Origin of the sequence: Streptomyces longispororuber (assembly GCF_024448165.1) — a bacterium.
Lineage (GTDB): Bacteria > Actinomycetota > Actinomycetes > Streptomycetales > Streptomycetaceae > Streptomyces > Streptomyces longispororuber_A.
Genome location: NZ_JAMOLN010000056.1, coordinates 1 through 46,234, shown reverse-complemented (window position 1 = coordinate 46,234; position 46,234 = coordinate 1). Strand labels below are relative to the sequence as shown.

Annotated in this window: 35 protein-coding genes; 15 read left to right on the top strand and 20 right to left on the bottom strand. The window is 71.7% G+C overall.

Annotation, left to right across the window (positions count from 1 at the left end; translation table 11 throughout):
- From M4J07_RS18065 to M4J07_RS18045, 5 genes are all read right to left on the bottom strand, one after another.
- The coding region (locus M4J07_RS18065; protein WP_255973112.1) for an ATP-binding protein at positions 1–3,114 on the bottom strand (3,114 nt) is incomplete at its 3' end.
- An 82-nt stretch (positions 3,115–3,196) separates the two neighbouring features.
- Positions 3,197–6,136 (bottom strand): FG-GAP repeat domain-containing protein, encoded by a 2,940-nt coding sequence (locus M4J07_RS18060; RefSeq protein WP_255973110.1) that lies wholly within the window; start codon positions 6,134–6,136, stop codon positions 3,197–3,199.
- Positions 6,136–8,745 carry a S8 family serine peptidase gene (locus tag M4J07_RS18055; protein ID WP_255973108.1) on the bottom strand — a complete coding sequence of 870 codons (2,610 nt, stop codon included), beginning with the start codon at positions 8,743–8,745 and terminating at the stop codon, positions 6,136–6,138. Before M4J07_RS18055 ends, M4J07_RS18060 begins: the two co-directional genes overlap by 1 nt.
- A 165-nt stretch (positions 8,746–8,910) precedes the next feature.
- Positions 8,911–11,883: an FG-GAP repeat domain-containing protein gene (locus M4J07_RS18050; protein WP_255973106.1), complete on the bottom strand. Its 2,973-nt coding sequence runs from the start codon at positions 11,881–11,883 to the stop codon at positions 8,911–8,913.
- Positions 11,883–14,468, bottom strand: coding sequence for a S8 family serine peptidase (locus M4J07_RS18045; RefSeq protein WP_255973104.1), 2,586 nt, complete (start codon positions 14,466–14,468; stop codon positions 11,883–11,885). The genes M4J07_RS18050 and M4J07_RS18045 overlap by 1 nt, the downstream gene beginning before the upstream one ends.
- 170 nt (positions 14,469–14,638) lie before the next feature.
- Here M4J07_RS18045 and M4J07_RS18040 point away from each other — a divergent pair, with 170 nt between their 5' ends.
- Positions 14,639–16,027: an aldehyde dehydrogenase family protein gene (locus M4J07_RS18040; protein ID WP_255973102.1), complete on the top strand. Its 1,389-nt coding sequence runs from the start codon at positions 14,639–14,641 to the stop codon at positions 16,025–16,027.
- A gap of 16 nt (positions 16,028–16,043) precedes the next feature.
- Entirely contained in the window at positions 16,044–17,126 is a 1,083-nt protein-coding gene (locus M4J07_RS18035; RefSeq protein WP_255973100.1) for a Zn-dependent alcohol dehydrogenase, read from the top strand.
- 57 nt (positions 17,127–17,183) lie between these two features.
- Here the strand turns inward: M4J07_RS18035 and M4J07_RS18030 are convergent, their stop codons facing one another.
- A complete protein-coding gene (locus tag M4J07_RS18030; RefSeq protein ID WP_255973098.1) occupies positions 17,184–17,543 on the bottom strand; it encodes a hypothetical protein in 360 nt (119 codons plus the stop codon).
- 245 nt (positions 17,544–17,788) lie between these two features.
- Here M4J07_RS18030 and M4J07_RS18025 point away from each other — a divergent pair, with 245 nt between their 5' ends.
- Positions 17,789–19,150 (top strand): MFS transporter, encoded by a 1,362-nt coding sequence (locus M4J07_RS18025; protein WP_255973096.1) that lies wholly within the window; start codon positions 17,789–17,791, stop codon positions 19,148–19,150.
- On the opposite strand, the gene M4J07_RS18020 is transcribed toward M4J07_RS18025, so the two are convergent.
- The 4 genes from M4J07_RS18020 to M4J07_RS18005 form a co-directional block, all read right to left on the bottom strand.
- Entirely contained in the window at positions 19,139–20,056 is a 918-nt protein-coding gene (locus tag M4J07_RS18020) for an urea transporter (protein WP_255973094.1), read from the bottom strand. The two genes, M4J07_RS18025 and M4J07_RS18020, sit on opposite strands and share 12 nt — an antisense overlap.
- A gap of 141 nt (positions 20,057–20,197) precedes the next feature.
- Positions 20,198–21,112, bottom strand: a complete 915-nt coding sequence (locus M4J07_RS18015; RefSeq protein WP_255973092.1) for a DMT family transporter — start codon at positions 21,110–21,112, stop codon at positions 20,198–20,200.
- 163 nt (positions 21,113–21,275) lie between these two features.
- Positions 21,276–21,992 (bottom strand): ArsR/SmtB family transcription factor, encoded by a 717-nt coding sequence (locus M4J07_RS18010; protein WP_255973090.1) that lies wholly within the window; start codon positions 21,990–21,992, stop codon positions 21,276–21,278.
- 43 nt (positions 21,993–22,035) lie between these two features.
- Positions 22,036–22,689, bottom strand: a complete 654-nt coding sequence (locus M4J07_RS18005) for a TetR/AcrR family transcriptional regulator (RefSeq protein WP_255973088.1) — start codon at positions 22,687–22,689, stop codon at positions 22,036–22,038.
- An 80-nt stretch (positions 22,690–22,769) separates the two neighbouring features.
- On the opposite strand from M4J07_RS18005, the gene M4J07_RS18000 reads away from it, so the two are divergent.
- From M4J07_RS18000 to M4J07_RS17990, 3 genes are all read left to right on the top strand, one after another.
- Positions 22,770–23,930, top strand: coding sequence for an acyl-CoA dehydrogenase family protein (locus tag M4J07_RS18000; protein WP_255973087.1), 1,161 nt, complete (start codon positions 22,770–22,772; stop codon positions 23,928–23,930).
- A gap of 61 nt (positions 23,931–23,991) precedes the next feature.
- Positions 23,992–24,282, top strand: a complete 291-nt coding sequence (locus tag M4J07_RS17995) for a YiaA/YiaB family inner membrane protein (RefSeq protein ID WP_255973086.1) — start codon at positions 23,992–23,994, stop codon at positions 24,280–24,282.
- An 83-nt stretch (positions 24,283–24,365) separates the two neighbouring features.
- Positions 24,366–24,995: a TetR/AcrR family transcriptional regulator gene (locus M4J07_RS17990; protein WP_255973084.1), complete on the top strand. Its 630-nt coding sequence runs from the start codon at positions 24,366–24,368 to the stop codon at positions 24,993–24,995.
- 16 nt (positions 24,996–25,011) lie between these two features.
- Here M4J07_RS17990 and M4J07_RS17985 read toward each other — a convergent pair whose 3' ends face one another.
- Positions 25,012–25,473 (bottom strand): MaoC family dehydratase, encoded by a 462-nt coding sequence (locus M4J07_RS17985; protein ID WP_255973082.1) that lies wholly within the window; start codon positions 25,471–25,473, stop codon positions 25,012–25,014.
- 91 nt (positions 25,474–25,564) lie between these two features.
- On the opposite strand from M4J07_RS17985, the gene soxR reads away from it, so the two are divergent.
- Entirely contained in the window at positions 25,565–26,041 is a 477-nt protein-coding gene (soxR, locus tag M4J07_RS17980) for a redox-sensitive transcriptional activator SoxR (RefSeq protein ID WP_255973080.1), read from the top strand.
- A gap of 12 nt (positions 26,042–26,053) precedes the next feature.
- Here soxR and M4J07_RS17975 read toward each other — a convergent pair whose 3' ends face one another.
- Positions 26,054–27,121 carry an RNA ligase (ATP) gene (locus tag M4J07_RS17975; RefSeq protein ID WP_255973078.1) on the bottom strand — a complete coding sequence of 356 codons (1,068 nt, stop codon included), beginning with the start codon at positions 27,119–27,121 and terminating at the stop codon, positions 26,054–26,056.
- A gap of 152 nt (positions 27,122–27,273) precedes the next feature.
- Positions 27,274–27,984: a 3-keto-5-aminohexanoate cleavage protein gene (locus tag M4J07_RS17970; protein ID WP_255973076.1), complete on the bottom strand. Its 711-nt coding sequence runs from the start codon at positions 27,982–27,984 to the stop codon at positions 27,274–27,276.
- 59 nt (positions 27,985–28,043) lie between these two features.
- Between M4J07_RS17970 and M4J07_RS17965 the strand changes: the two genes are divergently transcribed.
- A complete protein-coding gene (locus M4J07_RS17965) occupies positions 28,044–28,556 on the top strand; it encodes a hypothetical protein (RefSeq protein ID WP_255973074.1) in 513 nt (170 codons plus the stop codon).
- Positions 28,557–28,677: 121 nt separating this feature from the next.
- On the top strand, positions 28,678–30,396 hold the full coding sequence (locus M4J07_RS17960; RefSeq protein WP_255973072.1) for an immunity 49 family protein: 1,719 nt from the start codon (positions 28,678–28,680) through the stop codon (positions 30,394–30,396).
- A 64-nt stretch (positions 30,397–30,460) separates the two neighbouring features.
- Here the strand turns inward: M4J07_RS17960 and M4J07_RS17955 are convergent, their stop codons facing one another.
- Positions 30,461–31,063, bottom strand: a complete 603-nt coding sequence (locus M4J07_RS17955; RefSeq protein WP_255973070.1) for a hypothetical protein — start codon at positions 31,061–31,063, stop codon at positions 30,461–30,463.
- Positions 31,064–31,330: 267 nt separating this feature from the next.
- On the opposite strand from M4J07_RS17955, the gene M4J07_RS17950 reads away from it, so the two are divergent.
- The gene (locus M4J07_RS17950; protein ID WP_255973068.1) at positions 31,331–34,183 is read left to right on the top strand and encodes a penicillin acylase family protein; all 2,853 of its coding nucleotides are present in this window, start codon (positions 31,331–31,333) and stop codon (positions 34,181–34,183) included.
- A 105-nt stretch (positions 34,184–34,288) separates the two neighbouring features.
- On the opposite strand, the gene M4J07_RS17945 is transcribed toward M4J07_RS17950, so the two are convergent.
- The 3 genes from M4J07_RS17945 to M4J07_RS17935 all read right to left on the bottom strand — a co-directional run bounded on the left by M4J07_RS17945 (position 34,289) and on the right by M4J07_RS17935 (position 38,342).
- A complete protein-coding gene (locus tag M4J07_RS17945; protein WP_255973066.1) occupies positions 34,289–35,575 on the bottom strand; it encodes a serine-threonine protein kinase in 1,287 nt (428 codons plus the stop codon).
- A gap of 95 nt (positions 35,576–35,670) precedes the next feature.
- On the bottom strand, positions 35,671–36,996 hold the full coding sequence (locus M4J07_RS17940) for an MFS transporter (RefSeq protein ID WP_255973064.1): 1,326 nt from the start codon (positions 36,994–36,996) through the stop codon (positions 35,671–35,673).
- 98 nt (positions 36,997–37,094) lie between these two features.
- A complete protein-coding gene (locus M4J07_RS17935) occupies positions 37,095–38,342 on the bottom strand; it encodes an exo-beta-N-acetylmuramidase NamZ family protein (protein WP_255973062.1) in 1,248 nt (415 codons plus the stop codon).
- A gap of 205 nt (positions 38,343–38,547) precedes the next feature.
- Between M4J07_RS17935 and M4J07_RS17930 the strand changes: the two genes are divergently transcribed.
- From M4J07_RS17930 to M4J07_RS17920, 3 genes are read left to right on the top strand one after another with little or no spacing between them, the layout of a single operon-like run.
- Positions 38,548–39,312 (top strand): SDR family oxidoreductase, encoded by a 765-nt coding sequence (locus tag M4J07_RS17930; protein WP_255973060.1) that lies wholly within the window; start codon positions 38,548–38,550, stop codon positions 39,310–39,312.
- The gene (locus tag M4J07_RS17925) at positions 39,309–40,970 is read left to right on the top strand and encodes a class I adenylate-forming enzyme family protein (RefSeq protein ID WP_255973058.1); all 1,662 of its coding nucleotides are present in this window, start codon (positions 39,309–39,311) and stop codon (positions 40,968–40,970) included. The genes M4J07_RS17930 and M4J07_RS17925 overlap by 4 nt, the downstream gene beginning before the upstream one ends.
- Positions 40,971–40,999: 29 nt before the next feature.
- On the top strand, positions 41,000–41,596 hold the full coding sequence (locus M4J07_RS17920) for a TetR/AcrR family transcriptional regulator (protein ID WP_255973056.1): 597 nt from the start codon (positions 41,000–41,002) through the stop codon (positions 41,594–41,596).
- Here the strand turns inward: M4J07_RS17920 and M4J07_RS17915 are convergent.
- Positions 41,535–42,455, bottom strand: coding sequence for a LysR family transcriptional regulator (locus M4J07_RS17915; RefSeq protein ID WP_255973055.1), 921 nt, complete (start codon positions 42,453–42,455; stop codon positions 41,535–41,537). The two genes, M4J07_RS17920 and M4J07_RS17915, sit on opposite strands and share 62 nt — an antisense overlap.
- A gap of 76 nt (positions 42,456–42,531) precedes the next feature.
- On the opposite strand from M4J07_RS17915, the gene M4J07_RS17910 reads away from it, so the two are divergent.
- Positions 42,532–42,678: a hypothetical protein gene (locus M4J07_RS17910; protein ID WP_255973053.1), complete on the top strand. Its 147-nt coding sequence runs from the start codon at positions 42,532–42,534 to the stop codon at positions 42,676–42,678.
- Between the two features lie 97 nt (positions 42,679–42,775).
- Here M4J07_RS17910 and M4J07_RS17905 read toward each other — a convergent pair whose 3' ends face one another.
- Both M4J07_RS17905 and M4J07_RS17900 read right to left on the bottom strand, forming a co-directional pair.
- Positions 42,776–43,990, bottom strand: a complete 1,215-nt coding sequence (locus M4J07_RS17905; RefSeq protein ID WP_255973051.1) for an acyl-CoA dehydrogenase family protein — start codon at positions 43,988–43,990, stop codon at positions 42,776–42,778.
- 8 nt (positions 43,991–43,998) lie between these two features.
- Positions 43,999–45,036 carry a phosphotransferase family protein gene (locus M4J07_RS17900; RefSeq protein ID WP_255973050.1) on the bottom strand — a complete coding sequence of 346 codons (1,038 nt, stop codon included), beginning with the start codon at positions 45,034–45,036 and terminating at the stop codon, positions 43,999–44,001.
- 319 nt (positions 45,037–45,355) lie between these two features.
- Between M4J07_RS17900 and M4J07_RS17895 the strand changes: the two genes are divergently transcribed.
- A partial coding sequence (locus tag M4J07_RS17895) for an NADP-dependent oxidoreductase (protein WP_255973048.1) occupies positions 45,356–46,234 on the top strand: 879 nt, incomplete at its 3' end.

The following is a 46,234-nucleotide window of genomic DNA, read 5'->3' as shown; positions in this document are numbered from 1 at the left end:
CCCGGCCCCCTCCGCCCGCTCGACCTCCGCCACGGCGATCGCCCGGGCCGACTCCCGCCGCCCGGCGTGGAGTTCGGCCCACGCGGCGAGCACCGGCGCCTCCTCCTCGGGCAGCAGCGCCACGACCCGCTCGGGCCGCTCCTGGAGCAGGGCGAGTTCGGCGCGGGCGGTGCGCACCTCGAAGTGGGCCTGCCGGTCCGCCCCGGCCAGCCGCTCCGCCCGGTCGAGCAGCGGCTCGGCCCGCCCGGCCGCCCCGTCCCGCATCCGTACCCGGGCCAGCGCCGCGAGCGCGTACGGCAGCGACCACGCGTCGCCCGCCTCCACGCCCGCGACGGCCGCCTCCGCCAGCTCCCGTGCCTCGTCGAACTCGCACAGCAGCAGCCGCAGTTCGGCCAGATTGGCCCGCTCGAACGCGGCGGCGGTCGGATCGCCCGACTCCTCGGCGAGACCGAGGGCGCGCCGCCCCGTGTCGACGGCCTCGCGCAGCCGCCCCTCGCGGCGCGCGTTCTCGCGCAGTACGGAGAGCACCGAGCCGAGCAGCGCCGAGTCCCCGTACGCCTCGGCGGGCGCGAGCGCCAGATCCGCGGCCTCCCTGGCCTCGCGGAACCGCCCGGCGAGCGCCAGGTTGGTGGCCTGCCCCGCGTGGCAGCGGGCGAGCAGCCCCTGGCCGGTGAGACCGGGCACCAGCAGCGCGGCGGCCAGGGCCTGCCCTGCCGCCTCGTACCCGGCCTCGTACCCGCCCTGGACGCCGAGCGCCACGCACCGGGCGAGGTGGTGGGAGGCGGTCGGTTCGGGCCCGGTGTCGCCGGTGGGCGGGTGCTCGTGCAGCAGCGCGAGACCCGCCGCCGGATTCTCGGCCTTGACGAGCGTCTCGGCGAGCCGGGCCGCCGCGAGCACGGTGTCGTCGTGGTCGCCGCGCCGCACGAACTCGGCGAGCGCGAGCCGCAGCACGTCGGCCGCCTGCCCGAAGTGGCCCATGCGGCGCAGGACTTGAGCGTGGGCGAGCCGGGCCCGGGCCGCGTCCACGTCGAGCCGGGCGACGAGGTCGCGGTAGTAGCGGTCGGCGGTGTCGTTGGCGTAGACGGCCGCGGCGCGTTCGGCGGCCCGGTGCAGATACTCGGCCGCGCGCGGATCGTCGGCGCGGGCGAAGTGCGAGGCGAGGGTGTCGACGGCGTCCGGGCGGCGGCGCAGCACGGTCCGCGCGAAGGCGGCGTGCAGGTGCCGACGCCGGACGGCCGTGAGCTGTTCGTAGCAGGTGAGGCGGACGAGCGGGTGCCGGAAGGCGAGCCCCGCCTCGGCCCGGCCCGCGACCACGACCTGCCGCTCCTCGACGAGCGCGGCGCCGATCGCGTCCTCCAGAGCGGCCACCGCGTCCAGGGGCGGTCGAAGACCGTGCTCGGCGACGTCGAGCAGCTCGCTCAGTGCGACCTCGCCGCCCACGACGGCGAGGGCCTCGACGACCCGCCGCGTGTCGCGGTCGAGCCGCCCGAGCCGCTCGCCCACCAACTGCCGTACGCCGTCGGGCGCTTCGTCCGAGATGGGCCCCCGGGCGAGTTCGAGCGCGAAGAGCGGGTTGCCGAGGGAGAGTTCCCAGACGCGGTCGAGGCGCTGCGCCGGGACGCCGACGTCGCGCACCACGGCGAGACAGGCTTCCCGGTCGAGCCGCCCCACGTCCTCGCTCACGGACAGGCGCGCGCGCCGCAGCGCGACGAGCGCCGAGCGGCGCGGGTCGCCCTCCGGGACCTCCTCGCCCCGGTACGTCACGAGGAACCGGAGCGGTGTGCCGTCGCCCGCGACCCGCCGCGCCAGATGGCTCAGCAGCTGGAACGAGCCCTCGTCGGCGGCGTGCAGATCGTCGAGGACGACCAACACGGGCCGGGTGGCGGCGAGTTCACCGAGCAGCGAGCCGGCAGCCCGGAACAGCCGGTCCCGCTCCTCCTCGGGGGAGCGCTCGCCGTCCGTCCTGACCCGCCCCAACGACGGTAGGAACGCGGCCAGTTCGGGATACTCGGCGCCCACCCCGGCCCGCTCCCCGGCATCCCACTCGGCGAGCCAGCCGTCGAGGGCCTCGGCGAACGCCCCGTACGGCGTGTGCCCCTCGGCGTCGTGCCCGCCGCCCCACAGCACGGCGGTCCCGGTCGCTGCGGCCCGCCGCGCCACCTCGGCGGCGAGGGTCGTCTTGCCGACTCCGGCCTCACCGGTGAGCAGGGTGACCGGCGGTCGGTCGGCGGTGAGCAGCCGCCGGAGAACGTTGTCACGGCCGCGCAGCGGACCCTCCGTCGGCGCCCGCAGCGGGGCGGGCAGCGAGGGTGCTGTCAGAGCGGGGGAGGGGGAGTCGGTCAGCGCGAGCCGGTGCAGCCGCTCGGTGTCGGGCCCGGGGCGCACCCCCAACTCGGAGTCGAGTGCTTCCCGGCACAGGTGGTACTGGCGCACCGCGAGCCGCCGCAGCCCCTGCCCCAGATACGCCTCCATGAGGATCCGGTGGGCGGCCTCCTCTGCGGGACTGTCCGCGAGCACCAGCTCGGCCGCGGCGGCCGCCTCGGTGAGGGCCCCCTGCGCCATGTGTGCGGCGGCGAGCGCGAGCTGCACCTCCTCGCGCAGGGAGGCCAGCTGCCCGCGCCGGGCCTGGGCCCAGCTCGCGTAGCGGTCCTCGGGGAGCAGATCCCCGGTGAACAGATCAAGGGCGGCGGCGAGTTCGCCCCGTGCCCCGGAGTCGAGGGCGGCCCGCGCCGCCGCCTCGGCCTCGTCGGCGTCGATCCGTACCGTGGCCGGATCGAGCCGCAGCAGCGCGCCGTCGGATATCAGGTACGAGGAGCTGGCGCGCGGCGCGAGTTCGGGTTCCAGCGCGCGCCGCGCGGCGTGCAGGGCGACCCGCAACGAACCGGTCGCCGACTGCTGGTCGGCGTCCGGCCAGCAGATGTCCATGGCCTGCTCGCGGTGGAGCTGGTGGTCGGGCACGACGGCGAGCAGCTTGACCAGGGTCCGGGCGCTGGGCCGCGTCCAGCGTTCGGCGGGCGCCGGGCCGTTGTCGCAAGTTGTCGCGAAGCCGCCGAAAAGGTGCAATCGCAGCAGCGGGGTGGCTGGAATAGTGCGGTCCGTCTGCTGCGCGTTCATGAGGGCGCAACTGTAACCGAGCATTCTGAGAACCCCCTGGGCGAGGCCCAGGGGGTTCATGAGGGACGTTCGGGTCCGGCCGTCAGGACACGGTGAACACCGTGAGCTGGCGGACCGCGGTGTACGGCGAGGAGTAGCCGCCCTCTTGGAGCTCCGCCATCCGGTAGATGCCGACGTCGTCGAAGTTGAGCGAGACGATCTCGTCCGTGCCGTCGCCGTTGAGGTCACCGGAGACGTACTCGCGGCCGCCGTAGATGTTGCCGGACGCGAGCCGGGAGAGGGTGCCCGTCCTCACCCCGGCCGGGTCCAGCAGGTCGAAGCCGGTCTGACCGGCACCGACCAGGTAGCGCACGCCGTTCGGGCCGGTGAGGAAGCCGCCGGTTTGGAAGACGCCGCTGCCGCTCACACGGTGGTCCTCACCATCGGCACCGAACAGGATGATCTGGTTGGTGCCCACCATGTAGAGGCCGTCGGGACCGGTGAACCAGTTGCCCAGGGTCCAGGGGCCGCCGGTGTTGGCGGAGTGCAGCACCTTGCCGGTACGGCCGTCACGGATCTCGGTGACCGCGGTCAGACCGCCCTTGCTGTCCCGGATGTACCAGGTGTCGGCGACCGCGTGGCCGTCCGCGTAGGGGATCTCCTTCGAGGCGAAGGCGGCGCCCCGCATCGCGGTGGCGCAGAGCACCACCGTGCCCACGGGCTTCGGGTCCGTGTCCGCCCAGACGGCCTTGCCGTCGCTGCCGTGCACGGCGACGGCTCCGGCCGGCCGGCCGCAGGGGGAGCTCGCGTTCGGGTCCGAGTGGTCGTACGCGAACGCGTCGCGGCTGCCGTACTGGCCGTAGACCTGACCGTCGACGATGCTGACGTCACCGAAGACGGTGTTCGCCGCCGGGGCGGTGTACGCCCACTTCTGGCGGCCGCGGCCGTCGTAGGCGCGGATCTTGTCCGTGGGGACGAGGATCTCGTCCTTGCCGTCGTGGTTGAGGTCACCGGTGGCGAGCGACCACACGAACTGGCCCTTGCCGTCGATCGTCGTGCGGACCTTGCCGGTGGTGGCGTCGACGACGGCCGTCGCGTTGTCGGCCGCGACGACGAGCTCGTCGGTGCCCTTGCCGTCGAGATCGGCCTTGACGATCTTGTGGATCTGGCCGGGGACGGTGGTCTTCCAGAGCAGCTTCGTCCTGCCGGCCGTCATCGACGGGCCGTCGAAGGCGAAGAGGCCCTGGGACTGGCCGCCGGCCACGATGTCCTTCTTGCCGTCGCCGTTGACGTCCATCAGGACGGCCGACCACAGCTGGGACTGGATGGGCGTGAGGGAGTCTTGCTTGCCGCTGTCGAGCTTGTATACGTGGATGTTCTGGTCCGTGTCCACGGTGCGCAGGAGCCGGCTCTTGCCCTGGGCGAACGGCTGGGACCAGGCCTGCGAGGCGACCATGCCGCGCTTTTCCCACCTCACCGTGCCGTCGCTGCCCTTGAGCACGGAGATCCGGGCGAACCTGCCCCCGTGGCTGTTGACCGCGTAGTTGAAGTCCTGGTCGTCCTTGTAGTTGGCGACGAGGCTGCCGTCGACCGCCGTCAGGTTCCAGGCAGTCGCACCGTCCTGGGAGTTGTCGGCGTCGCGCTTGACGGTGCGCTGCCACAGCACGGAGGCGTCGGAGCCGTTGAGTGCCCGGACCGTGTTGGCGTTCACCCACATGTTCTCGTCGAGCGTGTCCTCGCTGACCGCGTACTCCGGCTTCGCGTCGCCCTGGATGTCGCCGACTTCCAGGTCCATGGCGAAGACGTTGGTCCGCTGGTCCAGGGTGGTGCGCTTGCCGTCGGCGAGGTCGTAGCCGACGATCTCGTACCCGACGGCGTCGTTCACGTCGGACATCTCCAGCGCGACAAGCCGCTTGCGGGAGGCGTCCAGGTGGAGCTGGCGCGAGTAGAGCTGGTTCGTGGACTGCCACTTGACGCTGCCGTCGGCCGTGTCCAGGACCAGGGTGTGACCGGCCGTGGTGTCGGTGGCGGAGGTCTTGCGCTTGTTCCAGGAGGCCGCGACCAGGCCGCCGCCCAGCGGCTCCAGGCCCGACCAGGCGGCGCCCGTGAACAGGCCCGTGTCGTACGTCCACGAGCTCGCCTCGGTCAGCTTGCCGTCGGCGTGGTCGAAGCGGATGCCGGTCAGCGTGGAGGTCGAGCTGCTGGACGCGGAGGTGTTGTAGTACGGCGTGTCCGCGACCAGCAGCGTCTTGCCGACGAGCTTGATCTGGTACGCGCCCGCGTACAGCTTGGTCCACAGCGTCCTGCCCGAGGCGCCGTCGAGGACGGTCACGAACGTGCCGGTGTGCAAGGTGCTGCCGGTGTGGTTGAACGGCCGGTAGGGGTAGGTGCCCACGTCGGCGGTGAACACCAGGTCCGGTACGCCGTCACCGGTCAGGTCACCGGTGTCGTAGCCCTCGTCGGACGTCGGCGAGAAGGGGGTGACCACGTTGAAGCCCATGACGACCTTGGCCGGGTACGGGTCCTTGTTGTAACGCGGGGTGAGGACGGGGATGTCCCACTCTTTGAAGTAGGAGGTGTTGTCCCGCTTCCACGTCTCCTTGCCGTCCGCGGAGCGCCGGGAGATGTTCCCGCCGGCGTGCACGGTGAAGTAGTCGCCGTCGGTGCCCGCGACGGGGGTGGTGGCGGCCATGCCGGTCGCGCCCTCGGAGGAGCCCGTGGCGGTGACCGTCGGGGCCGGGAGGGCATCGGTGCCCGCGGCCGCGGCCGCGGTACCCATGAGGCCCGGACCCGAGCCTGCGACCGAGTCGGTGACCGTGCCCGTGTCGGCTGCGGAACCGGACGAGTCGTCCGCCGCGGCGGCTTCGCCGTACACGTCGGGCTGGAGGCGCTCGCTGAGCTTCTTGGCCTGGGCGTCCGTGAGGGAGAGCACGCCGCTGTCGTGGTCAGCGGCGACGGCGACAGCCGGGGCCGCGCTGAGCGCGAGGCCCGCCGCCACCAGGGCGGATGCGAGGCGCAGGCCTCTCCGGGAAGTCTTGTTCATCACGCGCCCTTAGGGGAGAAGCGGATGGCGGAGGAGTTCTGGAGCACGTTCTGGTTGTACGCGTACTGGAGGGCGTCGGTGCCCGCCTGGTTCTCGATGCCGATCGTGGCGCCCGCGCCCTTGTCGGCGACCGTCTGGTACTGGAAGGTGACCGACCCGGTCGCCTCGTCGAAGACGGCCTCGAAGGTGGTGCGGCCCGAAGTGCCGTTCGCGTAGGCGGCGTTGTTCCACACGATGGCGAACTTGCGGCTGCCGGTCTTGCCGGTGGTGGCGGTCTGCACGGAGGACTTGCCGTCGAGCGTCAGGTCGTCCCACAGCGGGGCGACGAAGCCCTTCGCGCTGTTGTAACCGGTCGTCGGCAGCGCGGTGTTGTTGTAGTCGCCGACGCGCGGGGACAGGAAGTTGACCAGACCGTTGGTGTTGACGGAGGCGGACGTGTACGAGACGCCGTACAGACTCACCGAGAAGGGCAGTGTGACCGTCGCGGCGTCCTCGTCACCGGACAGGGCGATCTTCTTGGAACCCGCGATCCATGAATAGGCGGCCGGCGCGCAGGAGTTGCCCGTGATGTCGGTGCGGTTCGGGACCTGGACGGTCTTGGCCAGATCGCCGGAGCCGACGGTGGCGGTGCCGTTGTACACGCCGTTGCACAGCACCGGGGAGACCGGCTTGACGTTCAGGCTGTAGGAGCCCTCGGCGACCTTGGCGAAGGAGTACTGGCCCTTGGCGTCGGTGGTGACGGCGTCCAGCGGCGTCCCGGTCAGCTCGACCTTCGCACCCGCGAGGGCCTTGCCGGTGACGTCGAGGACGGTTCCGGAGACCTTGTGGGAGGCGGTCGCGGTCAGCGCCATGTCCTGCGTGTAGGCCTGGCTCGTGGCGACGGTGACAGCGTTCGCCGAGCCGTTCGCGTAGCCGTAGCCGCTGAACGTGAAGGCGTAGGTGCCGGCGACCAGCGTCAGCCGGTAGCTGCCGTCCGAGCCGGTGTTGACGGTACGGACCGTGCCGTCGGCCGCGGTGGCCGTGACGGTGACGCCGGACAGGGCGGCGCCGGTCGCCTTGTCGGTGACCTTGCCGGTGACGGTGGCCGCGGTGTGCGGGGCCTTGTCGATGGAGGTGAGGATGTCGAGCTTGCCGTTGCCCCAGACGTTGTTGGCGTCGGCGGTGCCACCGCAGTGGGTGTCGTCGACGTCACGGGCGCCCTCGTTGAGGAGCTTCTGGGTCTCGGCGATGTTGCCGATCAGCGAGGGGGCCGCCGACCACAGCAGCGCCACGGCGCCCGCGACGTGCGGGGTCGCCATCGACGTACCCGAGATGGTGTTGTACGACGAACCCGGCCACGCGGACTTGACGGCCGTGCCCGGCGCCGTGATGTTCGGCTTCATCGAGCCGTCGATCGGCGAGGGGCCGAAGCTGGAGAAGCTGGAGATCTTGCCGGCGGAGTCGTAGGCACCCACGGCGTAGGCGTCGGCCTGCGAGCCCGGCGGGTGGGTCGTCGCGCAGGTCGTGCCGTTGCCCTCGTTGCCGGCCGCGAACGCCTCGAAGATGCCCGCGGCTTCCCAGGCGGCGATGATGTCCTGGTAGAACGGCTCGGTCCCGTACTTGTCGCCCCAGGAGTTGTTGACGATGTTCGGCGCGAGGTCCGGGCGCGGGTTCTGACCGTTGTGGTCGGTCGGCGCGAGGATCCACTGACCGGCCGCGAGCAGGTCGTCGTCGTAGCACGTGTCGCTGGCGCAGCCCTTGGCAGCGATCCACTTGGCGTTCGGCGCGACACCGATGCCGTTCTTGCCGACCATCGTGCCCATGGTGTGGGTGCCGTGGCCCGCGTTGTCGCACGGGGTGCTGCTCGTGGCGCAAGTCCCCGACGGGTCATAGAAGTTGTAGTCGTTGGTGAACGTGCCGTCGCCGTTGTTGCCGCGGTAGTTGGCGACGAGGTCCGGGTGGTCGTACTGCACACCCGAGTCGACGCTGGCGATGACGATGCCCTCGCCGCGGTCCTTGTACTGGTCCCAGACCTGGTTGGCCTTGACGTCGGAGATGCCCCACTCGGGCGTCGCGTCACTGTCGGTCGTCGCGTCGGTCGACGCGTCGCTCTTCGCCGACGTGGTACGGGACTTGGTGACCTTCTTGTCGGAGGTCTCCATGGCGTCGAGCTTGAACGAACGCCGCTTGACGATCGACTTCACGTCCGAGCGCTTGGCGAGCTCGTTGACGAGGGCCTTGTCGCCGGTGACCTGGATCGTGTTGGCGATCCAGTAGTCCTTGTGGCCGACCTTCTTCTTGTCGAGGAAGGACCTCAGCGACGCCTGGCTGTCGTCGGCGTGCTCGCGAAGTTCCTTGTAGGCAGCCGTGGCGGCCTTCGCGTGCGTCTTCTGCTTCTTGGCGCCGGACAGATCGGCCTCGTCCTTCAGGGTGATGAAGAACGTCGCCTCACCGCCCTTGGCGACAGCGCTGCTCAGCGACGAGTCGATCTTCGCGGCGGCAGCGGTGTCGGCCGCGGACGGGGTGTCGGCGGCGACGGCCGGCATCACGCCGGTCACCAGTGCGGTGGCGGTGAACGCGGCTGCCGCCCATGCGGCGGTTCTGCGCCGTGGCGGTCGGGGCAGGTGCATCGGGGGTGTGCTCCTCCGGGTCGGGACGAGATCGCGTGCACGGTAGGGAGCCGCCGTTACTGTGGAATTACTGGCAGTTGGGGAGGGGTGGCGGGGTGGTCGTGAGCACGAGAAACCCCCTGGGCCGAGGCCCAGGGGGTTTCGTCGACTACCGCTGTGCGCGGGTCAGGACAGCGTGAACGTGGTCATCTGGTGGATGCCGTCGTCGAGGGACAGCACACCGCCGCCCAGCAGACCGGCCATCCGGTTGTTGCCCAGGTGGTCGAAGTTCAGCGACACCATGTCGTCGGCACCGTCACCGTCGAGGTCGGCGGCGAGGTAGTTCCGGCCGCCCATCAGCGTCACGCCACCGGTGGAGGACTGGAAGGAATTGCCGGAGGTCAGCAGGGACGGGTCCCACACGCCGGCCCCGGACTCGGTGCCACCCGCCACCAGCCTCCGCCCGCCCGGCCCGGTGATGAACTGGGCCCGGCGCAGCGGCGAGACCACCGAGCTGTAGGTCTCCTTGCCGTCGGCGTCGAAGCCGTACCACACGCCGAAGCCCATCGCGTACAGCGGGGTGGTGCCCGTCGCGGTGTCGTCGATGAAGTAGTTGCCGAACGACCAGGGGCTGCCGGTGACCTTCGTGTGCAGCACCTCGCCGGTGCGCCCGTCGCGGATCTCCATGACGGTGTGCGCGGTGGCGCTGCTGAGGTCGCCTGCGGTGGTCGGGTCGGTGAACGCCATCCAGGTGTAGACGACCGCGTGCCCGTCCGCGTACGGGATCTTCGGCGACGCGAAGACCGCGTGGTCCAGGACCGCGCCGTGCAGCTTGCCGTCGACCGCCTTGGCCGGAGCCTTCGGGTCGGCCGTCCAGATGACCTTGCCGGTCTTGCCGTTCAGGGCGAGCCCGTTCTGGGCGGAGTCGGCGAGATCGAGCGCGTTCACGCTGGAGTACTGCGTGTACACCTGCCCGTCGGAGAACACCGTGTCGGAGAACACGACGTCACCGGCGCTCGACGGCGCGGAGTACGACCACAGCTTCGTGCCGCGGGCGTTGTAGACGCGCAGGGCGTCGGTCGGGACGAGGACCTCGTCCTTGCCGTCGCCGTTCACGTCCTCGACCGTCACCGAGCGGACGTACTGGCCGCCTCCGTCGATGGTGGTCAGGGTCTTGCCGGTGGCGCCGTCGAGGATGACGGTCGCGGTGTCGGCGGCGACGACGACCTCGGGCTTGCCGTCGCCGTTGACGTCACCGGTGGCGATGTTGTGCACCTCGCCGGGGACGGTGGCCTTCCACAGCTGCTTCGGCTCGCCGCTGACCAGCGACGGGCCCGACCAGGCCCACACGCCGTCCGAGTTGCCGCCCGCGACGACGTCCTTCTTCTTGTCGCCGTTGAGGTCGACGGCCTGCGCGTAGTTCAGGTCGCCCTGGAGCGGGGTGAGGCTCTGCTGCTTGCCGCTGCCCAGCTTGTACGTGTGGATGTTCTGGTTCAGGTCGACGGTGCGCACGAGGTCGGTGCCACCGGACTTGAGCAGCTCGTGGAACATCGGCGACGCGTTCACGCCGTCCTGCCGCCAGTCGACAGCGCCCTTGCCGTTGAAGACGGTGAGGGCGCCGTAGCGCAGGTCGGCCTCGTTGTCGGCGGTGGTGATGTCCTTGTCGCTCCGCGCCGAGCTGACGAGCTTGCCGCCGGCCGCGTCCAGGCGCCAGACGATGGGACCGTCGGAGGTGTTGGCGGCGTCGCGCTTGAAGGTGTAAGTCCACTTGACCGTCGAGCCGTCCGTGCCCTTGAGGACGCGGATCGTGCTGGCGTTGATGACGTAGTTCTCGTCGAGCGTCGCCTCGCTCACCGCGTACTCCGCGCCGTCGCCGGACGACGCGTCACCGACCGTGAGGGCCGTGGCCATGGAGTTCTCACGGGTGGTCAGCGTCGTGCGCTCACCGCTCTTGAGGTCGTACGCGACGATCGAGTAGCCGACCGCGTCGCTGGAGTCCGGCTGCTCCAGGGCGACGAGACGGCCGCGCGCAGCGTCCAGGTGGAGCTGGCGGCCGTACAGGTCGCTGTCGCTCGTCCAGTCCACGGAGCCGTCGCCGACGTCCAGGAGGACGGTGGTGCCGTGCCCGTCGACATCGGTGGTCTTGCGCAGGCTCCAGGACGCGGCGATCTTTCCGTCGCCCGTGCTCTCCAGGGCGCCCCAACTGACGCTGCGGTTCTCCTTGGTGTCGTACGTCCACGTCGCGGACGGGGTCAGCGTACCGTCGGCGTATCCGAAGCGGATGCCCGTGAGCGTGGCCGTCTCGGAGGCAGGGGCGACCGAGTTGTAGCGGGGCGAGTTCGCGAGGACCAGCGTGCCGTCGACGACCTTGACCTTGGTGACGTACGAGTACAGCTTCGACCACAGCGTCTTGCCGGTCTTGCCGTCCATGACGGTCACGAACGTGCCCTGGCTCAGCGAGGAGCCCGGCGAGGTGAACGCCCGGGGAGTGGGGGTGAAGCCGACGGCGGCCGAGGTGACGATGTCGGGCGTTCCGTCGCCGGTCAGGTCCGCGGTGTCGTAGCCCTGGTCCGATGCGGGCGAGAACGGGCTGACGGCGTTGTAGCCCATCACGATGCGGGCCGGGTACGGCTCGACCCGCCACGCCTGCAACGGCTTGACCTGCCAGTCCGTGTACAGCGAGGCGTTGGTACGGGCCCAGGCGGTGGAGCCGTCGGCGTTGTGCAGCTGGACGCTGCCGAGGCTGTTCACGGTGTAGTACTGACCCTTTGCGACGGGCACCGTGTCGGCGAGGCCGCGCACGCCTTCCAGCGTGGACTTGGCGTTGAAGGTGACCTTCGCGCCCACGCCGGCGACCGACGCGCCGTCGGTCGCGGCCGAGACGCCGGACCCGGAGTCCGTGGCGGAGTCCGTACCCGAGACGGAGTTCGCGGTCGCGTCCTTCGCGTCCGAGCTCGTGTCGGTGTCCGTGGCCGTCCGGTCGCCGTACACGTCGACGCTCATGCGCTCGGCGAGCTTCTTGGCCTGGGCGCTGGTCAGCTTCATGACGCCGTCGTCGCCGTCGGCGGCCGAGGCCAGCGGGGCGGCGGTCAGGCACAGGCCCGCTGCGACCAGGGCGGAGGCGAGCCGCACGGCCCGCCGCGAGTGGAGGGCTCTCATCACTTGGCTCCCTGCGTGAAGCGGACGGCGGTGCCGTTGCCGATCACGGACTGGTTGTAGGAGTACTGCAGGGCGTCGGTGCCCGCCTGGTCGGCGATGCCGACGGTGGCGCCCGCGCCCTTGTCGGCGACCGTCTGGTACTGGAAGGTCACGGCGCCGGTGGCCTCGTCGAAGACGGCCTCGAAGGTGGTGCGGCCCGAAGTGCCGTTGCCGTAGGCGGCGTTGTTCCACACGATGGCGAACTTGCGGCTGCCGGACCTGCCGGTGGTGGCCGTCTGCACGGAGGACTTGCTGTCGAGCGTCAGGTCGTCCCACAGCGGGGCGACGATGCCCTTGACACCGTTGGCGCCGGTCGACGGCAGCACGGTGTTGCTGTAGTCGCCGGTGCGCGAGGACAGGAAGTTGATCAGGCCGTCGGTGGTGACGGAGGCCGAGGTGTACGAGACGCCGTAGTGCTTGACCGGGAAGGGCAGCGTGACCTTCGCGGCGTCCTCGTCACCCGACAGGGAGACCTTGCTGGAGCCCTTGATCCACGAGTAGGCGGCCGGGGCACAGGAGTTGCCCGCGTTGTCGGCGCGGTTCGGGACCTGGACGTTCTTGGACAGGTCGGCGGAGCCGACGGTGGCGGTGCCGTTGAAGACGCCGTTGCACAGCACGGGGGCGACCGGCTTCACCACGAGGTTGTAGGAGCCCTCGGAGACCTTGGCGAAGGAGTACTGACCCTTGGCGTCGGTGGTGGCGTTGTCCAGTGGCGAGCCGTTCAGCTCGACCTTCGCACCCGCGAGCGCCTTGCCGGTGACGTCGAGGACGGTGCCGGAGACCTTGTGCGAGGGAGCCGCGGTCAGCGCCATGTCCTGTGTGAAGGCCTGGCTCGTGGTGAGGGTGACACCGGCCGCCGAGCCGTTCGCGTAGCCGTAGGTGCTGAAGGTGAAGGTGTACGTGGCCGGAGGCAGCGTCAGCCGGTAGGTGCCGTCGGCGCCGGTGGTGACGGTGCGGACCGTGCCGTCGGCCGCGGTGGCCGTGACGGTGACGTGGGACAGGGCGGCGCCGGTCGCCTTGTCGGTGAGCTTGCCGGTGACGTCGGCCGCGGTGTGCGGGGCCTTGTCGATGGAGGTGAGGATGTCGAGCTTGCCCTCGCCCCAGACGTTGTTCATGCCGGCGGTGCCGCCGCAGTGGGTGTCGTCGACGTCACGGGCGCCCTCGTTGAGGAGCTTCTGGGTCTCGGCGATGTTGCCGATCAGCGAGGGGGCCTCCGACCACAGCAGGGCCACGGCGCCCGCGACGTGCGGGGTCGCCATCGACGTACCCGAGATGGTGTTGTACGACGAACCCGGCCACGCCGAGGTGATGTCCTCGCCCGGCGCCGAGATGTTCGGCTTGGCCGAGCCGTCGACCGGGGAGGGGCCGAAGCCGGAGAAGCTGGTGATCGAGCCGGCGGAGTTGTACGCGCCGACGCCGTAGGACGTGTCCTGCGCACCGGGCGCGCGGGTGGTCGAGCAGGTCTTGCCGTCACCGTCGTTGCCGGCGGCGAACGCCTCGAAGATGCCCGCGGCGTTCCACGCCTCGACGATGTCCTTGTAGAACGTCGAGACGCCGCCGCCCCACGAGTTGTTGACGATGTTCGGGGCGAGGTCAGGGCGCGGGTTCTGACCGTTGTGGTCGGTCGGCGCGAGGATCCACTGACCGGCCGCCAGGAGGTCGGCGTCGTAGCAGTCTTCGGAGGACGCGCAGCCCTTGGCGGCGATCCACTTGGCGTTCGGCGCGACGCCGATGCCGTTCTTGCCGACCATCGTGCCCATGGTGTGGGTGCCGTGGCCGCTGTTGTCGCACGGGGTGCTGCTGGTGGCGCACGTGCCCGACGGGTCGTAGAAGTTGTAGTCGTTCGTGAACGTGCCGTCGCCGTTGTTGCCGCGGTAGTTGGCGACGAGGTCCGGGTGGTCGTACTGCACACCGGAGTCGACGCTGGCGACGACGATGCCCTCGCCGCGGTCCTTGTACTGGTCCCAGACCTGGTCGGCCTTGATGTCCGAGATGCCCCAGTCGGGCGTCTCGGGGCTGACAGCCGTCGACTCGGCCCCCACCGTCGCGGTGCGCGACTTGGTGACCATGGCGTCGGACGTCTCCATGCCGTCGAGCTTGAAGTGCCGCGCCTTGACGATCGAGGCGACGTCCGAGCGCTTGGCGAGCTCGTCGACGAGGGCCTGGTCACCGGTGACCTGGATCGTGTTGGCGATCCAGTAGTCCTTGTGGCCGACCTTCTCCTTGTCCAGGAAGGACTTGAGGGAGGCCTGGCTGTCGTCGGCGTGGTCGCGCAGCTCCTTGTAGGCGGCCTTGGCCTTCTTCGCGTGCGTCTTCTGCTTCTTGGCGCCGGACAGGTCCGCCTGGGACGTGAGGTTGACGTAGAACGTCGTGTCGCCGCCCTTGGCGACGGCGCTGCTCAGCGCCGAGTCGATCTTCGCGGTAGCCGCTGCGGACGGGGTGTCGGCGGCGACGGCCGGCATCACGCCGGCGGCCAGAGCGGTCGCGGTGAACGCGGCCGCCGCCCATACGGCGGTTCTGCGCCGGGGCGGTCGGGGCAGGTGCATCGGGGGTGCTCCTCCGGGAACGGTACGGGGGAGTTCGCACGCTAGAAAGATGCCGTTACTGAGGAATTACTGGTGGCGTGACGGGGGTCTCCGGTCCGTCCCTGGCGCCGGAAAACTATCACCGCTAGTTTGGGGGCTCAGGACGACCAGGCAGTACCGGGAGGAGAGCCATGAAGGCCCACGAGGGGATGTACATCGGCGGAGAGTGGCGCGCCGCCGTCGGCGGCGAGACCATCGCCGTCGTCAACCCGGCCGACGAGTCGGTGATCGGCCATGTCCCCGCGGGCACCGCCGAGGACGTCGACGCCGCCGTGCGCGCCGCCCGCGCCGCCTTCCCGGCCTGGGCCGCGACGGCCCCCGCCGAGCGCGCCGCCAAGATCGCCGCCCTGCGCGACGTGCTCGTCGCCCGCAAGGACGAGGTCGCGGAGACGGTCACGGCCGAGCTCGGCGCGCCGCTGCCGTTCTCGCAGATGGTGCACGCCGGCGTACCGATCCTGGTGTCCGGCTCGTACGCGGAGCTCGCCGCCTCGTACCCCTTCGAGGAGAAGGTCGGCAATTCGACCGTCTACGCCGAGCCGGTCGGCGTCGTCGGCGCCATCACGCCCTGGAACTACCCGCTCCACCAGATCGTCGCCAAGGTCGCCCCGGCGCTCGCCGCCGGCTGCACGGTCGTCCTCAAGCCCGCCGAGGACACCCCGCTCACCTCCCAGCTGTTCGCCGAGGCGGTCGACGCGGCGGGCATCCCCGCGGGCGTCTTCAACCTGGTCACCGGCCTGGGCCCGGTCGCGGGCCAGGCCCTCGCCGAGCACGCCGACGTCGACCTCGTCTCCTTCACCGGCTCGACGGCGGTCGGCCGCCGGATCGGCGCGACGGCGGGCGCGGCCGTCAAGCGCGTGGCGCTTGAGCTCGGCGGCAAGTCGGCGAACGTGATCCTGCCGAGCGCGGACCTGGCGAAGGCCGTGAACGTCGGCATCGCCAACGTCATGGGCAACTCCGGCCAGACGTGCAGCGCCTGGACCCGCATGCTCGTGCACACCTCCCAGTACGACGAGGCCGTGGAGCTCGCGGGCGCCGCTGCCGCCAAGTACGGCGACCGCATCGGCCCGCTCGTCAACGCCAAGCAGCAGGCGCGCGTGCGCGGCTACATCGAGAAGGGCGTCGCGGAGGGCGCGCGCCTCGTCGTCGGCGGCACCGGGACCCCGCACGAGAAGGGCTACTTCGTCGCCCCGACCGTCTTCGCCGACGTCACGCCCGAGATGACCATCGCGCAGGAGGAGATCTTCGGCCCGGTCGTCTCGATCATCCGGTACGAGGACGAGGACGACGCCCTGCGCATCGCCAACGGCACCGTGTACGGCCTCGCGGGCGCGGTCTGGGCGGGCGACGACGCGGAGGCCGTCGCCTTCGCGCGCCGTATGGACACCGGACAGGTCGACATCAACGGTGGCCGCTTCAACCCGCTCGCTCCGTTCGGCGGTTACAAGCAGTCGGGCGTCGGCCGCGAGCTGGGCTCGCACGGCCTGTCCGAGTACCTCCAGACCAAGTCCCTCCAGTTCTAAGGGAGTTCAGATCCACATGGTTCGCGCCGCAGTACTGCCCGCCGTCGGCTCCCCGCTGGAGATCACCGACATCGACCTGCCCGAGCCGGGCCCCGGCCAGGTCCGCGTCAAGCTCGCCGCCGCCGGGGTCTGCCACTCCGACCTGTCCCTGACCAACGGCACCATGCGCGTCCCCGTCCCGGCCGTCCTCGGGCACGAGGGCGCGGGCACCGTCGTGTCGGTCGGTGAAGGCGTCACGCACGTCGCACCGGGTGCCCATGTCGTCCTCAACTGGGCGCCCTCGTGCGGTAGTTGCCACGCCTGCTCGCTGGGTGAGGTGTGGCTGTGCGCGAACGCGCTGGCGGGTGCGGGGGACGTCTACGCGCACCGGTCGTCCGACGGCAGCGACCTCCACCCGGGCCTGAACGTCGCCGCGTTCGCAGAAGAGACGGTCGTCGCCGCGAACTGCGTCCTGCCGGTCCCGGACGGCGTCCCGCTCACGGACGCGGCCCTCCTCGGCTGTGCCGTCCTCACCGGATACGGGGCGATCCACCACTCGGCGCGCGTACGCGAGGGTGAGACGGTGGCTGTCTACGGCGTGGGCGGGGTGGGGCTGGCCACGATCCAGTCCGCCCGCATCGCCGGCGCCTCGAAGATCATCGCGGTCGACGTCTCCCCGGAGAAGGAGGAGCTGGCGCGGACGGCCGGAGCCACCGACTACGTCATCGCCTCCGAGAACACCGCCCGCGAGATCCGCGGCCTCACCGGCAAGCAGGGCGTCGACGTGGCCGTGGAGTGCGTGGGCCGCGCGGTGACGATCCGTACGGCCTGGGAGTCGACGCGCCGCGGTGGCCGCACCACGGTCGTCGGCATCGGCGGCAAGGACCAGCAGGTCACCTTCAACGCGCTGGAACTCTTCCACTGGGGCCGCACCCTGTCCGGCTGCGTCTACGGCAACTCCGACCCGGCCGAGGACCTCCCCGTCCTCGCCGAGCACATCCGCGCGGGCCGCCTGGACCTCAGCGCGCTGGTGACCGAGCACATCGCTCTGGACGGCATTCCCGCCGCGTTCGACAACATGGTCGCGGGCAAGGGCGGCCGGGCGCTGGTGGTGTTCTAGGGGTTCAGTGGCACGGGGGCCCGCCTCCGGGGGGACGGAGGCGGGCCACCGGACCGGTCAGCTGAGGCAGTTGCCGTCGGGCGCCGCCGTCAGACCGGTCACCGTGTGCGTCACCTCGATCGACTGCCCAGGCGACAGCTTGAAGCCGTACTCCGCGTCGACGCAGTACGTCATGGCCGTGTCGTTCGACATGCTCGTGACCTCGGTGGCGCGGAAGAAGGCGTAGTCCTCCCCTTCGGCGACCGAGACGGTCGGCTCGAAGAGGTCGTTCGTGGTCAGGCAGACGTAGCCGTCGGCGTGGCAGGCGACGACGTCGGACTGCGCGCCGGCGGCACTCGCCGCACCCGAGCCGAACGCGGCCGAGGCGGTGAGGGTGGCGCCGACCAGGACGGCGCGCCAGGCGTGGTGTCGCAGCATGAGGATTCCCTGTCTGGTTGGGCACGGCTCGTGGCCGTGCAGTCCGAACCCCGCTGATCCGTACGGGAGTTGCCCGATGGCCGGCGAGGGGTTCGGACGCTAGGCAGCGGCCATTACCGAGGCGTTACTGGCCTGCTCGATCGATCCGTGCCGCCAGACCGTTGACCCCGTACCGTCTGGTCGGTACGTTCCCCGGAAACGCGGCGCCGCCACCACGTCCCCACACCCCATCGGAGTGTGTCCGCATGGCCGAAGCACCATCCGCTCACCCCGGCACCACCAGCACCGACAGCACGGACAGCACCACCTCTCCCCACGACAGCACCCGCTCCCGCCGGAGAGTGGCCACGGCCGCGACCCTGGCCTCCGCCGTCGAGTGGTACGACTACTTCGTCTTCGGCATCGCCGCGGCCCTCGTCCTCGGTGACCTGTACTTCCCCTCCGGCAGCCCCACCGCCGGCGTACTGGCCGCCTTCGCGACGTTCGCCGTCGGCTTCCTCGCCCGCCCCATCGGCGGCACCATCGCCGGACACCTCGGCGACAAGCGCGGCCGCAAGCCCATGCTGGTCCTCGCCCTGACCCTGATGGGCCTGTCCACCACGGGGATCGGACTGCTCCCCACGTACGAGACGGTCGGCGTGGCCGCGCCGATCCTGCTGGTCCTCCTGCGGATCGTGCAGGGCCTCGCGGTCGGCGCGCAGTGGGGCGGCGCCATGCTGATGGCCACCGAGTACGCCCCCGAGAACAAGCGCGGCCTGTACGGCAGCCTGGTCCAACTCGGCGTCCCCATCGGCGTGATCACCGCGAACACGGTCTTCCTCGTCGCGGGCGCGGTCACCTCGGACGAGGCGTTCGCGGCCTGGGGCTGGCGGGTGCCGTTCCTGGCGGGACTGCTGGTCCTGGCGCTCGCCTTCTACATCCACACGCGGGTCGAGGAGACGCCCGAGTTCAAGGAGGCCGAGCGGAAACTCGCGGACTCCGAGAAGGCGGCGAGCGCCGCCCACTCGCCGCTGCGCACGATCCTGCGCGAGCACCTCGGCACGGTCTTCCTCGCGGGCGGCTCCTTCGCCGTGAACACGGCCACGTTCTACATCCTCATCACCGGGGTCCTCGACTACACGACCCGCGAGCTCGACATGGAACGCGAGGCCGTCCTGCTGGTCTCGCTCTGCGTCAGCCTCACCCAACTCGCCCTGATCCCGGCCGCGGCGGCGCTCTCCGACCGCATCGGGCGCATCCGCATCTACGCGGCGGGCGCGCTGGGCCTCGCGGTGTGGGCGGTGCCGATGTTCCTGCTCATCGACACCGGATCGCTGCTCTGGCTGGCCGTCGGCACCTTCGTCACCAGCTGCTTCCTCAGCATCATGTACGGGCCGCAGGCCGCCCTGTTCGCCGAGCTGTTCACGCCCGAGATGCGGTACACGGGCGCCTCGCTCGGCTACCAGATCGCCGCGGTGCTCGGCGGCGGACTGGCCCCGTTCGTGATGGTGCTGCTCCTGGAGGCCAGCGGTACGTCGATGGCTGTGTCGGCCTACATCATCGGGCTCGCCGTGATCGCCCTGGCGTCCATCAAGGTCCTCGCGGGCCGGGCGGGTTCACGCTCCTGACGCGTCCGGCGCGGGCGGCGCGGTCAGTCTCGGGAACGACCGCGCCGCCACCAGGAACACCAGCGTCGTCAGGACGAACGGCCAGGTGAACGTGTGCCCGCCGACCGGCGCGACCAGCGCGCCGAACGCCGGGGCGAAAGCGGTCGCGACGACGGCCGCCACCAGCGCGTACAGCAGCGTGCGCGGTCCGGGCGCCAGGAAGACACCGCACAGCGCGAGCGCGACGAGCACCGCGTTGTAGCCGCACGTCCCGTCCGCGAGCCGGTCGGCGGGCACCCCGAGGGCCCAGGCCGCCGCCATCCCGGTGGCGTTCCCGAGACAGGCGACTCCCGCCACCCGCAGCCCGGCCACCAGCAGCCCGGCGAGCACGAACGCCCCGACGTACCACTGCGGCATCAGGAAGACCTGGCCGAACCCGGCGAAGAAACCCCGCGCCGCACCGGCGAACCCGAGCCCCTCCGTGGTGCCCTCCACCGGCTTCGGCAGTGCGGCGAGCCCGGCCCCGCCTCCGCTCCACACCCGCGGAAAGCCGGGCGCCGCCAGCGTGATCGCGCCGGCCACCGCACAGAACGGCAGCGTCAGCGCGGGCAGCCCCCACGTCCCGAACGCCCGCCCCGCGGCAGCCGTCGCCACCGTCACGACCACACACCCGAGCAGCGCGACGAGCGCCGTCGCCACCCGGTCGGGCCGCAGGAACACCGCGCAACTCACCCCCACCAGGCAGGAGTTGAACCCCTCCATGCCCTGGCTGAGCCGCTCGCGAGCCACCCCGAGCAGCCAGGCGACGCCCGTGCCGACGGCCGCGCCCCCGACCCCGTAGAGCCCGTACTCCCACCCGGCCGCGCACAGCGCCACGGTGAACAGGACACCGGTGAGCGCCCGCGGCAGGAACGCCACCTGCCCCATCCCGCGCAGCACCCGCACCCCGAACTGCCTGCAATCGGCAGCCCCACTACGCCCTGCTTCAGGGCGAATTGCGGCACCCGCCATCTCTGCCATGCGCCGCTCCCGCGTTACGACGATGTTTCCCAGCCCGGCGCATGGACCTTACAGCCGCTTCTCGGACGGGACGGGCGCAGGTGCCGATTCCCGCGCGTACCGGGGGCGGGAACGCGCCACGGCGACCCCGGCCAGGCACAGGGCCCCGCCGCCGAGCGTGATCAGCCCCGGCACCTCGTCGAGGACGAGCCAGGACATCAGGACGACCAGCGCGGGCACGGCGTACGTCGTCGCGCCCATCCGGCTCGCGGTCGTCCGGGCGAGGGCGTACGCCCAGGTGGTGAAGGCCAGCGCCGTCGGGAAGACGCCCAGGTACAGCATGTTGAGCGTCGCCGACGCGGGCGCGTGGGCCATGTCGTGCACCAGCTGTCCCGCGAACGGCAGGCACGCCACCGCGCCGATCGCGCACCCGAACGTCGTCACCTGCAAGGCGCTCGCCCGGCCGAGCGCCGGCTTCTGCGCCACGACGCCGCAGGCGTACCCGATCGCGGCGATCACGCACAGTACGACGCCCACGACGTCGGCGCTGCCCTCCCCGGACATGGAGAACCCGACGGCGACGGCGCCCGCGAACGACACCGCCATCCCCGCGAGCAGCCGTGGGGGCAGCGGGTCGCCGAGGAACCGGGCGGACAGCAGCGCCACGAGGATCGGCCCGATGTTCACGACGAGCGCCGCCGTGCCCGCGTCGACCTGCTGCTCGCCCCAGTTCAGGGCGACCATGTACACCCCGAACCAGAGCACGCCCGAGACGACGATGCCCCGCCACGCCTCGCGCGGCGGCCACCCCTCGCGCCGTACGGCGCAGATCGCTCCGAGCACGAGGGCGCCCGCGAGGAGGCGGCCCAGGGCGAGGGCACCGGGGGAGTAGTGCGCGCCCGCGCTGCGGATGCCGACGAAGGCGGAGGCCCAGAGTATGACGGTGAGGGCCGCTGCCGCGGTGGGGCGGGTGGACGGGTGCACGGTTCTCCTTGGTGCGGGTCGGACGGGGTGGGGTCTCGCGGATACGTCTGCCGGATTCTGCCGGTCGGCGTCTGCGGGTGTGTGGTGGGCTGGTCGCGCCCCGCGGCGGAGCCGCTGATGACACAGCCCCCATCGGCCTGGAGGGACCCGAAGGCCGGAGGGGCTACTCGCGGGGGTGTACACCCAGCTCCGACCGGAGGACGTCGTGGCCGGTCGTCGTCAGGCGGACCGCTCGTTCGGAGCCGATGCGCTCGACCCAGCCGGAGGCGAACGCGTGGTGGCACAACCCGGCCCCCGCTACACCCGCAAGGTGCTGACGCCGCTCCGTCCAGTCGAGGCAGCCGCGGACCAGCGGCCGGCGCCCACCGGAGTCGAGCGCCACCCCGAGCCCCCGGAACCAGCCGAGGCCCGCCTCGGTCAGCGAGAACCCGGTGTCGACGCGGAGCAGCCCCCGCTCCGCCATTCCGTCGGTCACGGCGATCCCGAGCCGCCCCGCGAGGTGGTCGTAACAGGTCCGCCCCCGCGCCATCGCATCGCGCGCGGACGACGCCCGCAGCGTCCGCGGCCGCTCCCCGCCCCCCGGCACGGCGTACGCGGCGAGGCCCTCCACGAGCTGCGCGACCTGCGCGTCGGCGAGCCGTACGTACCGGTGCCGGCCCTGCCGCTCCTCCGCGAGCAGCCCACCCGCGACGAGCTTGCCGAGGTGCTCGCTCGCGGTGGACGCGGCGACCCCCGCGTGCCGCGCGAGCTCACCCGCCGTCCAGGCCCGCCCGTCGAGCAGCGCGAGCAGACAGCAGGCCCGGGTCTCGTCGGCGATCAGTGCGGTGAGCGCGGCGAGCCGGGCGGCACCTGGTTCCTTGGACGCAGCCGAAACAGCCATGGCTCAAGGATGGGCCAGGGACGGTTCGGCGCACACCGAAACGTCAGTGGGGCGCGGCCACCGGCAGTGCGGCGAACTGCACCGCGAGCCCGTCGAGCAGCGCGGCGAGCCCCGTCTCGAAGGCCCGTTCGTCCACGACGTCCTGCCGGTCGGCGAGCAGGTGCGCCTGCCCGAGGTGCGGGTAGTCGGCGGGGTCGTACGCGTCCTGGTCGTCGACGAACCCGCCGGCGAACGATCCGAGCGCGGACCCCATCACGAAGTACCGCATGAGCGCGCCGATGGAGGTGGCCTGCGCGGGCGGCCACCCGGCGTCGACCATCGAGCCGAACACGGCGTCGGCGAGCCGGAGTCCGGCGGGGCGCCGGCCCGGTCCCTGGGCGAGCACGGGAACGATGTTCGGGTGCTCCCGCAGCGCGGCCCGGTAGGAGACGGCCCAGTCGTGCAGCGCCGTGCGCCAGTCCCGCTCGTCGGCGGCGTCGAACATCGACAGGTCCACCTGTGCGCTCACCGAGTCGGCGACGGCTTCGAGGATCTGGTCCTTCGTGCGGAAGTGGTTGTAGAGGGAGGGCCCGCTGACCCCGAGTTCGGCCGCGAGCCGCCGTGTCGAGACGGCGGCCAGCCCCTCGGCGTCGACGAGGGCGCGGGCCGCGTCGACGATGCGGTCGGTGCTGAGGAGGGGCTTGCGCGGTCGGGCCATGCCGCACATAGTAGGGCTGTCACCGTAAAACTAGCAGTGCTAATTTAAGAGCATCTGCCACCGTGCCTGGGGAGTCGTCCGTGAATCTGGAGCTGAGTGAGGAGCAGGCGGCCGTCCGGCGGCTCGCCGAGGACTTCGTGGCCGGCGAGATCGCGCCGAACGTCGTGGAGTGGGACCGCCGCGAGGAGGTCGACCGCGGCATCGTGAAGAAGCTCGGCGAGGTCGGCTTCCTGGGCCTGACGATCGACGAGGAGTACGGCGGCTCCGGCGGCGACCACCTCGCGTACTGCCTGGTGACCGAGGAACTGGGCCGCGGCGACTCCTCCGTGCGCGGCATCGTCTCGGTCTCCCTCGGCCTGGTCGCCAAGACCGTCCAGTCGTACGGGACCGAGGAGCAGAAGCGGGAGTGGCTGCCGAGGCTGACGGCGGGCGAGGCGCTCGGCTGCTTCGGCCTCACCGAGCCCGGTACGGGCTCCGACGCCGGGAGCCTGACGACCAGGGCGGTCCGCGACGGCGGCTCCGACGGGGACTGGGTGATCAACGGCTCCAAGATGTTCATCACGAACGGCACCTGGGCCGACGTCGTCCTCCTCTTCGCCCGTTCCACGGACGCCCCGGGACACAAGGGCGTCTCCGCCTTCCTGGTCCCCACCGACACCCCCGGACTGACCCGCCGCACCGTCCACGGCAAGCTCGGCCTGCGCGGTCAGGCGACGGCGGAGCTGGTCCTGGAGGACGTGCGCGTGCCCGCCTCCGCGATGCTCGGCCCGGAGGGGAAGGGCTTCTCGATCGCCATGGCCGCCCTCGCCAAGGGCCGGATGTCGGTCGCCGCGGGCTGCGTCGGCATCGCGCAGGCCGCGCTCGACGCGGCGGTCGGCTACGCCGCGGAGCGCGAGCAGTTCGGCAAGCCCATCGCCTCGTACCAGCTGGTCCAGGAGCTGATCAGCGACATCTCGGTCGATGTGGACGCGGCCCGGCTGCTGACCTGGCGCGTCGCCGACCTCATCGACCGCGGCGAGGACTTCGCCACCGCGTCGTCGAAGGCCAAGCTCTTCGCGTCCGAGGCCGCGGTCCGCTGCGCCAACAACGCCCTCCAGGTCTTCGGCGGCTACGGCTACATCGACGAGTACCCGGTCGGCAAGCTGCTGCGCGACGCCCGCGTCATGACCCTCTACGAGGGCACGAGCCAGATCCAGAAGCTCATCATCGGCCGCGCGCTGACGGGCGTCTCGGCGTTCTGAGTACGTACCTAGGTAGCCGAGCGGATGTGGCTGCGGTCACATCCGCTCCATGCTGTCCGGCATGAGTGAGACACCGGTCAAGCAGCACAACACCACGGCCTTCTACGGACAGGCCATCGCGTCCTTCGCCGTCGCGATCACCGCGACGGCCGTCGGGATCTACAGCCTCGACGCGAGCGGCTGGATCCGCGCGTTCCTGGCGATCGCCGTCCTGTACCTCACGACGTCCGCCTTCACCCTGGCCAAGGTCATCCGCGACCGCCAGGAGGCCGACCAGATCGTGAGCCGGGTGGACAAGGCCCGCCTGGAGAAGATCCTCGCGGACCACGACCCCTTCAACACGGTCGCCTGACCTCCCCGGACGCGAGCGACCTAAGCGCTCGCTCACCTGTGAGGGTATGGTGGGCCCGCCCCCTACAGGATGCGAGCGCAGCGATGACGCAGGACGAGCAGGTAGCCGCCCCCTCGGACGACATGCCGTGGTCCGAGGTCACCCCTGACGCGGCCCGCCGCCTCATGGTCGCCGCGGTCGAGGCGTTCGCCGAGCGCGGCTACCACGCCACCACGACCCGTGACATCGCGAGCCGGGCCGGCATGAGTCCGGCCGCGCTCTACATCCACTACAAGACCAAGGAGGAGCTCCTCCTCCGGATCAGCCGCATCGGCCACGAGAAGGCGCTGGAGATCCTGCGCCGCGCGGTCGAGGGCGAGGGCACCGCGGCGGAGCGCCTCGCGGAGGCGGTCCGCTCCTTCGTGCGCTGGCATGCCGGCCACCACATGACTGCGCGCGTCGTCCAGTACGAGCTGGACTCCCTCGGCGAGGAGCACCGCCCGGCCATCGTGGCGCTGCGCCGGCAGAGCGACGCGGCCATCCGCGAGATCATCAACGACGGCGTGAAGTCGGGGGAGTTCGACGTCCCGGACGTGCCCGGCACGACCGTCGCCGTGCTCTCGCTCTGCATCGACGTGGCCCGCTGGTTCAACGCGGAAGGCCGCCGGACGCCCGACGAGGTCGGCGCGCTCTACGCCGACCTCGTCCTGCGGATGGTGGGAACCCGGAGCTAGGGCCTGTCTCACCGGCTCACAGGTAGTAGCGGGACACCGACTCGGCGACGCAGACCGGCTTGTCGCCGCCGTCCCGCTCCACCGTGAACGCCACGGCCAGCTGCACGCCGCCCGGCACGTCGTCCACGGACGTGATCTTCGCGGTGGCCCGCAGCCGGGAGCCGACCGGGACCGGGGCGGGGAAACGGACCTTGTTCGTCCCGTAGTTCACGCCCATCTTCATGCCCTCGACCGACAGCAGCTGCGGCCCGAACAGCGGGAGCAGCGACAGCGTCAGATAGCCGTGCGCGATGGTCGTGCCGAACGGCCCGTCCTTGGCGCGCTCCGGGTCGACGTGGATCCACTGGTGGTCACCGGTGGCCTCGGCGAACCGGTCGATCCGCTGCTGCTCGATCTCGACCCAGTCGCTGTACCCGAGCTGCTCGCCCACGGCGCCCTTCAGCTCGTCGATGCTCTTGAAAACCCGCGGCTCGGCCATCTTCCGTCGCCTCCATGTCGAATGTCTAAGCGCTTGCTCAGTGCTCCAGGCATGCTAACAACGGGGCCGCCCGGAGGATAGGCTCGGCCGGGTGCCACAGATCCCGGAGAAGATCCACGAGCTCAGCGTCGGTCAGGTGTCGGCACGTAGCGGCGCCGCCGTGTCCGCCCTCCACTTCTACGAGGCCAAGGGCCTGATCAGCAGCCGCCGCACCGCCGGCAACCAGCGCCGCTACACCCGTGACACCCTGCGCCGGGTCGCCTTCATCCGCGCCGCCCAGCGCGTCGGCATCCCCCTCGCCACCATCCGCGACGCGCTCGCCGAGCTCCCGGAGGAGCGCACCCCGACCTGCGACGACTGGGCACGCCTCTCCGAGGCCTGGCGCTCCGAACTGGACGAGCGGATCAAGCAGCTGAGCCGGCTGCGCGACCACCTGACCGACTGCATCGGCTGCGGCTGCCTCTCCCTGGACACCTGCGTCCTGTCCAACCCGGACGACGTCTTCGGCGAGCGGCTCACCGGCTCCCGCCTGATGGCGGAGCGCCGGGAGCGTCCCGCGCCGTCCTGACCGGCGGCGCCGTCACTCGTACTCGGTGCCGCCCTTGCGGGTCAGGTACGCCGGGCTGACCGCCTTGGCGATGGCCCGCCCACCCGTGACCGGGCTGTACCGCTCCACGACCGGACGGATCACCACGCCCTCGCGCAGATGCAGGTCGCGCCCCGACACGGTCTCCCGCCCCGTGGCGAGCTGCAGGACGCGCTCCACGTCGTACGGTCCGGTGAACAGGCTCGGTACGAGCGGCAGTTCACCGTCGAGCAGGGCGTCTGCCGACAGCCAGCGCACTTCTCCGCCGATCTCCGCGGCAACGTCGAACACCGCGTAACCCAGCGTGTCCCTGCGGCCGTCGGCGCCGTACGTCAGGTCCTGCACCCCCGCGCCGTACACCTCGCCGAAGATCCCGACGCGTGCCGCGCCGAGCCGTCCGGCGATCCGGGCGGCGGCCTCGGCGACCCCGTGCCCGCGCACGGCACGCCAGTACAGGTTCCGCGGATCCTCCTGCAGCGCCAGGGACTTGGCGCCGAACCCCTTCGACGACACGTACACCCGCTCGTCGGCCGCGACGTACGTCACCAGGCACGCCGACCCGTGCAGCTTCTCCGTGACGACCACCGGCTCGCCGGGCGCGAACACGTCCGGGTAGCGCGCGATGTTCTCGATGTCGACCCACGGCAGCAGCTCCGGCGCGCTCTCCACGTCACCGTTCATGGTCGGCGGCACCGGCGGCACCCACTTGGTGATCCCGAGCAGCTCCGCGAAGTCCGTCCCGTCCCCGGCCGCCGCGCCGAGGTCGACCCCGGCCAGCGCTCTTGGCCGGCACACGATGCCCTGCGACAGCTCCCCGCGCAGCCGCACCGCCTTCACCCGGTCCGCGTTCCCGCCCGCGAGCCGCCCGGTCAGCCCCAACTCCTCGATGAGCGGCGCCGGGAGCACGGACTGCTCGGGGATGTACACGGCGGTGTCCCCGGTCCGGTACGCCCCCTTGGCGACGACGGCGCGATACAGGCCCACCTGGGCCAGTTCGAGGGCGTCGGCGTTCGGGTGGGGGTGGATGGTCAGGCTCTCGGCGGTGACGCGCAGCGTCGACATGAGGGCGTTTCTCCTCGGGCTGGTACGGCTCTCGTCCCGCCCAACTCTCCGCACGGGAAACGGCTGGCGCGACGGGAATTCCACCTGCTAGGCGGCGATGCGCGGCTCCGCGGGGAGTCGGTGCGCGGCCCTGCGGGAACCGGCGCCGCGCCTCACCCGCCCAGCGCCGCCCGTACCAACGGGGCGTTCCCCGTGGCCCGCTCCCCGTCCGGCAGGACCAGCGTGTCCTCGAGCCCCACCCGCGTCGCAAGCCCCAGCCGCACGGCCAGCCGCAGCACCGGCCACGCCCCGCCCTCCTCCCCGTGCAGCAGCACGGGCCGCCCGTGCCCGGCGCCGACCGCCGCGAGCAGCACCCGCGCCGACTCCTCGGCCGTGGCCGGATCCGGGTCCGTGACCTCGGCCAGCACCCGCAACACCCGCTCCCGCAGCGGCGACACCGCGAACCGCTCCGCCCCGTCCGTGCCGGACCACAGCCCCGCCTCCACCCCGACGCCCCGCTCCAGCAGCGCGGCGGCGACCTTCTCGGCCCCCTCCTCGTGCCAGTTCACCGACGCGTGGTCCGGCAGCGTCGTCCACGCGCGGACCCGCGCCACCCGCGCCGCCGCGTCCGGCTCGGCCCACGCGCCCGTGGTCACCCCGACCGGCACCGCCACCCGGGCCCGGATCGCGTCGAGCGTCGCCGCAACCGAACGGGGCGACAACGTGTCTTGTCCACAAGGGGACTTGGGGTGAACATGCACATCCGACGCACCGGCCGCGACCGCCGCGGCGGCGGAGTCCGCCAGCGAGCCCGGCGACAGGGGCACCACCGCGCCGTCGCCCGCACCACGAGCACCGTTCAGACACACCTGTACGAACGTCATGCACGCGATGGTGCCAGCCGGCACCGACAGCAGCGACAGCACTCGGGGGAGAGCACGTCATGCCACTCGCGATCACCTCACTCAAGTACGAGGCCGCCCGCTCCGGCGCACAGACCCTCAGGTACGACAGCGACGGCTACCACCTCGTGCGGTTTCCGTACGCGGCGGCCGAGGAGTCGTACGACCCGTGGAAGATGCACGACCCGGCCGGCGGCGGAGGCACCTCCACGTACCCCGACGCCCGCTCCGGTCTCATCTGGCCCAGCCACGACGGCTGGGGCACCCTCTCCGCCCTGGTGTTCTGGAAAGCGGACAGCAGGGCCACCGAGTACCGCGCCCGCTTCGTGCGCGACCCGCTGAACCTCTCCACCGGCTACGACTCGACCGCCACCACGGACATCTCGGCGACCGGCGGCGGCCAGTACCGCTCGTACACCTGGCAGATGTTCGTGCACCCCGGCACCCCGGTCGGCCTGAAGATCTCCGCCCGCAGCGGCGACAAGGGTCTCGCCGTGCCGCTCGTGCTCGCCGAGTTCAAACTGGCGATCGAGACGGACGTGATCAGGCCCTGACGTTCGTCCGACGGCCGGCGACGACAAAGGCCGTTGCCGGCACGGGAGTTCGTGACGCCGTCAGGCGGTGGTTCCTGCCGGACACCGGCACGCCGCAGGCCCGCCTCGTAGAGTCGAGGGCGTGACACCACATGACACGCTCGACGCTCAACTCCCTTCGCTCACCGTCGCGCAGGCCGACCGGCTGCGCGCCCTCGTCGCCGATCATCTGCACACCCGTACCGGTACCCGCCCCACGGTCGTCGGCGACACGGCGGAGGCGGGGGAGCGTCGGTATCCGCTGACGAACCTCGCGCAGCGCTGCCGCGCCACCCCCGAGGAGGACTGGCCCGAGCTGGTCGAGGGGTTCTTCGACGCGCTCGCCGACGCGTCGTCGGGCGGGGAGAGCGCCGAGGAACTGCTCGCCGCGACCTGTCTGCGCCTGGTGCCCGCCGGTGCGCTGCCCGCCGACGGCTTCGGCTACCTCCGCGGCGTCGCCGACGGGCTCCACCTCGCCCTCGCGCTCGACAGCCCCACCTCCGTACGGATCCTCGACGACACCGACGTCGAACGTGCGGGCGCCGACGCGCTCTGGGCCGCGGGACAGCGCAACCTCGTCCGCGCCCCGATCCGGCACGAGGAGGTCCGGCTCGACGGGCACCCGGTCCTGCACTCCGTGTACGGCGACTCGCCGTTCGTCGCGGGCAAGGCGCTCATCCTGCCCGAGCTGGTCGCCGAGGTGACCGGGCGGCGGATGCCCGACGCGGGCGCGCTCGTCGTCGTGCCGACCCGGCACCTGCTCGCGTTCCACCCGATCGTCGACGGCAGCGCGGCCGACGCCGTCAACGACCTCGCCACGTACGCCGTCAAGGCCCACGACGACGGCCCCGGCTCGCTCTCGCCGCGCGTCTACTGGTGGCACGAGGGGCGCCTCACCTCGCTCACCGTCATCGACCACGAGGCCCGCACCGTCGCGCAGCAGCCGCCGGACGCCCTCCTCGGCATGCTGAAGGCGCTGCGCGGACTCGACCGGGCCGGCCGGCTCGTGACGTCGGCCCGCCCGGCCGACACCGCCGAACTCACCGACACCACGGTCGAGTCGATCGAGCGGCTCGGCGCGGAACCGGAGCGGCTCCCGGACGCCTTCGCCTCGGCCGTCGCACTCGCCCACGCGCACGCCGCGAGCGACCCCCGCGCCGACCGGGTGGAGACCTGGGACGCCTGGGTCGCCGCGCTGCAGCTCGGCACCGCCCTGTTCACCGAGACCAAGGACGTCGTGGTGCCGCTCGGCGAGCGGGAGCCGACCGTGCCGGCCGCCGGGCCCGAGGCGCACACCGACGCCCGCGCCTGGCTCGACGCCTACTACCTCACCCTCGTCACCCGCGAGCGCGACCGCACCACCCGGCTCTGCCAGGTCCCGCTCGACGCGCTGCGCGGCGGGGACGCACCGGTCGACGACTACGTCCTGCACTGGGTCGACGTCCTGCAGAGCCACTGGCTGCGCCGCCCCGTGGACGACGTCGTCGAGAAGCTCGTCGCCGTGATGGAGAAGTCCCACCCGGACGTCGCGACGCACGCGCCCAAGGACTTCCTGAACGCGATCGACTACCAGCCGGTCGCCCTGTTCCACCGGCTGCTCACCCAGGACCACGACGCGTTCGCGGACGCGCTCGCGGAAGCCCTCGCGCAGCACGGGAGTTACTGGGGCGACGCGGCGGCGCCGCGCGCCCGGGTGGCGCTCGGACCGCTGGCCCTCGCCTGCCTCGCGTACGACATGGACTTCCCGCTCGGGGCCACCGGCCGTCCGTACCTGCCGGAGTACCTGCTCGACCGGCAGCGACTCGAGGTGATCCCGGGCTGAAGCGGGCCGGGTCCTGGTGAATCCGGGGGTGCGCCGGTGGTCACCGGTCCGCACCCCCGTCGCGCTACGCCGAGACCAACAGCCGCGCGCGCCTGGCCTCCGCCAGGGCCGCGGGTGTGAGAACGGGCCGCGGCACGACGATGCCGCAGCGGGTGCAGACGGGGCCCGACGACGGTTCGTGCGCCAGGTCGTGGTTCCAGACGAGCCCACTGCCCGCGCACACCGGGCAGCCGTGGCCCGGCTCGCGCTCCAGCGCGGCGATCAGCCGACGCAGTACTTCGGCCAGCGGTTCGGTGGGGTGCACCGACGGGTCGTCGCACCAGGCGACCCCGAAGCCGCCCCAGGTCAGCCGGTGCCAGTCGTCCACGCTGCCGGGGCGGCGTAGCCCGTCGTGCTTCTCCTTGCGCCTGCGCTCCGCGAAGGCGACTTCGTACGCGAGCCAGACGGCCCGCGCCTCCTCCAGCTCCTCCAGCGCCGCGACCAGCCTGGCCGGGTCGGGGGAGCGGTCCTCGGGACCGAAGCCGGCCCGGGAGCACAGATGGTCCCAGGTCGCCCGGTGGCCGTAGGGGGCAAACCTTTCGAGGCACTTGCGCAGTGAGTACCGTCGCAGTGCCAGATCGTTGCGCGGATCGCGCACCTGTCTTGCCAGACTCCGGAATCCGGCCATCGCCCTGCACCTCCGTCACACGTACGTCGGCGTCGCCGCAGCCATGAAGCGACGTTGCCGAGTAGACGTATCGACACGCGATTCGGATCCCTCCGAGGGCCGGTCGGTCCCATCCGATTTCCGATGGGGGCCATCACCGGCACGTTCTGAGGCCGGGGAGCCGCTGAGTGATCCCTGTGGTGATCCTGAAAACGTGACGCATGTTCATCTTCTGTCGTTGGCTAACCGCCGGTAACCTCCGGCTCACCATCGTCGGGAGGACCAGGCATGCGACGACGCATCCCACGAACCACCCTGCACAGAAGCCTTTTCAGGAGAGGTACGGCCGCCGCGGCCCTCGTGCTCACCGCGGGACTGCTCTCCCCGTTGTCGACGGCTGCCGCCGCCGACGAACCCGTACCGGCCACCGACTACTGCGAAGGTCAGTGCGCGGACATCCTGCCGCCCGGTGCGAACGGCAGCGCCACGCTCGCCGAGATCCTCGGCAACAAGCTGTTCGGAACCCAGCCCGCACACGCCGACGATCAGATCGGTCCCTATGACGCGCTGTCGTCCGGGTATCCCTCACTCACGGACGACACCCTCACGAATTTCTTCAACGACTCCTCCTTCGGCGTCCCGGACGACCAGGTCGGATCCGTCACCCGCCCCCGCGACGATGTGACGATCACCCGTGACAAGAAGAACGGCGTACCCCACGTCAAAGGTTCCACGCGCTACGGAACCGAGTTCGGCGCCGGCTACGCCGCAGGTCAGGACCGCCTCTGGCTGATCGACCTGTTCCGCCACATCGGCCGCGGCGAGCTGACGTCCTTCGCGGGCGGCGCCCTCGCCAACCAAGGCCTGGAGCAGGAGTTCTGGCCGCAGGCCCCGTACACCGAGGAGGACCTGGAGAAGCAGGTCGACTTCATCAAGAAGAGCGGCGGCGCCCGCGGCGAGCAGGCCATGGCCGACGCGCAGGCCTACATAGACGGCCTCAACGCCTACCGCGTGAAGTCCAAGAACGGCCGCTACTTCCCGGGCGAGTACGTCCTCACCGGCAAGATCGACGCGATCACGAACATCGGCGAGATCCAGCCGTTCAAGGTGACCGACATGATCGCGCTGGCCTCCGTGGTCGGCGGCCTCTTCGGCAACGGCGGCGGGGGAGAGGTCGACGCGGCCCTCTCGCTCCTCGCGGCCCAGCAGAAGTACGGCGTCGAGAAGGGCACCGAGGTCTGGGAGTCGTTCCGCGGGCGCAACGACCCCGAGGCCGTCACCACCATCCACGACGGCACCAGCTTCCCGTACGGCACGAAGCCTGCGAAGGCGCGCGGCCAGGCCCTGCCCGACCAGGGCTCCGTCGACCGCGAACCCCTGGTGTACGACCGCACGGGCTCGGCCGCCACGGAGTCCACGACGTCCGTGGCCAAGGACCCGGTGAAGGCGCCGAAGAGGCTGAAACCGCTCCAGGGCATGTACGACGACGGGGTGCTGCCCGCCGACCTGTTCACGGACTCGGCCTCCAAGAAGGGCATGTCGAACGCGCTGCTCGTCTCCGGCAAGCACACCGCCTCCGGCAACCCGGTCGCCGTGTTCGGCCCCCAGACCGGCTACTTCGCGCCCCAGCTGCTGATGATGCAGGAGCTGCAGGGCCCCGGTATCAGCGCGCGCGGCGTCTCCTTCGCGGGCGTCGGCATGTACATCCAGCTCGGCCGCGGCCAGGACTACGCCTGGTCGGCGACCTCCGCGGGCCAGGACATCACGGACACCTACGCGGTACCGCTGTGCGAGCCCGACGGTTCGGCGCCCACCAAGCAGTCCACGTCGTACCTGTACCGCGGCACCTGCACCCCGATGGAGAAGCTGGAGAAGAAGAACGCCTGGAAGCCGACCGTCGCCGACTCGACGGCCGCCGGCTCCTACCGGATGCAGGTCTTCCGCACGAAGTACGGCATCGTCTCGCACCGCGCCACCGTCGACGGCAAACCCGTCGCGTACACCTCGCTGCGCTCCACGTACCGCCACGAGGCCGACTCGATCATCGGCTTCCAGATGCTGAACGACCCGTCCTACGTGACGGACGCCGCGTCGTTCCAGAAGGCCGCGCAGCACATCAGCTACGCCTTCAACTGGTTCTACGCCGACTCGCGGAGCATTGCCTACTACAACAGCGGCGACAACCCGGTGCGCGCGGACGACGTCGACATGTCGCTGCCGGTGCGGGCCGAACAGGCCTACGAGTGGCAGGACTTCGACCCGGCCGAGAACACGGCGGCGTACACGCCACCGGCCCAGCATCCGCACTCCGTCGACCAGGACTACTACATCTCCTGGAACAACAAGCAGGCCAAGGACTTCACCGCGGCCAACTTCAGCCTCGGCGCGGTCCACCGCGGGAACCTCCTCGACGGCCGCGTGAAGAAGCTGACCGAGGAGGGCGGCGTCACCCGGGCCTCGCTCACCCAGGCCATGGAAGAGGCCGCGGTGACCGACCTGCGCGGCGAGCAGGTGCTCCCCGAGATCCTCAAGGTCATCCGCAGCAAGCCGGTCGACGACCCGCAACTGGCCAAGGCTGTCCAGCAGTTGGAGGCCTGGCGCAAGGCGGGCGCCCAGCGCAACCAGACGTCGGCCGGGTCGAAGACCTACGCCCACCCCGACGCCGTGCGCATCATGGACGCGTGGTGGCCGCGGCTCGTCGAGGCCGAGTTCAAGCCCGGGCTCGGCGACGACCTCTACCAGGCCCTCACCGGTGAACTGAGCATCGACGAGGCACCGTCCGCCGGACACGGGCCCACCGGATCGCACGCGGGCTCCGCGTTCCAGTACGGCTGGTGGGGATACGCCGACAAGGACCTCCGCTCCGTCCTCGGACAGCCGGTGCAGGGGAAGCTGGGCGCGCAGTACTGCGGCGGGGGCGACCTCTCGGCCTGCCGCGACGCCCTCCTCGCGTCGCTCGCCACGGCCGCCGCCGAGCCCGCCACGGAGGTCTATCCCGGCGACGACCTCTGCAAGGCCGGTGACCAGTGGTGCGCGGACACCATCAACCACCGCGCCCTGGGCGGCATCACCCACCGCACCATGCAGTGGCAGAACCGCCCCACCTACCAGCAGGTCGTGGAGTTCCCGGCCCACCGGTAGTCCCGTACCCGCGGTCGCGCCCGCACCGACGTTGCGGGCGCGGCCGCGGGCTTGCGCGGCTCGACGCGGCGACGACCGCGTTCCGTGCCGTCCGGCCGGCCGGCGCTAGTGGGGCACCCGCCCGGCGCCGAGGACGACGCGGGCCAGCTCCTCGTGGCAGATGTCGCTGTGGGCCCCCGCGGGCGGCGGCCCGTGCCGGACGACCTGCGCCGAGTCGACGCTGACACACCCGGACGCCGGGACCCCGGTGCGCAGCACCTCGGCCAGCGACGGGCGGACGGCGCCGGTGACGGACTGGATCCCGTCGAAGCCCATCGCACCCCAGCGCATGCCGAGGCCCGCGATGTCGCGGTCCTCGCCCGCGAGCCGGGACGCGAGCGGGTACATCACGCTCAGCGCCGTGTCGAAGTGCGAGTAGCAGGACACCAACGGGCCGTCGATCCGCGCCTGTTGACCCCTGAGGGTGCCCTGGGGGGCGAACGCGTAGTGCGAGAACGCGCCTTGGAGCAGCGTCACCGACTTCACGTTCCGCGCCTGCGCCGGCAGTCCGGCGAGCGCGAACGACACGAGCCGCGCCCCGAAGCTGTGGCCCACCAGGTGCACGCGCACGTCCGGCGCGTCGTGCGCGAGCCGGCCGAGCGCCGGACCGAGCCCCTCCTTGCCGACCTTCCCGGCGCGCTTCTTCATCGCGAAGTACGTTGCCTGGCGCAGCAGTTCGTGCGCGCCCTGCCACGCCTTGGCCACGCCACCGGGCCAATGGAAGGAGGCCACTCCCTGGGCCGCCTCCTCCAGGGCCGCCGCGAACTCCAGGCAGACCCCGCGGGTGTCCTTGCGGAACATCGCGGGCGCGGCGTGCCGCTCGTCCGCATCGTCGGCGTCGGTGTCGGCGTCGGCCTCGGGGGCGACGGCCGGGGTGCCCACCAGCTGCGCCACGAGGCCGCCGAACTCGTCGAACACGCCCTGCCTGTCGGGCCGTTCGTCGAGCAGGCCCGCCAGCCGGTCCACGACCGAGTCCTGGCCGGCGAACACCTCGTGCAGCGCCTGCCGCGTCCCCTTGTCCAGCGTCGCGCGCGGCGCCGTCGCGGCGGGCGCGGCCGACGGGTCGAAGTCGGGGATCGGCTCGTCCGTGAACCGCATCGACGGCCACAGCACGCCCACGTACCCCAGGTGCGCGCCGGGCGCGAGTGCCGGGAACGGTGCGAAGAAGCGGTCGTAGAGGCGGGTCGCGATCGACCGGTCGTTGTTCCAGCCGTGCGCGAACACGACGAGGTCGCGCACCCCGCGTTCGGGCACCTCGCGCAGCAGCCGGTCGCGCCGCGCCGGATCGGGATCCCCGTCGGCGTCGAACGTCAGCTCCCAGTAGGGACGTACGTGAACTTCCGGTACGGCCATGGCCAACCCCCGTGCAGTCGTCCGTGCGGTGTGCCGCATCGTCCTGCGCCGCGCGGGGGTTGGCCATACGCCATGGACGCCAATTCACCGGCGCACTAGCCGAGTTCGCGCTCCCGCGTCTCCGGCAGCGCCCGTACGCACAGCAGTGACACGACCGCCATCGCGCTCACGTACCAGCCCACCGACGACGAGCCGAAGGCGCTCTGCAGCCGGGTCGCCACCAGTGGCGCCACCGCACCGCCGAGCACCCCGCCCAGGTTGTAGGCGAAGGACGCCCCCGAGTAGCGCACCCGCACCCCGAACAGTTCCGGCAGATAGGCGCCCATCGGTCCGTAGACCACGCCCATGCAGAACAGGGCGCCGCCGAGCGCGAGCGCGATGAGCACCGGCTGCTCGGTGTCCATCAGGGGGAACAGGGCGAGCCCCCACACGACGGCCAGCCCGGACCCGATCAGCACCATCCTGCGGCGCCCGCCCGCGTCCGAGCGGGTCGCCGCCAGCCAGGTCCCCGCGGCCAGGAACAGACACGCCACCAGGGACACCGCGAGCATCGTGCTGCGCGGGACGCCGAGCGTCTTCGTGCCGTACGCCAGGCAGTACGTCGTGGCCGTGTAGAACAGCCCGTACGCGACGACCATGCCGCCCGCGCCGAGCAGGATCTCCTTGGGGTGGCGCTTGAAGACCTCCAGCGCCGGTGCCTTGCTGGCCTCCTGATCCCGCATCACCTTCGCGAAGACCGGGGTCTCGCTGATCTTCAGCCGGACGAACAGGCCGACCGCGACGAGGAGGAAGGACAGCAGGAACGGGATGCGCCAGCCCCACGACTGGAACGCGTCGTCCGACAAGGACTCGGAGAGCAGCCAGAAGATGCCGGTCGCCGCGAAGAAGCCGACGGACGGGCCGAGTTGGGGGAAGGCGGCGAACATGCCGCGTCTGCCGCGCGGCGCGTGCTCGACGGCGAGCAGCGCGGCGCCGCCCCACTCGCCGCCGAGGCCGACGCCCTGGAGGAAGCGCAGCAGGACGAGCAGCACGGGCGCCCAGACGCCCAGCGTGCCGTAGCCGGGCAGCAGTCCGACGCACGCCGTCGACAGGCCCATCAGGAGCAGTGATGCCACCAGGACCGACTTGCGGCCGATCCGGTCGCCGAAGTGACCGAAGACCAGCGAGCCGATGGGCCGGGCGGCGAACGCGACGGCGTACGTCGAGAAGGAGGCGAGGGTGGCGTTGAGGGAGGAGAGGTTCGGGAAGAAGGCGTCGTTGAGGACGAGGGCGGCGGCCGTTCCGTAGACGTAGAAGTCGTAGAACTCGATGGCCGTGCCGATGAAGCTCGCTACCGCGACCCGGCGCAGGCTCTCCGGTTCGGAGGTCTGCGCCGGGGCGGCCGAGGCGGTGTCTTCCCTGGTGGAATCGTCTTTCAGCACGTCGTGCACTGTTGCGGTCCGTGCATGGTGCAGTCAATGTCTGAGACACACCGTCTCGGGTGCTGAGACCTTGACTGCGCCTACGTGCTCGACTGTGCCTACTTGTACGTCAGGTAGTGGCGGCGCACGGCCCGGAACGCGGCCAGCTCGCTCTGCCAGCCCGCCACCACCTCGTCCGTCGAGGCCCCCGCGTCGATCATCGTGCGGACCTGGGTGGAGCCGGTGAGCTTGTCGATCCAGTTGTCCGTGCGCCAGGCGAAGCCGCTCCAGGCCGACTTGGCCGTCACGAGGAGGCCGATGCCGGTGCGGACCGGGTCGAAGGCGTCGCGGTCGTCCACGTGGATCTGGACGCCGCCGATCGTCTTGCCCTGGAACTTGGAGAACGTGGGGGCGAAGTACGCCTCCCTGAAGTGCACGCCGGGCAGGGCGAGTTCATTGGCCGCCGCGGCCCACTTCCGGTCGACGCCCTCGGCGCCGAGGAGTTCGAAGGGCCGGGTCGTGCCGCGCCCCTCGGAGAGGTTCGTGCCCTCGAAGAGGCAGGTGCCCGAGTAGACCAGCGCCGTGTCGGGCGTCGGCATGTTGGGGCTCGGCGGCACCCACGGCAGGCCCGACGCGTCGTAGAAGTCGCGGCGCTTCCAGCCCGTCATGGTGACGGTGGCCAGCTCGACCGGGTGCGCCAGGTACTCGCCGTTGAAGAGGCGGGCCAGCTCGGTGACGGTCATGCCGTGCGCCTGGGAGATCTCCCGGCGGCCCACGAAGGTCGCGAACTCCTTGTGCAGGACCGGCCCGTAGGCGTTGCGGCCCGTCACCGGGTTCGGCCGGTCGAGGACGACGAACTTCTTGCCCGCGAGCTGCGCCGCCTCCATGCAGTCGTACAGCGTCCAGATGTACGTGTAGAAGCGGGCGCCCGCGTCCTGGATGTCGAACACGATCGTGTCGACGCCGGACGCGGTGAACACGTCGGCGAGCGCCTGGCCGCTCTTCAAGTACGTGTCGTAGACCGGGAGTCCGGTCGCCGGGTCGTCGTAGCGGCCCTCCGATCCGCCGGCCTGCGCGGTGCCGCGGAAGCCGTGCTCGGGCCCGAACACCGCCTTCAGGTCGACGCGTTCGTCGACGTGCATCACGTCGACGATGTGCTGGACGTCGCGGGTGACGCCGGTCGGGTTGGTGACGACGCCGACCTTCTGGCCGTCCAGCAGCGCGTAACCGTCCGCCGCGAGCCGCTCGAACCCGGTCCGCAGGCGTCTTCCTCCGTCGGCGGCGGAGGCGGCGCCCCCGGCGCCGAGCCCACCCGCGACACCCGCACTTGCGCTCGCCGCGAGCAGCGCCCGTCTCGACACGTTCACAGGAACCTCCGTGATCACCGGAACTGGCATGGCCATGCACGCTAGCGCCCGGATGGCCGTCGCGGAACGAACCCGGCGGCGATCACCGTCCTGAACCCCTTCCCGGTCTCCATACCGACTGGTTAGTCTGCTGAGGCAACCGGAGCCGTGCCCGCGTCCGCCGCGTGGTGCCGAAGCCGTGCCGAAGCCGTGTCGAAGGAGACCGATGGTGGAGAGTTTGCAGGGGCAGTCAGTCGTCGTCACCGGTGCGGGAGGCGGCATCGGCGCCGCCATCGCCCGCCGCTTCGCCGACGCGGGAGCCCGCGTCGTCGTCAACGACCTGGACGCGGCCAAGGCCAAGTCCGTCGCCGACGAGATCGGTGCCACGGCGGTGCCCGGCGACGCCTCGGCGGTCATCGACGACGCGCGCGACGCCCTCGGCGGCACCGTCGACGTCTACTGCGCCAACGCGGGCCTCGCCTCCGGCGGCACCGAGGCCGCCGACGAGCAGGTGTGGGCGGCGGCCTGGGACGTGAACGTGATGGCGCACGTCCGCGCCGCGCACGCGCTGCTCCCCGGCTGGCTGGAGCGCGGCAGCGGCCGCTTCGTCTCCACCGTCTCGGCCGCGGGTCTGCTCACCATGGTCGGCGCCGCCCCGTACAGCGTGTCCAAACACGGCGCGTACGCTTTCGCCGAATGGCTCTCCCTCACCTACCGGCACCGCGGCCTCAAGGTCCACGCGATCTGCCCGCAGGGGGTCCGCACCGACATGCTCACGGCCGCCGGATCGGCCGGCGACCTGGTGCTCGCGCCGACCGCCATCGAGCCCGCGGACGTCGCCGACGCGCTCTTCGCGGGCATCGCCGAGGACCGCTTCCTGATCCTGCCGCACCCGGAGGTCGCCGAGTACTACGCGGCCCGCGCCGCCACCCCGGAGCGCTGGCTCACCAACATGAACCACATCCAGCAGAAGTGGGAGGCCGCCCGGTGAGCGAGTCGATCTACGCGGCCCGGCCCTGGCTCGGCGTCCTCAACGCCGCCCAGAGGGCCCCCGTCACCCCCGCCGCCTCCGTCGCCCACGCCTTCGCCGACGCCGTGCGCCGCGCCCCCGACCGCACCGCCCTCGCCTACTTCGACGGCCGGCTCTCCTACGCGGAGGTGGACGCCCTGTCCGACTCCGTGGCCGGTCACCTCGCGGCCGAGGGCCTGCGGCACGGCGACCGCGTCGCGATCATGCTGCAGAACTCGCCGCACTTCGTGCTCGCGCTGCTCGGCGCCTTCAAGGCGGGCGCCGTCGTCGTCCCCGTCAACCCCATGTACAAGGCGGGCGAGGTGCGGCACGTCCTGCACGACGCCGAGGTGACCGGGCTCGTCTGCTCGGACCGCGCCTGGGAGTCGTACCTGCGCGAGACCGCGGCCGACTCGCCCGTCCGCATCGCGCTCACCGCCTGCGAACTCGACCTCCAGACCCGCAACGACGAGCGGGTCCTCGGCTTCGAGCGGGTGGCCCCGGCGGCCGACGACGCCGACGATCTCGTCACCGTCGCCCGCGCCGGCCACAAGGCACCGGAGGGCCGCGAACTCGCCGCCGCCGACATCGCGCTGATCAGCTACACGTCCGGGACGAGCGGCACCCCGAAGGGCGCCACCAACCTGCACGGCAACATCACGTACAACGCGGAGCGCCAGCGCACCGGCCTCGGGCTCGCCGAGGGCGCCACCTACTTCGCGCTCGCGCCGCTCTTCCACATCACCGGCATGGTCTGCGAACTCGTGGCCTCCTTCGCCAACGCCGGCACCCTCGCCCTCGCCTACCGCTTCGAACCGGGCGTCGTCCTCGACGCGTTCACCGAGCACCGGCCCGCCTACACGGTCGGCCCGTCCACCGCCTTCATGGCGCTCGGCGCGCAGCCGCAGGCGACCCGGGAGCACTTCGCGTCCTTCAGCTCCATCTCGTCGGGCGGCGCACCGGTGCCGCCCGCGCTGGTCGAGAAGTTCCGGGACGCCTTCGGCCCGTACATCCACAACGGCTACGGGCTCACCGAGTGCACCGCGCCCTGCGCGTCCGTGCCGCCGGGCGTCGAGGCGCCGGTCGACCCGGTCTCCGGGACCCTCGCGGTCGGCGTGCCGGGCCCCGAGTCGGTGGTCCGCATCGTCGACGACCTCGGCGCGGAGGTCCCCTTCGGCGAACAGGGCGAGATCGCGGTGCGCGGCCCGCAGGTCGTGCCCGGCTACTGGCGCCGCCCCGACGCCACCGCCGAGGCCTTCCCCGACGGCGAGCTGCGCACCGGCGACATCGGCTTCATGGACGAGAACGGCTGGCTCTACGTCGTCGACCGCAAGAAGGACATGATCAACGCGTCCGGCTTCAAGGTCTGGCCGCGCGAGGTCGAGGACGTCCTCTACACCCACCCCGCCGTGCGCGAGGCGGCCGTCGTCGGCGTCCCTGACGCCTACCGCGGCGAGACCGTCAAGGCGTACGTGAGCCTGCGCCCCGGGGCCGACGCGACGCCGGACGAGCTGGCGTCGTACTGCAAGGAACGGCTCGCCGCGTACAAGTACCCGCGCGACGTCGAGGTCCTGCGCGACCTTCCGAAGACGGCAAGTGGGAAGATCCTCCGGCGGGAACTGCGTTCCCCCCAGGCATAGCGGAAGAAACGGACAAGGCGGTGGCGGCAGTGCCCAGGACGACGACGGACGGCGACGGCACGCCCGTTCCCGAGCGGCTCCTCGCGGCCGCCACCAGGCTCTTCGCCGAGCGCGGCTACGACCGCACGTCGGTGCAGGAGATCGTCGAGGCGGCGGGCGTCACCAAGGGCGCCCTCTACCACTACTTCGGCTCGAAGGACGATCTCCTGCACGAGGTGTACGCGCGGGTCCTGCGCCTCCAGCAGGAGCGGCTCGACGCCTTCGCCGACCAGGACGAACCGGTCGAGGAGCGGCTGCGCGGCGCTGCCGCGGACGTGGTCGTCACGACGATCGAGAACCTCGACGACGCGGCGATCTTCTTCCGCTCCATGCACCACCTCAGCCCCGAGAAGAACAAGCAGGTGCGGGCCGAGCGGCGGCGCTACCACGAGCGGTTCCGCGCGCTGATCGAGGAGGGCCAGAAGGCCGGCGTCTTCTCCACCGAGACCCCGGCCGACCTGGTGGTGGACTACCACTTCGGCTCGGTCCACCACCTCTCCACGTGGTACCGGCCGGACGGCCCGCTCACCCCGCAGCAGCTCGCCGACCAGTTGGCGGGCCTGCTGCTGCGGGCCCTGCGCCCGTAAGCCGGGACAGCAGCGCCTCCGCCGCCGGATTGCGCGGCCGGGGCGCCCGCCCGGCCAGCACGATCGCCCGCCCCGGTTCGGGCTGGCGGATGGTCACGCACGGCAGCCCGGAGGCCTCCCCGATCCGCCGCGGCACGATGGCGACCCCGATCCCGGCCCGTACGAGGTCCACGAGCAGTCCGATCTGCGTCACGTCACAGGTGATGCGCCGCTCCAGACCGCAGTGCGCGGCGAGCCGGCGCACCGCCGTCTCCAGGCCGGTACCGGCCCTGAAGTCGACGAACGGCTCGTCCGCGAGATCACGGAGCAGCGTGCGGCCCGCCCCGGCCAGCGGGTGGCCGGGCGCGGTGACGAGCACGAGGTCCTCCCGCCACGTCCCGAACACGGCCAGCCCGTCCGGCAGTTGACGCGCGTCCGGCGCGAGGAACGCCAGGTCCAGCTCGCCGGCCCGCAGCCCCTCGATCAGCTCCTCCACGGGCGCCTCCCGCACGGACACCTGGATGCCGGGCAGTTCCCGGTGGAACGCGGACAGTTCCGCGGCCAGGTCCACACAGGTCAGTGTCTGGATGGTGCCGACGGCCAGCCGTCCGGCGCCGAGCCCGGTCACCTGCGCCACGGTCTCCCGCGCGGCGGCGGCCCCCGCGAGCAGCTGCCGGGCCTGCGGCAGCAGCGCCCGCCCGGCCTCCGTGAGCACGACACGGCGGCCCGTCCGGTCGAACAGCTCCGCGCCCAGCTCGCGCTCCAGGTTCCGGACCGACGTGCTGAGCGCGGACTGCACGATGAGCTCGGCGCGGGCCGCCGCGGTGAAACTGCCCTCGTTCACGACCGCCACGAAGTGGCGCAGCTGACGTATCTCCACCCATCGATTCTATGAATACGCCCGAGCGAAACGATCTGTTGGACCGGGGGGACGGCGCGGCAGGAGGGTGGTGGCCATGGACCACGTACCCGTTCTCTGGACCGCGGCGTACGCGCCGCGGGTGTCGCCCGCCGTGCGCACGGCGTCCCGCCAACTCCTGCGCGTGCGCTGCTTCCTGCGCCGCCTGGCCCTGCTGGACCATGCGGGCGGGGGCGGGTACTGAGCCGGGGTGACCCGTTGAAGGCTGCGCGGCGGCGCATGCCTTCCAGGGGCGCGGGGAACTGCGCGACCAGCCCCACCGGACGGTCGGACGCGACGGCTCAGACGTACCGCTTCAGCTCCCGCCGGGCGAGAGACCGCTGGTGCACCTCGTCCGGCCCGTCGGCCAGGCGCAGCGTCCGCGCCCCGGCCCACAGCTCGGCCAGCGGAAAGTCCTGCGACACCCCGCCCGCGCCGTGCAGCTGCACCGCCTTGTCGATGATGTCGACGACCGTCCGGGGCGTCGCGATCTTGATGGACTGGATCTCGGTGTGGGCGCCGCGGTTGCCCACCGTGTCCATCAGCCACGCGGTCTTCAGCACCAGCAGCCGCAGCTGCTCCACGGCGACCCGCGCGTCGGCGATCCACTCCTGCACCACGCCCTGCTGGGCGAGAGGCTTGCCGAACGCCGTCCGGGCGACGGCCCGCCGGCACATCAGCTCGATGGCACGCTCGGCCATGCCGATCAGCCGCATGCAGTGGTGGATGCGGCCGGGACCGAGCCGCGCCTGGGCGATGCCGAAGCCGCCGCCCTCCTCGCCGACCAGATTGCTCACCGGCACGCGCGCGTGGTCGAAGACGACCTCCGCGTGCCCGCCGTGCCAGTGGTCCTCGAAGCCGTACACGGTCATGGCCCGGCGCACCTCGACACCCGGGGTGTCGCGCGGCACCAGCACCATCGACTGCTGGCGGCGGATGTCGGGCCCGTCCGGGTCCGTCTTGCCCATCACGATGAAGACGCGGCAGTTCGGGTTCATGGCGCCGGAGATGTAGAACTTCCGGCCCGTGATGACGTAGTCGTCGCCGTCGCGCTCGATGTGCGTCGTGATGTTCGTGGCGTCGGAGGATGCGACCTCCGGCTCGGTCATCGCGAACGCGGAGCGGATCTCACCGGCGAGCAGCGGCTCCAGCCACTGCTTGCGCTGCGCCTCGGTGCCGAACTGGGCGAGCACCTCCATGTTCCCGGTGTCCGGTGCGCCGCAGTTCAGCGCGGTGGGCGCCAACTGCGGGGACCGGCCGGTGATCTCGGCCAGCGGCGCGTACTGCAGGTTGGTCAGACCGGCACCGTGCTCGGCGTCCGGCAGGAACAGGTTCCACAGGCCCTGGCGGCGCGCCTCGGCCTTCAGCTCCTCGATGACGGCCGGGGTCTCCCACGGCGAGTCGAGCGCGGCACGCTGCTCGGCGGCGACGGCCTCCGCTGGGTACACGTGCTCGTCCATGAACGCCAGGAGACGCTCGCGCAGCTCCTGGGTCCTGGCGTCGAATGCGAAGTCCATGGGAGGGATCAGCCTTCCTGAAGGTCCTGGAGGGTGGTGAGGCCGTGCTCGATGAAGACGGGAACCAGCTCGCCGATCCGGTCGAAGCCGGCGCCGACCGTCTGGCCGAGCGTGTAGCGGTAGTGGATGCCCTCAAGGATCACGGCGAGCTTGAACCAGGCGAACGCCGTGTACCAGGCGACCGCGGACACGTCGCGCCCCGAGCGCGCGGCGTACCGCTCGATCAGCTCGGCCGGGTCCGGGTGCCCGGCGGCCGAGGAGGTGGTGGAGATGGGGGAGTTCGGCATCTCCAGCTTCGCGCTGTACATCGCGAGCAGACCGACGTCGGTGAGCGGGTCGCCGAGCGTCGACATCTCCCAGTCCAGGATGGCCTTGATGCGGTCGACGCCGTCCGGGTCCTGCCGTACGAGGACGTTGTCGAGCCGGTAGTCGCCGTGCACGATCGTCGGCGCGGGGGAGGCGGGGAGCGAACGGCCCAGGGCGGCCTGGAGCTCGTCGATGCCGGCGAGCTCGCGGTTGCGGGACGCGTCGAGCTGCTTGCCCCAGCGGCGCAGCTGCCGGTCGAGGAAGCCCTCCGGCCGCCCGAAGTCACCGAGCCCGACCGACGCCGGGTCGACGCCGTGCAGGTCGACGAGCGTGTCGACGAGGCCGAGCACGGCGGCCCTGGTCCGCTCGGGGCCGAGAGGGGCGAGCTGGTCGGAGGTCCGGTAGGGCGTGCCGTCCACGAACTCCATGACGTAGAACGGCGAGCCGATGACGCTCTCGTCCTCGCACAGCAGCACCGGTTCGGGCACCGGCACGTTCGTCGGGTGCAGGGCGGCGATCACCCGGTGCTCGCGCTTCATGTCGTGCGCGGTCGCGAGGACGTGCCCCAGCGGGGGCCGCCGCACGACCCACTTCGAGGTCCCGTCGCCGACCTGGTACGTCAGGTTGGAGCGCCCGCCCTCGATGAGCCGCCCGGACAGCGGACCCGCGACGAGGCCGGGCCGCTCACGGTCGAGGTGGGCGCGCAGCCGGTCGAGGTCCAGGCCAGGGGGGTGACTCATCGCGGTCCTCCGGGAGTCCGGTTGGTGAGCAGATGGTTGGCGGATGGTGAGCAGACGACGGGCAGATGGCGGGTACAGGCATCGGCGCTCAGCACGCGTCGCACAGTGCGTCACATCATGCCGACCAGTCGGTATGCCGTCCAGTGACTGGCGGAAACGTGATCGTTCTAACGGTGCCAGCCGCTGCCGCGCGATGTCCGGGGATCCGGCGAACCAGGGATCCGGGAGCCGGGGGAGGAGCCGGGGGAGCAGGAGCCGGACTGCTCTCCCCAGGCCAGTCCGGAATGCCGCACCGGCAGGGCCGTGCGAACCTCCGGTCATGAAGGCGATCAGCTACCGCTCGTACGGCGGCCCCGAAGTCCTCACATACGGAGAGGTGCGCGACCCGAAGGTCGCCCCGGACACCGTCCTCGTGAAAGTACGGGCCGCCTCCGTCAACCCCGTCGACTGGAAGTGCCGCGACGGCCACCTCGACGCGATCCTGGACCCGGTCTTCCCGGTGATCCCCGGCTGGGACGTGTCCGGAGTGGTCGTCCAGCCGGGCGTCTCCGTCACGGAGTTCGCGACCGGCGACGAGGTCATCGGCTACGTGCGCGAGGACTTCCTGTCCCGCGGCACCTTCGCCGAGTACGTCGCCGCGCCCGTGCGCACCCTCGCCCGCAAGCCCCGCAACCTCGGCTTCGAGGAGGCGGCGGGGCTGCCGTTGGCCGGACTGACCGCACTCCAGGTCCTCACCCGCGCCCTGGAGGTGGGCGAGGGCGACGTCGTCCTGGTGCACGCGGCGGCCGGCGGGGTCGGCTCGGTGGCGGTGCAGCTGGCCCGGCACCTCGGTGCCCGGGTCATCGGCACCGCGAGCGAGCACAACCACGACTACGTGAGGGAACTGGGCGGCGAACCCGTCAGCCACGGCGACGGTCTGGCCGAACGGGTCCGCGCCCTGGCCCCCGAGGGCGTCGACGCGGCCTTCGACACGGTGGGCGGCGAGACCCTGCGGGTGTCGGCGGAGCTGCTGGCCCCGGGCGGCCGCCTGGCCTCCGTCGCCGACGGCGCGGTCCTCGGCCTGGGCGGCCGCTACTGCTTCGTCCGCCCCGACGCCACGGACCTCGCCCGCCTCTCCGACCTGGCGGAACAGGACGTCCTGACCGTGCACGTGGCGAAGACGTTCCCGCTCGAAGAGGCCGCCGCCGCCCATGAGCTG

Excerpts from the sequence above, each read along its gene's own strand:
- M4J07_RS17945 (WP_255973066.1), bottom strand. The coding sequence starts at position 35,575 with ATGGCCGTACCGGAAGTTCACGTACGTCCCTACTGGGAGCTGACGTTC.
- M4J07_RS18025 (WP_255973096.1), top strand. The coding sequence starts at position 17,789 with ATGGCCGAAGCACCATCCGCTCACCCCGGCACCACCAGCACCGACAGC.
- M4J07_RS17905 (WP_255973051.1), bottom strand. The coding sequence starts at position 43,990 with ATGGACTTCGCATTCGACGCCAGGACCCAGGAGCTGCGCGAGCGTCTC.
- M4J07_RS18045 (WP_255973104.1), bottom strand. The coding sequence starts at position 14,468 with ATGCACCTGCCCCGACCGCCCCGGCGCAGAACCGCCGTATGGGCGGCG.
- M4J07_RS18050 (WP_255973106.1), bottom strand. The coding sequence starts at position 11,883 with ATGAGAGCCCTCCACTCGCGGCGGGCCGTGCGGCTCGCCTCCGCCCTG.
- M4J07_RS17955 (WP_255973070.1), bottom strand. The coding sequence starts at position 31,063 with ATGGCCGGATTCCGGAGTCTGGCAAGACAGGTGCGCGATCCGCGCAAC.
- M4J07_RS17910 (WP_255973053.1), top strand. The coding sequence starts at position 42,532 with ATGGACCACGTACCCGTTCTCTGGACCGCGGCGTACGCGCCGCGGGTG.
- M4J07_RS17995 (WP_255973086.1), top strand. The coding sequence starts at position 23,992 with ATGAGTGAGACACCGGTCAAGCAGCACAACACCACGGCCTTCTACGGA.
- M4J07_RS18035 (WP_255973100.1), top strand. The coding sequence starts at position 16,044 with ATGGTTCGCGCCGCAGTACTGCCCGCCGTCGGCTCCCCGCTGGAGATC.
- M4J07_RS18020 (WP_255973094.1), bottom strand. The coding sequence starts at position 20,056 with ATGGGGCAGGTGGCGTTCCTGCCGCGGGCGCTCACCGGTGTCCTGTTC.
- M4J07_RS17950 (WP_255973068.1), top strand. The coding sequence starts at position 31,331 with ATGCGACGACGCATCCCACGAACCACCCTGCACAGAAGCCTTTTCAGG.
- M4J07_RS17970 (WP_255973076.1), bottom strand. The coding sequence starts at position 27,984 with ATGACGTTCGTACAGGTGTGTCTGAACGGTGCTCGTGGTGCGGGCGAC.
- M4J07_RS17930 (WP_255973060.1), top strand. The coding sequence starts at position 38,548 with ATGGTGGAGAGTTTGCAGGGGCAGTCAGTCGTCGTCACCGGTGCGGGA.
- M4J07_RS18010 (WP_255973090.1), bottom strand. The coding sequence starts at position 21,992 with ATGGCTGTTTCGGCTGCGTCCAAGGAACCAGGTGCCGCCCGGCTCGCC.
- M4J07_RS18030 (WP_255973098.1), bottom strand. The coding sequence starts at position 17,543 with ATGCTGCGACACCACGCCTGGCGCGCCGTCCTGGTCGGCGCCACCCTC.
- M4J07_RS18060 (WP_255973110.1), bottom strand. The coding sequence starts at position 6,136 with ATGAACAAGACTTCCCGGAGAGGCCTGCGCCTCGCATCCGCCCTGGTG.
- M4J07_RS18040 (WP_255973102.1), top strand. The coding sequence starts at position 14,639 with ATGAAGGCCCACGAGGGGATGTACATCGGCGGAGAGTGGCGCGCCGCC.
- M4J07_RS18055 (WP_255973108.1), bottom strand. The coding sequence starts at position 8,745 with ATGCACCTGCCCCGACCGCCACGGCGCAGAACCGCCGCATGGGCGGCA.
- M4J07_RS17990 (WP_255973084.1), top strand. The coding sequence starts at position 24,366 with ATGACGCAGGACGAGCAGGTAGCCGCCCCCTCGGACGACATGCCGTGG.
- M4J07_RS17965 (WP_255973074.1), top strand. The coding sequence starts at position 28,044 with ATGCCACTCGCGATCACCTCACTCAAGTACGAGGCCGCCCGCTCCGGC.
- M4J07_RS17975 (WP_255973078.1), bottom strand. The coding sequence starts at position 27,121 with ATGTCGACGCTGCGCGTCACCGCCGAGAGCCTGACCATCCACCCCCAC.
- M4J07_RS17985 (WP_255973082.1), bottom strand. The coding sequence starts at position 25,473 with ATGGCCGAGCCGCGGGTTTTCAAGAGCATCGACGAGCTGAAGGGCGCC.
- M4J07_RS17900 (WP_255973050.1), bottom strand. The coding sequence starts at position 45,036 with ATGAGTCACCCCCCTGGCCTGGACCTCGACCGGCTGCGCGCCCACCTC.
- M4J07_RS18005 (WP_255973088.1), bottom strand. The coding sequence starts at position 22,689 with ATGGCCCGACCGCGCAAGCCCCTCCTCAGCACCGACCGCATCGTCGAC.